The 55,851-nt window shown below is 68.6% G+C and carries 50 protein-coding genes and 1 pseudogene (1 of these 51 only partly in view); 18 read left to right on the top strand and 33 right to left on the bottom strand.

The window, feature by feature from the left end:
- The 7 genes from HUA75_RS30350 to nuoE form a co-directional block, all read right to left on the bottom strand.
- On the bottom strand, window positions 1-254 hold the 5' end (the start) of the coding sequence (locus tag HUA75_RS30350) for an NADH-quinone oxidoreductase subunit N (protein ID WP_141648587.1). It extends 1,306 nt beyond the left edge of the window; only the first 254 of its 1,560 coding nucleotides appear in the window; the start codon lies at window positions 252-254; its stop codon lies off the left edge, out of view.
- Between the two features lie 18 nt (window positions 255-272).
- Window positions 273-2,003, bottom strand: a complete 1,731-nt coding sequence (locus HUA75_RS30345; protein WP_174488374.1) for a NuoM family protein — start codon at window positions 2,001-2,003, stop codon at window positions 273-275.
- Window positions 2,000-4,228, bottom strand: a complete 2,229-nt coding sequence (gene nuoL / locus HUA75_RS30340) for an NADH-quinone oxidoreductase subunit L (RefSeq protein ID WP_141643159.1) — start codon at window positions 4,226-4,228, stop codon at window positions 2,000-2,002. The genes HUA75_RS30345 and nuoL overlap by 4 nt, the downstream gene beginning before the upstream one ends.
- 22 nt (window positions 4,229-4,250) lie before the next feature.
- Window positions 4,251-4,553 (bottom strand): NADH-quinone oxidoreductase subunit NuoK, encoded by a 303-nt coding sequence (gene nuoK, locus HUA75_RS30335; RefSeq protein ID WP_141643162.1) that lies wholly within the window; start codon window positions 4,551-4,553, stop codon window positions 4,251-4,253.
- Between the two features lie 75 nt (window positions 4,554-4,628).
- Entirely contained in the window at window positions 4,629-5,138 is a 510-nt protein-coding gene (locus tag HUA75_RS30330) for an NADH-quinone oxidoreductase subunit J (protein WP_141643158.1), read from the bottom strand.
- The gene (gene nuoF / locus HUA75_RS30325) at window positions 5,135-6,475 is read right to left on the bottom strand and encodes an NADH-quinone oxidoreductase subunit NuoF (protein WP_141643157.1); all 1,341 of its coding nucleotides are present in this window, start codon (window positions 6,473-6,475) and stop codon (window positions 5,135-5,137) included. Before nuoF ends, HUA75_RS30330 begins: the two co-directional genes overlap by 4 nt.
- 35 nt (window positions 6,476-6,510) lie before the next feature.
- Entirely contained in the window at window positions 6,511-6,999 is a 489-nt protein-coding gene (gene nuoE, locus HUA75_RS30320) for an NAD(P)H-dependent oxidoreductase subunit E (protein WP_141643156.1), read from the bottom strand.
- Between the two features lie 105 nt (window positions 7,000-7,104).
- Between nuoE and HUA75_RS30315 the strand changes: the two genes are divergently transcribed.
- The 3 genes from HUA75_RS30315 to serB all read left to right on the top strand — a co-directional run bounded on the left by HUA75_RS30315 (window position 7,105) and on the right by serB (window position 10,761).
- Window positions 7,105-7,854 (top strand): TIGR02266 family protein, encoded by a 750-nt coding sequence (locus tag HUA75_RS30315; protein ID WP_141643155.1) that lies wholly within the window; start codon window positions 7,105-7,107, stop codon window positions 7,852-7,854.
- 66 nt (window positions 7,855-7,920) lie between these two features.
- Window positions 7,921-9,492, top strand: coding sequence for a serine/threonine-protein kinase (locus tag HUA75_RS30310; RefSeq protein ID WP_174488373.1), 1,572 nt, complete (start codon window positions 7,921-7,923; stop codon window positions 9,490-9,492).
- A gap of 69 nt (window positions 9,493-9,561) precedes the next feature.
- Window positions 9,562-10,761, top strand: coding sequence for a phosphoserine phosphatase SerB (gene serB / locus HUA75_RS30305; protein WP_174465317.1), 1,200 nt, complete (start codon window positions 9,562-9,564; stop codon window positions 10,759-10,761).
- Between the two features lie 3 nt (window positions 10,762-10,764).
- Here serB and HUA75_RS30300 read toward each other — a convergent pair whose 3' ends face one another.
- Window positions 10,765-11,637, bottom strand: a complete 873-nt coding sequence (locus HUA75_RS30300; protein ID WP_174488372.1) for a general secretion pathway protein GspE — start codon at window positions 11,635-11,637, stop codon at window positions 10,765-10,767.
- A gap of 81 nt (window positions 11,638-11,718) precedes the next feature.
- Between HUA75_RS30300 and HUA75_RS30295 the strand changes: the two genes are divergently transcribed.
- Window positions 11,719-11,913: a CPXCG motif-containing cysteine-rich protein gene (locus HUA75_RS30295; RefSeq protein WP_141643151.1), complete on the top strand. Its 195-nt coding sequence runs from the start codon at window positions 11,719-11,721 to the stop codon at window positions 11,911-11,913.
- Between the two features lie 249 nt (window positions 11,914-12,162).
- Window positions 12,163-12,615, top strand: coding sequence for an Hsp20/alpha crystallin family protein (locus HUA75_RS30290; RefSeq protein ID WP_141643150.1), 453 nt, complete (start codon window positions 12,163-12,165; stop codon window positions 12,613-12,615).
- Window positions 12,616-12,729: 114 nt separating this feature from the next.
- Here HUA75_RS30290 and HUA75_RS30285 read toward each other — a convergent pair whose 3' ends face one another.
- From HUA75_RS30285 to HUA75_RS30260, 6 genes are all read right to left on the bottom strand, one after another.
- Window positions 12,730-13,350, bottom strand: a complete 621-nt coding sequence (locus tag HUA75_RS30285; protein WP_015346747.1) for a response regulator — start codon at window positions 13,348-13,350, stop codon at window positions 12,730-12,732.
- 35 nt (window positions 13,351-13,385) lie between these two features.
- A complete protein-coding gene (locus tag HUA75_RS30280; protein WP_141643149.1) occupies window positions 13,386-13,967 on the bottom strand; it encodes an HAD family hydrolase in 582 nt (193 codons plus the stop codon).
- 32 nt (window positions 13,968-13,999) lie between these two features.
- A complete protein-coding gene (gene kdsA / locus HUA75_RS30275; RefSeq protein WP_141643148.1) occupies window positions 14,000-14,839 on the bottom strand; it encodes a 3-deoxy-8-phosphooctulonate synthase in 840 nt (279 codons plus the stop codon).
- Entirely contained in the window at window positions 14,836-16,470 is a 1,635-nt protein-coding gene (locus tag HUA75_RS30270) for a CTP synthase (protein ID WP_141643147.1), read from the bottom strand. Before HUA75_RS30270 ends, kdsA begins: the two co-directional genes overlap by 4 nt.
- An 84-nt stretch (window positions 16,471-16,554) precedes the next feature.
- Window positions 16,555-16,788, bottom strand: coding sequence for a hypothetical protein (locus HUA75_RS30265; protein WP_174488371.1), 234 nt, complete (start codon window positions 16,786-16,788; stop codon window positions 16,555-16,557).
- Between the two features lie 316 nt (window positions 16,789-17,104).
- A complete protein-coding gene (locus HUA75_RS30260) occupies window positions 17,105-18,871 on the bottom strand; it encodes an ABC transporter ATP-binding protein (protein ID WP_141643145.1) in 1,767 nt (588 codons plus the stop codon).
- 94 nt (window positions 18,872-18,965) lie between these two features.
- On the opposite strand from HUA75_RS30260, the gene HUA75_RS30255 reads away from it, so the two are divergent.
- Window positions 18,966-19,814: an aldo/keto reductase gene (locus tag HUA75_RS30255; RefSeq protein WP_174488370.1), complete on the top strand. Its 849-nt coding sequence runs from the start codon at window positions 18,966-18,968 to the stop codon at window positions 19,812-19,814.
- Here the strand turns inward: HUA75_RS30255 and HUA75_RS30250 are convergent.
- Together HUA75_RS30250 and kdsB are read right to left on the bottom strand one after the other, a co-directional pair.
- On the bottom strand, window positions 19,807-20,700 hold the full coding sequence (locus HUA75_RS30250) for a hypothetical protein (RefSeq protein ID WP_174488369.1): 894 nt from the start codon (window positions 20,698-20,700) through the stop codon (window positions 19,807-19,809). The two genes, HUA75_RS30255 and HUA75_RS30250, sit on opposite strands and share 8 nt — an antisense overlap.
- A 2-nt stretch (window positions 20,701-20,702) precedes the next feature.
- Window positions 20,703-21,443, bottom strand: coding sequence for a 3-deoxy-manno-octulosonate cytidylyltransferase (kdsB, locus tag HUA75_RS30245; protein WP_174465312.1), 741 nt, complete (start codon window positions 21,441-21,443; stop codon window positions 20,703-20,705).
- Window positions 21,444-21,548: 105 nt separating this feature from the next.
- Here kdsB and wecB point away from each other — a divergent pair, with 105 nt between their 5' ends.
- From wecB to HUA75_RS30230, 3 genes are all read left to right on the top strand, one after another.
- A complete protein-coding gene (wecB, locus tag HUA75_RS30240) occupies window positions 21,549-22,679 on the top strand; it encodes a non-hydrolyzing UDP-N-acetylglucosamine 2-epimerase (protein ID WP_141643141.1) in 1,131 nt (376 codons plus the stop codon).
- A 99-nt stretch (window positions 22,680-22,778) separates the two neighbouring features.
- Complete coding sequence (locus HUA75_RS30235) at window positions 22,779-23,822, top strand: RluA family pseudouridine synthase (RefSeq protein WP_174454588.1); 1,044 nt, start codon at window positions 22,779-22,781, stop codon at window positions 23,820-23,822.
- Window positions 23,823-23,910: 88 nt separating this feature from the next.
- A complete protein-coding gene (locus tag HUA75_RS30230) occupies window positions 23,911-24,147 on the top strand; it encodes a hypothetical protein (protein WP_174488368.1) in 237 nt (78 codons plus the stop codon).
- A gap of 185 nt (window positions 24,148-24,332) precedes the next feature.
- On the opposite strand, the gene purF is transcribed toward HUA75_RS30230, so the two are convergent.
- Window positions 24,333-25,721, bottom strand: a complete 1,389-nt coding sequence (gene purF, locus HUA75_RS30225; RefSeq protein WP_174454590.1) for an amidophosphoribosyltransferase — start codon at window positions 25,719-25,721, stop codon at window positions 24,333-24,335.
- 144 nt (window positions 25,722-25,865) lie between these two features.
- Here purF and HUA75_RS30220 point away from each other — a divergent pair, with 144 nt between their 5' ends.
- Window positions 25,866-27,176, top strand: coding sequence for a neutral/alkaline non-lysosomal ceramidase N-terminal domain-containing protein (locus HUA75_RS30220; protein ID WP_141643137.1), 1,311 nt, complete (start codon window positions 25,866-25,868; stop codon window positions 27,174-27,176).
- Between the two features lie 151 nt (window positions 27,177-27,327).
- A complete protein-coding gene (locus HUA75_RS30215) occupies window positions 27,328-28,116 on the top strand; it encodes a crotonase/enoyl-CoA hydratase family protein (protein ID WP_174465310.1) in 789 nt (262 codons plus the stop codon).
- Between the two features lie 21 nt (window positions 28,117-28,137).
- Here the strand turns inward: HUA75_RS30215 and yhbY are convergent, their stop codons facing one another.
- The 3 genes from yhbY to HUA75_RS30200 all read right to left on the bottom strand — a co-directional run bounded on the left by yhbY (window position 28,138) and on the right by HUA75_RS30200 (window position 32,291).
- Entirely contained in the window at window positions 28,138-28,428 is a 291-nt protein-coding gene (yhbY, locus tag HUA75_RS30210) for a ribosome assembly RNA-binding protein YhbY (protein ID WP_141643135.1), read from the bottom strand.
- A gap of 62 nt (window positions 28,429-28,490) precedes the next feature.
- The gene (locus HUA75_RS30205) at window positions 28,491-30,515 is read right to left on the bottom strand and encodes a DnaJ domain-containing protein (RefSeq protein ID WP_371746227.1); all 2,025 of its coding nucleotides are present in this window, start codon (window positions 30,513-30,515) and stop codon (window positions 28,491-28,493) included.
- Window positions 30,516-31,478: 963 nt separating this feature from the next.
- Window positions 31,479-32,291, bottom strand: a complete 813-nt coding sequence (locus HUA75_RS30200; RefSeq protein ID WP_141643133.1) for a hypothetical protein — start codon at window positions 32,289-32,291, stop codon at window positions 31,479-31,481.
- A 144-nt stretch (window positions 32,292-32,435) separates the two neighbouring features.
- On the opposite strand from HUA75_RS30200, the gene HUA75_RS30195 reads away from it, so the two are divergent.
- Window positions 32,436-33,209: a TSUP family transporter gene (locus HUA75_RS30195; RefSeq protein WP_174454592.1), complete on the top strand. Its 774-nt coding sequence runs from the start codon at window positions 32,436-32,438 to the stop codon at window positions 33,207-33,209.
- Window positions 33,210-33,232: 23 nt separating this feature from the next.
- On the opposite strand, the gene HUA75_RS30190 is transcribed toward HUA75_RS30195, so the two are convergent.
- The gene (locus HUA75_RS30190; protein ID WP_174488366.1) at window positions 33,233-33,748 is read right to left on the bottom strand and encodes a YfbM family protein; all 516 of its coding nucleotides are present in this window, start codon (window positions 33,746-33,748) and stop codon (window positions 33,233-33,235) included.
- 110 nt (window positions 33,749-33,858) lie between these two features.
- The gene (locus tag HUA75_RS30185; RefSeq protein ID WP_141643130.1) at window positions 33,859-34,275 is read right to left on the bottom strand and encodes an EamA family transporter; all 417 of its coding nucleotides are present in this window, start codon (window positions 34,273-34,275) and stop codon (window positions 33,859-33,861) included.
- A gap of 101 nt (window positions 34,276-34,376) precedes the next feature.
- Between HUA75_RS30185 and HUA75_RS30180 the strand changes: the two genes are divergently transcribed.
- Both HUA75_RS30180 and HUA75_RS30175 read left to right on the top strand, forming a co-directional pair.
- Window positions 34,377-34,859: a hypothetical protein gene (locus HUA75_RS30180; protein WP_174488365.1), complete on the top strand. Its 483-nt coding sequence runs from the start codon at window positions 34,377-34,379 to the stop codon at window positions 34,857-34,859.
- A 72-nt stretch (window positions 34,860-34,931) separates the two neighbouring features.
- Complete coding sequence (locus tag HUA75_RS30175) at window positions 34,932-37,115, top strand: MXAN_5453 family MXYO-CTERM-anchored protein (RefSeq protein WP_174488364.1); 2,184 nt, start codon at window positions 34,932-34,934, stop codon at window positions 37,113-37,115.
- A gap of 77 nt (window positions 37,116-37,192) precedes the next feature.
- Here the strand turns inward: HUA75_RS30175 and HUA75_RS30170 are convergent, their stop codons facing one another.
- The gene (locus HUA75_RS30170) at window positions 37,193-37,471 is read right to left on the bottom strand and encodes a hypothetical protein (protein WP_174465308.1); all 279 of its coding nucleotides are present in this window, start codon (window positions 37,469-37,471) and stop codon (window positions 37,193-37,195) included.
- Window positions 37,472-37,741: 270 nt separating this feature from the next.
- Between HUA75_RS30170 and HUA75_RS30165 the strand changes: the two genes are divergently transcribed.
- Both HUA75_RS30165 and HUA75_RS30160 read left to right on the top strand, forming a co-directional pair.
- Window positions 37,742-39,370: an LVIVD repeat-containing protein gene (locus tag HUA75_RS30165; protein ID WP_174488363.1), complete on the top strand. Its 1,629-nt coding sequence runs from the start codon at window positions 37,742-37,744 to the stop codon at window positions 39,368-39,370.
- A gap of 186 nt (window positions 39,371-39,556) precedes the next feature.
- Window positions 39,557-42,658, top strand: a complete 3,102-nt coding sequence (locus HUA75_RS30160) for an amino acid adenylation domain-containing protein (protein ID WP_174488362.1) — start codon at window positions 39,557-39,559, stop codon at window positions 42,656-42,658.
- On the opposite strand, the gene HUA75_RS30155 is transcribed toward HUA75_RS30160, so the two are convergent.
- The 8 genes from HUA75_RS30155 to HUA75_RS30120 all read right to left on the bottom strand — a co-directional run bounded on the left by HUA75_RS30155 (window position 42,655) and on the right by HUA75_RS30120 (window position 49,887).
- Entirely contained in the window at window positions 42,655-43,290 is a 636-nt protein-coding gene (locus HUA75_RS30155) for a hypothetical protein (protein ID WP_174488361.1), read from the bottom strand. The genes HUA75_RS30160 and HUA75_RS30155 overlap by 4 nt on opposite strands.
- 69 nt (window positions 43,291-43,359) lie before the next feature.
- Complete coding sequence (locus tag HUA75_RS30150; RefSeq protein ID WP_141643123.1) at window positions 43,360-44,166, bottom strand: hypothetical protein; 807 nt, start codon at window positions 44,164-44,166, stop codon at window positions 43,360-43,362.
- Between the two features lie 87 nt (window positions 44,167-44,253).
- Entirely contained in the window at window positions 44,254-44,544 is a 291-nt protein-coding gene (locus HUA75_RS30145; RefSeq protein ID WP_141643122.1) for a hypothetical protein, read from the bottom strand.
- Between the two features lie 135 nt (window positions 44,545-44,679).
- A complete protein-coding gene (locus tag HUA75_RS30140; RefSeq protein WP_141643121.1) occupies window positions 44,680-45,189 on the bottom strand; it encodes a biotin/lipoyl-containing protein in 510 nt (169 codons plus the stop codon).
- 27 nt (window positions 45,190-45,216) lie between these two features.
- Complete coding sequence (accC, locus tag HUA75_RS30135; protein ID WP_174454599.1) at window positions 45,217-46,740, bottom strand: acetyl-CoA carboxylase biotin carboxylase subunit; 1,524 nt, start codon at window positions 46,738-46,740, stop codon at window positions 45,217-45,219.
- Window positions 46,741-46,834: 94 nt separating this feature from the next.
- Window positions 46,835-47,446, bottom strand: a complete 612-nt coding sequence (locus tag HUA75_RS30130; protein ID WP_174488360.1) for a hypothetical protein — start codon at window positions 47,444-47,446, stop codon at window positions 46,835-46,837.
- A gap of 120 nt (window positions 47,447-47,566) precedes the next feature.
- Window positions 47,567-49,129 carry an acyl-CoA carboxylase subunit beta gene (locus tag HUA75_RS30125; RefSeq protein WP_141643118.1) on the bottom strand — a complete coding sequence of 521 codons (1,563 nt, stop codon included), beginning with the start codon at window positions 49,127-49,129 and terminating at the stop codon, window positions 47,567-47,569.
- 50 nt (window positions 49,130-49,179) lie between these two features.
- Window positions 49,180-49,887, bottom strand: a complete 708-nt coding sequence (locus HUA75_RS30120; RefSeq protein WP_174488359.1) for a Coq4 family protein — start codon at window positions 49,885-49,887, stop codon at window positions 49,180-49,182.
- Between the two features lie 276 nt (window positions 49,888-50,163).
- Between HUA75_RS30120 and HUA75_RS30115 the strand changes: the two genes are divergently transcribed.
- Window positions 50,164-51,324: a site-2 protease family protein gene (locus tag HUA75_RS30115; protein WP_254627848.1), complete on the top strand. Its 1,161-nt coding sequence runs from the start codon at window positions 50,164-50,166 to the stop codon at window positions 51,322-51,324.
- Between the two features lie 66 nt (window positions 51,325-51,390).
- On the opposite strand, the gene HUA75_RS30110 is transcribed toward HUA75_RS30115, so the two are convergent.
- Window positions 51,391-52,125, bottom strand: coding sequence for a laminin G domain-containing protein (locus HUA75_RS30110; RefSeq protein WP_174488358.1), 735 nt, complete (start codon window positions 52,123-52,125; stop codon window positions 51,391-51,393).
- Between the two features lie 261 nt (window positions 52,126-52,386).
- Between HUA75_RS30110 and HUA75_RS30105 the strand changes: the two genes are divergently transcribed.
- On the top strand, window positions 52,387-53,577 hold the full coding sequence (locus HUA75_RS30105) for a hypothetical protein (RefSeq protein ID WP_174488357.1): 1,191 nt from the start codon (window positions 52,387-52,389) through the stop codon (window positions 53,575-53,577).
- Window positions 53,578-53,604: 27 nt separating this feature from the next.
- On the opposite strand, the pseudogene HUA75_RS30100 reads toward HUA75_RS30105, so the two are convergent.
- Window positions 53,605-55,851: pseudogene (locus HUA75_RS30100) on the bottom strand (hypothetical protein); the annotation flags it as partial.

Below are 55,851 nucleotides of genomic sequence, written 5' to 3'. Positions count from 1 at the left end.
AAGGTGAGGAAGCTGGAGAAGGGGTCCAGCACGCCGAAGCCGAGGAACGCCTCGTGCGCCGGCTCGAACATGGAGGCCACGGCCACGGCGCCCGCCGCCACCGCCGCCACCACGGTGAGCACGGCCTGGTAGGAGCGCGACGCGGTGGCGCTGAGGAACACCTCCGACAGGAGCAGGATGCAGGCTCCCACCACCAGGATGATGGCGGGAATCAGCGGGAGGAAGTCTGCCAGGGTGAGATTGGGCAGGATCATGTCGTGGGCTCAGGCGGCTTACGGCCGAGACGAGGGGACGGCCCGGGCGGCGAGCGGGGTGGGGGCGCTCGGAGCAGCCACGGTGGGGTGGGCCGGCAGCGCCATCACCTCCACGCGCACCTGGTCCTCCTGCACGGTGGCTCCCGGGGTGCCCACGCGAGCGCGGGCGAGGAAGCGGCCAGTGGACGGCTCGATGCGGTCGAGGAACGGCTGCGGCATCAGGCCCATCACTCCGACGAGGATGATGAAGGGCAGCACCGTGAGCATCTCCCGCAGGTTCATGTCGGTCAGGTGCTGGTTCTCGCGGTGCGTGAGGCCGCCGAAGAACACCTTCTGCACCATCCACAGCATGTACGCGGCGCCCAGGATGACGCCCAGGGTGGCAAACGCGCCGAACACCATCGTCAGGTGCGGGTTGCCGGCGGCCGCGCCCAGGTCCGACTTGAACGTGCCCAGCAGGACGAGGAACTCACCGATGAAGCCGTTGGTGCCCGGCACCGCCACCGACGAGAAGGTGATGATGACGAAGGCCACCGTGAACACCGGCATGACCTTGGCGATGCCGCCGAAGTCCGCCATCAGTCGCGTGTGGCGCCGCTCGTAGAGGAAGCCGAACAGGAGGAACAGCGCGCCCGTGGAGATGCCGTGGTTGAGCATCTGGTACGCGCTGCCCGTGGCGCCCTCCGCCGTCAGGGCGAAGATGCCCAGCATGCAGTAGCCCAGGTGGCTCACGGACGAGTAGGCAATCAGCTTCTTGATGTCCCGCTGCGCCAGACACATCAGCGCGCCGTACACGATGCCGATGACGGCCAGCGTCGCCAGGAAGGGCCGGGCGTTCTGCGCGGCCACCGGGAAGAACGGAATCGCGTACCGCCAGAAGCCGAACGTGCCCATCTTCAGCATGACGCCAGCCAGAATCATGGAGCCGGCCACGGGCGCCTGCACGTGCGCGTCCGGCAACCACGTGTGCACCGGCCACATGGGCACCTTGATGGCGAACGCCAGCGCGAAGGCGGCGAAGAGCCACGGGCCATACGTGTGCAGTGTCGCGGCCAGTCCCGTGAGTGAGTCACACGCTCCGGGGGGGCCCGCGTTACAGGCGGACAGCTGACGGTTCGCGTCCAGCAGGCCGTTGTACATCGTGGAGTAGTCGAACGAGCGCGCGCCCGCGGGCGAGCTGATGAAGTACACGGCGATGAGCGCCACCAGCATCAGCAGCGAGCCGACCAGCGTGTAGAGGAAGAACTTCACCGCCGCCATCTGGCGGTCCTCGGCGCCCCACACACCCACCAGGAGGTACATGGGGATGAGCATGGCCTCGAAGAAGATGTAGAAGAGCAGCACGTCCAGCGACACCAGCGCGCCCAGCATCGTCGTCTGGAGCACCAGCAGCGCCAGGTGGAACTCCTTGATGCGGTGGCTGATGTACGTGGTGGAGGCCATCACCACCAGCGGGCCCAGGAACACCGTGAGGAGCAGCAGGCTCACCGCCAGGCCATCCACGCCCAGGTGGTAGCTGAGCCCGAACTCCTTGAACCAGGACACCCGGTACTCGAGCTGGAACTCCGGGCCGCCCGGCTCGAAGCGCATGTACGCCCACACGCCGAACACGAGGTCCACCAGCATGGCGATGAGCGTGACGGTGCGAATCTGTCCCGACTCGCCCGCCGGCAGCATCAACACCAGCACCGCGAAGATGAGGGGCAGGAAGACGACGAGGTTGAGCAGGTGGGTGTCGAAGAAGCTCATTGCAGCACCTGGATGAGGGCGTAGGCGACTCCGCCCAGCAGGGCGAGGGCCATCACTGCGGCGTAGGCCTGGGCGTCGCCCGACTGGACGTAGCGCAGCGCGCTGCCCACTCGCGCCGTCACCCACGCCGTGCCGCGGACCGCCACGGTGTCGATGAGGAGCGCGTCCACCACGCGGAAGAGGATGAAGCTCATGAACTTCACCGGCCGGATGATGGCCAGCTCGTACAGCTCATCCACGTAGAACTTGTTCTGCGCCGTGCGGCGCACCGCCCGGGCGAACGCGGGAACCGGCTGGCCCACGCGCGCCGGGAAGAAGCGCAGGTAGAGGAAGCCCGCCAGCGCGCCGCCAGAGACGGCGACGAGCCACGCGAAGACGTAGTCGCCCATGGCGGGGACGCTGGTGTCCAGCTCCACCGTCTTGCCCGACGCCACGATGCGGTTCATCGCCGCGAACACCGGGCTCAGGAAGTTCTCGAACACCGGCTGCGGCCGGCCGTCGCCCGGCGCCTTCATCAGTGGCCACGCGTACACCGCGGACACCACGCTGAGCACCGCCAGCACCACCAGGGGCAGCGTCATCTGCCACGCGCTCTCGTGAGCGTGCGCCAGCTTCGCCTCCTTGGAACGCTGACCCTCGAAGGTCAGCAGGTACACGCGCGTCATGTAGAACGCGGTGCAGGCGGCGATGAGCAGGCCCAGGTAGTAGACGACGCTGGACACCCAGTGCAGCCCTTCCAGGTGGTTGTGGTGCACGCCGTGGAAGATGGCGTCCTTCGAGAAGAAGCCGGACAGCGGGATGATGCCGGTGATGGCCAGCGTGGCGACGAAGAACGTGCCCCACGTCCACTTCATCTCGTGGCGCAGGCCACCCAGCTTCTTGATGTCCGTCTCGTCCCCGTTGCCGTGCATCACGCTGCCGGCGCCCAGGAAGAGGCAGGCCTTGAAGAACGCGTGCGTGACGAGGTGGAGCACCGCCGCCCAGAACACGCCCATGCCCACGCCCATGAACATGATGCCCAGCTGGGACACCGTGGAGTAGGCGAGCACCTTCTTGATGTCGTCCTGCGCGAAGGCGATGAGCGCCGCGAGCAGCGAGGTCAGCGCGCCGATGATGGCCACCGTGGCCATGGCCGTGGGGCTGAGCACCAGCAGCGCGGACATGCGGCTGAACAGGTAGATGCCGGCGGTGACCATCGTCGCCGCGTGGATGAGGGCGGAGACGGGCGTCGGGCCCGCCATCGCGTCCGGCAGCCAGACGTAGAGGGGCAGCTGCGCGCTCTTGCCCGCGGCTCCCAGCAGGAACAGCAGCATGGCCGCCGTCATCACCCCGCCGAACGTGTAGCCCTCCAACGGGCCCGCGGCGATGGGGGTGGACAGCGTCACCTTGCCGCCGCCCTCGGGCAGCGCCTCGGCCATCTTCTGCAGGCCCAGGAAGGTGACGGGGCCCTTGTCCTGGAGCGCGGACGCGTAGCGCTGGCTGCTGCTGCCCGCCACCGTGTAGTCGCGCTCGTCGGCCTGCTTGTTGAAGGCGCCCACCAGGAGCACCATCAGGAACGTGGCGATGAGGAACGCGAAGTCACCGATGCGGTTGGTGACGAACGCCTTGCGGCCCGCCCACGCCTTGGCCGGGTCCGTGTACCAGAAGCCGATGAGCAGGTAGCTGGCCATGCCCACGCCTTCCCAGCCCACGAAGAGCAGGACCAGGTTGTCGGCCAGCACCAGCGTCAGCATCGCCGCGACGAACAGGTTCAGGTACGCGAAGTACCGCCAGTAGGACTCGTCGTGCTCCATGTAGCTGGTGGAGTACAGGTGGATGAGGAACCCGACGCCGGTGATGACCAGCAGCAGGGTGCCCGACAGGTGGTCCACCATCAGCCCGAAGTTCACCCGGAAGTCGCCCACGGCGAACCAGGTGCCGTAGTCGTGCGCCAGGGCGTAGCGCACGTAGTCGCGCTCGTTGCCGAACGGGTTCACGAGGAAGGACAGGAGCCTGCGGGTCTCCGGGTCCGTGGCGCTGGTGGCCCAGAAGGCCAGCACGCTGAGCACGAACGCGCCGCCCACCGCCGAGCAGGCGACCAGGTTCACGTTGGCCCGGCCCAGCATCTTGCCGAACACGCCGCAGATGAACGCGCCGAGCAGCGGCAGGGCGATGATGAGCCACAGGGAGGGCGCCATCACGTCGGGAGCGACGGGCGCCGTCGTCAGGAATTGCGAGAGGGTCATGACAGGGCTCCTGGCGGGTCCGTCAGTGCTTCATGGTCCGGATGTCTTCCACCAGGACGCTGCCTCGGCTCCGGAAGACGGCGATGACGATGGCGAGGCCAATGGCCGCTTCCGCCGCCGCGACGGCGATGACGAAGAAGGCGGAGACATGGCCAACGCTGTCTCCGTGCATTCGGGCGAACGCGAGGAAGGTCAGGTTCGCGGCGTTGAGCATCAGCTCCACGCACATGAAGATGACCAGCGCGTTGCGGCGCACCATCACGCCAAACATGCCCATGCAGAACAGGGCGGCGGCAAGCAGGAGGTAGTAGGAGATGGGGACCATGGGCCGATTCGGGGCCTCGCGGGCGACGACCTGCGCCGCCATCTAGCACAGAAAGTTGGGGGGAGTCGGCAGCGATCAGATTCGCGACTTGGCCACCACCACGGCGCCCACCATGGCCACCAGCAGCAGCAAGCTCACCGCTTCGAAGGGAAGCAGCCACTGGGTGAAGATGACCTGACCCAGGGTCGCCATGGTGCCGAAGGTCGCCTGCCCCTCCAGTCCCAGCGAGGGCGGCGGCCCGGAAGGCAGCTTCGACAGGGCGATGCCCAGCACCACCAGCAGGCCCACCGTGGAGGCGCCACCCACGATTCGCGCCAGCGTGGGCCGGCCCCGCGTGGGGGACTCCCCCAGGTTGAGCAGCATGATGACGAAGAGGAAGAGCACCATGATGGCGCCCGCGTAGACGAGCACCTGGAGCACCGCCACCGTGTGCGCCCAGAGCAGGATGTACAGGCCCGCCAGGAAGAAGAAGGTGGAGACCAGGGCCATGGCGGAGTTGATGGGGCTCCGCGCGAAGATGACCGTCCCGGCCGACAGCAGCGTCAGGAGCGCGAACGCCCCGAAGAGGATGAGCTCGATGTTCAAGACCAGTCTCCGAACGAACCCCAGGGCTTGTCGCCGAACGGGCAGCGGTGCTCGCGGATGTGGGCCTCGAACTCGTCCTTGTACCGCATCAGGAACGAGTGCGTGGGCAGCGCCGCCGCGTCACCCAGCGCGCAGATGGTGTTGCCCAGGCCGATGGGCGGGTAGGGGGCAATCGAGGACGCCACGTTGGACAGCATCTCGATGTCGCCCGGCTCGCCGCGGCCTTCTTCAATCTTGCGCAGAAGCCGCGTCTGCCACGGCGTGCCTTCGCGGCACGGCGTGCACTGGCCGCAGGACTCCTCCGCGTAGAAGCGCGCCACGCGCCACAGGCTGCGCACCATGCAGGTGGAGTCGTCCATGACGATGACGCCGCCGGAGCCCGCCATGGTCTGCTTGACCTTGAGGGCCTCGAACTCCATCGCCACGTCCAGCTCGTCCGCGCCCAGCACCGGCGCCGAGGACCCGCCCGGAATCACGGCCTTCACCTTGCGACCCGCCGGCATGCCCCGGCCGAACTTGTCGTCGTAGATGAGCTCCGCGAGCGTGGTGAACATGGACACTTCGTAGACGCCGGGGCGGTTCACGGAGCCCGACAGGCAGACCAGGCGCGTGCCGCCCGACTTGTCCGTGCCCAGCTTCGCGTACCAGTCCGAGCCTCCCGTGAAGACGTGGGGCACGCTGGCGAGCGTCTCCACGTTGTTCACCACCGTGGGGCTGCCGAACAGGCCGACCACCGCGGGGAAGGGGGGCTTGAGGCGCGGCCAGCCCTTCTTGCCCTCCAGGCTCTCCAGCAGGGCCGTCTCCTCGCCGCAGATGTAGGCGCCAGCGCCACGGACCAGGTAGCAGTTGAGCTCGAAGTCCTTGCCCAGCATCTTCTTGCCGAAGATGCCCGCCTTGTAGGCCTCGTCGATGGCCGCCTGGCAGCGCTCCGCGGGGAACTTGAACTCGCCGCGCAGGTACACGTAGCAGGTGTGCACGCCCAGCGCGTACGACGCGATGGCGATGCCCTCCAGCATCATGTGCGGGTCGTCTTCCAGGATGTAGCGGTCCTTGAAGGTGCCCGGCTCGGACTCGTCGCCGTTGACGGCCAGGTACTTGGGCTTGGGGCTGTCCTTGGGGACGAAGCTCCACTTCAGGCCCGTGGGGAAGCCGGCGCCGCCGCGCCCTCGGAGGTTGGACTTCTTCACCTCGTCGATGATGGCCGCCGGCTGCATCTCCAGCGCCTTCTTGAGGCCCTCGTAGCCACCGCGCTTCTTGTAGCTGTCCAGGGTCCAGGACTGCGGCTTGCCCCAGGCCGCCGAGATGATCGGGTCGATCGTCTTTGCCGTAGCGGTCATGTGATGACGTCCTACCTGAGTGAAAAAGGGTGGGGCTAGCTCAGCTTGGCCAGGATGGCGTCCAGCTTGGCGCGGGTGAGGCTCTCGTGATGATCCTCGTTGATCTGCAGGCACGGTGCGGTGCCGCAGGAGGCCAGGCACTCGGTCTCGCGCAAGGTGAACTTCTCGTTGGCTTCACCTGCCTTGAGGCCGAGCTTCTCCTCCAGGTAGGCGAGCATCTTCTCCGCTCCCCAGAGCGAGCAGGACAGGTTCGTGCAGACGTCGATGACGTACTTGCCCGGCTTCTTCAGGTGGTACATCACGTAGAAGCTGGCGACCTCGTAGGCGCGCTCCGGCGTGACTTCCAGGCTCTTGGCGACCAGCCGCAGTCCCTCGGGCGGCAACCAGCCCTTGATCTCCTGGAGCACGCGCAGCGCCGGGAGCATGCCCGCGCTTTTGCGATCAGGGGGGTAGTGGGAGATGATCTCCGCGATACCCGCGTCGAACTTCTTCTGCTCTTCAGGAGTGAACAGGGGCTCCGCCATGGCGGGGGGCTACGTATTGCTCCCATGGCCGCGTTGTCAACATAAACCCTCGACGGTACACTGGGCCGCCATCAGCAAATTGCCGAGCGATTTCAACCCCTTGTTATGACCCCGGGCCCAGAGAACAAGCGCCAGCACCCCCGGATCCCGGCCGTGCTGAAGGTGGAGTACGCGGACGGACGCCATGCGCGTGACGTCACGGAGAACCTGTCCCATGCGGGGCTCTTCGTGCAGACCGAGCAGGCCTTCACATTGGGGGAGGACGTCCGGCTCGCACTTTCTTTCCCGGGACTGCTGGATCCGGTAGAAGTCAGCGGCATCGTGGCCTGGGTCAGGCCGGCGAGCTTCGATCAGCCCGGAGGTGTCGGCGTCCGAGTGGAGCGCGCAGAAGACCGGCGGAGACTGGGTGACATCTTGAGTGCGGCAGGTCCAGACAGCCAGGAGTCCACCGGCGAGCACGAGGGGTACCGTGTGCTCATCGTCGAGGACAACCCGCACATCATCGAGATGTACAGCTACGTCCTGAAGAAGCTGGCCAGCGGGGAGCTGCACGGGAAGGTGCCCCTGGAGGTCCACTTCGCGCCGGACGGTCACCACGCGCTCCTGATGCTGCGCGAGGGCCGCTTCAGCCTCGTCATGACGGACCTGTACATGCCGGTGATGGACGGCTTCGCCCTGGTGGAGCGCATCCGCGAGGAAGAAGCGCTCCGGGCCATCCCCGTCATCGCCATCTCCGCGGGCGGCAAGGAAGCCCAGGACCGCGCCCTGCAGCTCGGCGTCGACATCTACCTGCGCAAGCCGGTGAAGTTCGTCGAGGTGCTGGAGACGGTGAAGCAGCTCTTGCGCATCAAGTAGCCGTCCCCGGGTTCTGGCAGTCCCACGTTGAGTGAGGACGGGGGGACGTCGTAGAGTCGCCCACCCATGCCGAAGGCCGCCATCAACCGCGACGCCGTCAGTGGCGAGGCGCTGTTCATCCTCCGTAACCTGAGGGAGAACGGCCGACTTGGACGCTCGAACAAGCTGGCCGATGTGAAGGCCGCTCTCGAACCGTCCGTCTCGCTCGAGTTCGACAACTACTTCTTCTTCCTGCGCAAGTTCCACTACATCGCCATGGACCGCGAGGCCCAGCTCAAGCTCACCGACCAGGGTGAGCGCGTGGCGGGCGGGGAACTGGGAGACAAGTTCTCCACGGAGGTGGGCGAGTTCTTCGCCGAGCAGCTCGCCTCCGCCGAGGACGAGCCTCCAGTGGCCCAGGGCACCGAGGAGCCCATGCAGCTGCCGCCGCCCCCGCCAGAGCTGTTGCTGGACGAGGCGGAGGTGGTTCCCACCGCGGCCACGCAAATCGCGCCGCCTCCCTCGCCTCCGTCCATGGCGCCCATGCGGGCCGCGCGCTCGGCCATGCCCGCGCTGGAGTTGACACCCCCGCCCGGGGCGGCGCAGGTGCCGTCGTCCGTCGGCTCGTCTTCGCCCGTGGCGCTCATCACCCCCGCGGTCCCCGAGCCTCGCCGGGAGACGTCCATCGGCCCCGCTCCCATCGCTCCCGCGCCGCTGCCCTTCGCTCCTCCTGCGTCGTCCGTTTCCTCCATGCCCTCTCCCGCCGCCACTCCTGTCGCCGCCGCGCCCGTCGCTTCCAAGGGCACCGAGCTGGACCTGCGCTACCAGAAGTTCGACCCCATTGGCACGGGCCCCCTGGGCACCGTCTTCAAGGGTCGCTTCACGGCGCTCGGGCTGGACATCTGCCTGAAGGAGCTCAAGGACATCTTCGGCTACTTCTCCTTCCTGCAGCGCGGGGAGGTGCTCAAGCGGCTGAAGAAGGAGCTGTGCGCGCAGGCCCAGGTGCGCCACCCCGGCATCGTCCAGGTGGTGGATCAGAACGTGGACGCGAGCCGGCCCTACTTCGTGCTGGAGTTGATGAACGGCAGCCTGAAGGAGCGGCTGGAGGCGGGCGGTGGCAGCGGCGTGCCGGTGCCCTTCGCGCTGCGCACCTTCCTGCAGATGGCCTACGGCCTGCGCGCCGCGCACGCCACGGGCCTGACGCACCACAATCTCAAGCCGGAGAACGTCCTCTTCGACGCGTACGGCAACGCGAAGCTCGCCGACTTCGGCCTGGGCCGCGTGGTGGAGGTGGACTCCACCAAGGGCATGCCCCAGGTCTTCGTGGGCACCGGCGGAATGCCCTACATGGCCCCGGAGCTGATGAACCGCGGCGCCAAGGAGCCGGGCCCGTCCGCGGACGTCTACGGGCTGGGCATCCTGCTCTACGAGATGCTCACCGGGCAGATTCCCGGCCGCCGCTCGCCCCTGCCCTCGGAGGTGAACCCCGAGGCGCCCAGCGGCCTGGACCAGCTCTTCGACAAGGCCACCCAGGACAAGCGCGAGCAGCGCTACCCGGACGTGGATGCGATGCTCGAGGACTTCTACAAGGCCTTCCCGGACAAGGAGTTCCTCGTCCGGGGCGACCTCGTCCTCTCCTCGGACGCGCCGCAGCCGTGATTCACCGGTGGGCGCGGGCCGCATGAGGCCCGCCCCGCCCGCGCGCGGTCGTGGCATCGTCGGGGGGACATGACCCCGACTTCTTCCGGCTGCGTGCTCGTCACCGTCACGGGCAAGGACCACCCTGGCATCACCGCCCGCCTCACCGGCCTGCTCGCGGAGGCGGGCGCGGAGCTGCTCGACGTGGAGCAGGTGGTGGTGCAGGGCCGCCTCACGCTCTGCCTGCTGGTGCGCCTGCCCGACGCGCGCGGCATCCCCAGCGCGCTGCTCTTCGCCGCCCGGGAGCTGGGCGTGGACCTGGACTTCCAGGCGGTGGAATCGCCGGACGCGAGCGCCCCCGCGAAGTCCGCGCCCGCGCGCTACGTCGTCACGGCGGTGGGCCGCGCGCTGGGCGCCCGCGAGCTGCATGCGTTGTCCTCGCACCTGGCGGGGCAGGGCGCGAACCTGGAGCGCATCGTCCGGCTGACGCACACGCACCTGGGCTCGGTGGAGCTGCACGTCACCCTGCCTGACTCCGTGGAGCCGGAGGCGCTGAAGCGCTCCCTGCTGGCGCTGTCCATGCGCGACAACACCTTCGACGTGGCGCTGCAGCGCGAGAGCCTGTTTCGCCGCAGCAAGAGGATGGTGGTGATGGACATGGACTCCACGCTCATCCGCATCGAGGTCATCGACGAGCTGGCGCGCGCGCACGGCGTGGGCGAGCAGGTGTCGCGCATCACCGAGCGCGCCATGCACGGGGAGATGGACTACGACGAGTCGCTGCGCCAGCGCGTGGCGCTGCTGGCGGGGCTGGACGTGGCCGTGCTGCACCAGCTCGCGGCGAACCTGCCGCTGACGGAGGGCGCCCAGACGCTGGTGCGCGTGCTGCGGCGCCTGGGCTACCGCACCGCGGTCATCAGCGGAGGCTTCTCCGTGGCCGCCGAGGCGCTCAAGGCTCGCCTGGGCATCGACCATGCCTTCTCCAACGTGCTGGAGGAGGAGGGCGGGAAGCTCACCGGGCGCACCGTGGGGCCCATCGTCAACGCGCTCCGCAAGGCGGAGCTGCTGGAGCAGCTGGCGAAAGAGGAGGGCATCCTGCTCGAACAGGTCATCGCGGTGGGCGATGGCGCCAATGACCTGCTGATGCTGGAGCGCGCGGGGCTGGGCATCGCCTTCCGCGCCAAGCCCCGGCTGCGCGAGGCGGCTGATACCTCCATCTCCGCCGGCGGCCTGGACGCCATCCTCTACCTCTTGGGGCTCACCGGTCGCGAGCTCGAGGAAGCCGGCTGACGACTACAGCCGCATCTTCGCGGCCAGCTCCCGCTGCTGCAGCTTGCCCTTCTCCAGCAGCAGCTCCAGCAGGGCGCGCAGAATCTTGGAGCTCTTCTCCTGGTTCTGCTGGAGCGTCTGCAGGCGCTGCAGGTCCTCGTCCGTCCACTCGGAGGCCGGGACGCCGCCGGCCAGGATTTCATCCAGGATGTCCGCCGCGCTGGAGGAGCCATTGGCCACGGGCGGTGCGGGCTTGTCCGCGGCACGGGGCGCCGCGGGCGCGGTGGCGGGAGAGCCCGGCGGGACGATGTCGGCGATTCGCTTCACCACCGTGTTGCCGCTCATGTCGACGACCTTGAACTCGTCCTCCTCCTGCTGCTCCTCGTCGACGGTGGAGGGCGTGTTGGCGGACTGGCTGCGCGACGGCGCGAAGCGGCTGCTCGCCACCGGCTCCTGGTTCCGGTAGTGCCGCAGGATGGCGTGCTCGATTTCGCGCTCGCCCGCCACCATGGGCACCACGCGAGCGCGGCTGCGGGCCGCCACCTGGTCCAGCGTGGCCAGGTCCGTGGGGTCCGCCATCGCCAGCACCAGCGTCTTGCCGTTGTCCTTGAGCGACACGGGGAAGACCGCCTTCTGCTCGGCCAGGCCCACCTCCACGCGCGCCAGCGCGCTCGCGTCGCGGCTGATGTTGCCCAACTGCACCCGCTGCATCCCCAGGCCCTGGCAGATGGCCTCCGTGACGATGTCCTCGCTGGCCAGCCCCAGGTCCGCCACCACGCGCGACAGCCGCCCGCCCCACTGGTCCAGGGTGGCCATGGCGCTGCGCAGCTGGAGGTCGTCGATGACGCGGGCCTTGACGAGGATGTCACCAATACGATTGCGGGAAGGAGAAGCCATGGCTCGGGAGTCTACCGTCTGAATGCGCGGACGCTCAGTCCGCGACGCAATCGCCCGCTTCGAGGGCGAGGAGGCACCACCATGCAGCCCTTCGCGGAAACCGCCATCCAGCAGTGCCCCTACTGCGGCGAGGAGGTGGAGGTCGACGTGGACCCCATCGGCGCCAGCGCGGAGCACTACATCGAGGACTGCCCCGTGTGCTGCCGTCCCTGGACGGTGCACGTCGCCCGTGACGAGGAAGCCGTCTCCGTGTCCCTGGGCCGCGAGGACGACTGACGCCGCGGTACCCGTCCTGGAAGGCGCCTTCCCGGTGCGCAGGAGGGCAGGCAGGCGGGCTTGTGGGGACGGGCGCGGCGGGGCCGGGGGCGTTGCTTGACACGTCCCGGAGCATGGTTCTCTTGAGTCTTGTGAGGCGGCGCTGGAGTGGAGCCCCGATGGGGCCCCCGAGGCGACCGCCGACTACGACAACGTCTGTGATTCACACACCGTGCACCCTGCCCAGGGTGGCACGCACAGGAGAAGACCATGCAAAGCCGAAACCCGTTCAACTCCGCCGTGGTGGTGAACCCCCTGATGCGCGACTTCGACGCGCTCTTCCGTGAGCTGGGGCAGCCGGGCTTGTTCCGTCAGTCCGCGCGGAGCACCGAGCGCGCTCCCGCGGCCGACATCCTCGAGTCCGAGGCCGGCGTCACGTTGCACCTCGACATCCCTGGCGTGGACGTGAAGGACATCCAGGTGACGGTGGAGCGCGACGTGCTCACCGTGAAGGCCGAACGCAAGGCGCAGCCGCTCGCCGAAGGCGTCAGCGTGCGTCGTCAGGAGCGCGGCCAGGGCAGCTTCACGCGCTCGTTCTCCCTTCCGGAGACCGTGGACGCCACCCAGGTGGAGGCGCGCTACGAGCAAGGCGTGCTGACGCTGACGCTGCCTCGGCGCGAGGAGTCCAAGCCCCGAGTCATCGAGGTCAAGGTCCAGAGCTGAACCGCGCGCACACCCCTCCTGGGAGGCCGCTGTCCGCCGAAAACGGCGCGGCTTCCTGCTGACTTCACCCCTGTCGAGGGCTTCCGCGAGGGGGTGGCGGAAGCCCTCCGCGCTTCAGCGCTTGGCGCTGAGCGAGATGGGCACGCGGAACAGCTCCAGCACCTGCTGTACATCCAGCGGCTTGGCGAGGCACGCGAGCGCGCCGGCCTGCTTCGACTGCTCCACCACATCGGCGGTGTGCACGGACGTCATCGTGATGAGACGCACGCCCTCCATCTGCTTGCGCTGACGAATGCGACGGCACACCTCCAGGCCATCGATGTCCGGCATGTTGAGGTCGATGATCATGCCGTGCGGCTTCTGCTCGGACACCAGCAGCAGCGCCTCCACGCCACTGGTCGTCGTCTGCAACTCCACCTGCGCCGCGAACGGCTTGAACGCGCGCTTGATGGCGTCCAGCACCGCGCGCTCGTCGTCCACCACCAACAGGCGCACCGTGCCGCTGCCCAACTCCTCCGGCACCGGCATCTGGTGGGTGATGAGGAACGTGCGCAGGTCCGCCGACCGCACCCGGCGGTGACCGCCCGGCGTCCTGAAAGCCATCAGGATGCCCCGGTCAATCCACTTGCTCACCGTGGACGGATCCACCTGAAGCAAGCGACTGATGTCGTGCGTCGTGTAGAGCTGGTCCGTCATCGCCGTACTCCCCTCTTGCTGCATCATTCCGCTGCCCATGGAATCAACCACCTACCTTGAATACGGGGTTTCCTTCAACCTCTCTGCGCACTGCGTCCATCAGTCCCCCTCATCAGACCCACGGCGTTCTCCCACCGTCCACTGGCCTTGAGGCACAGCTCGACGAGCTCTCGGGCGGCGCCACGGCCGCCCGGACTCTGGGTGATGAAGTGAACCTCCTGACGCACCTCGGGAACAGCATCCGCGGGACACGCGGACAAGCCCACCCTCGAAAGAGGGGCCAGGTCATTGTGGTCGTCACCCATGTAGGCACACGCCTCCAGGGGAACGGCCAGTTGCTGGAGCAGCTCGTCCAGTGCGGCACCCTTGTCGCGGCGGCCTTGAAACACAGCCGCCAGCCCGAGCTCCCTCCCGCGAGCCTCCACGATTCCTGAGGTGCGGGCGGTGAGGATGGCGGCGGGCAGGCCCGACAACCGGGCCATGACCAGGGCGTGGCCATCCTTCACATCGAAGCGCTTCATCAGCTCCCCGCCGTCGCCGTAATACAGGCCGCCGTCGGTGAGCACCCCGTCCACGTCGAAGACAAGCAGCCGCACGCGTGCCGCGCGAGACGTCAGCTCTTCCTTTCCAGGCTTGGAAGGTGCTTCCGTCGACATGACTCGCTCGGCTCCTCCCCTCGTCGTGTCCATCAACCGGGCTCGTGTCCCAACACCCGGCGGATGTTCAGCACATTTCGTACCACGTCCTCGAACATCTGTGGATTGAGGGAGCACGGACCGTCACACAGGGCACGATCAGGGTCCTCATGGACTTCCGTGAACAATGCATCAATCCCGGCCGCCGCGGCGGCATGGGCGAGCAGTGAGACGAACCTGCGCTCGCCCCCCGTCACTCCGTCGCCGGAGCTGGGCTGCTGCACGGAGTGCGTGGCGTCGAAGCACACGGCCAGGCCCGCTTCGCGCATGTGGGCGAGCCCTCGCATGTCCACCACCAGGTTGTTGTAGCCGAACGTGGACCCCCGCTCCGTGACGAGCACGTTGGGGTTGCCCGACTCGAACGCCTTGCGCGCCGAGTGGACGATGTCCCTGGGGGCTACGAACTGTCCCTTCTTCAAGTTCACGCCCTTCCCCGTGCGAGCCACGGCCTCCACCAGGTCTGTCTGCCGGCACAGGAACGCCGGTATCTGGATGATATCCACAACTTCCGAGGCAGGACCTACGTGGCTGGTTTCATGGACGTCCGTGAGGACCGGGACGCCCACTTCATCCCTGATACGCGCTAGAATACGCAGCCCTTCCCGGAGGCCAGGACCTCGGAAGGACTTCCCGCTTGTCCGGTTGGCCTTGTCGTAGGAGCACTTGAACGCGTAGGGCACGCCCAGTCGGCTGGTGATGCCCTTGAGCAAGTGAGCATGTTTCAGCGCCATCTCCTCGGACTCGATGCTGTCCGGGCCGGCGATGACGAAGAGCTTCTGCCCGGGGCCGACCTTGTAACCACACAGGTTGATGGGGAGGCTGCTGGCGCTCATGCGCGCACCTGACCGGCCGTGGCGTCACGCTGCTCGAGCGCCGCCTTGATGAAGCCGGAGAAAAGGGGGTGAGGAGCAAAGGGCTTGCTCTTGAACTCGGGATGGAACTGGCAGCCGACGAAGTACGGGTGGTCCGACAATTCAATCATCTCCACGAGGTTCAGCTCCGGATTATGCCCGGAGATGACGAGTCCCGCCTCCTGAAGCCGGCCCCGGTAGGCGTTGTTCACCTCGAAGCGGTGGCGATGACGCTCCTGGATGGTGTCCTGGCCATACAGTTGGTGTGCCCGTGAGCCGGGCTTGAGCGCGCAGGCGTAGCTGCCCAGACGCATGGTGCCGCCCTTGTCCTGCACCGTGACCTGGCTCTCCATGAGCGTCACGACGGGGTGCGGGGTGTGCTCGTTGAACTCCAGGCTGTTGGCCGCGGGAAGGCCCAGCACGCTGCGGCTGAACTCCACGACGGCCATCTGCAGGCCCAGGCAGATGCCGAAGAAGGGGATTTTCTTTTCCCGCGCGTAGCGGACCGCCGCGATTTTGCCCTCGGTGCCACGCACGCCGAAGCCGCCGGGCACGAGGATGGCGTCCACGCCCGCCAGGAGCTTCTCCGGGCCTTGCGCCTCCACGTCCTGGCTGTCCACGAAGTGCAGGTTCACCTTCACGTCGTTGGCGATGCCGCCGTGCAGCAGCGCCTCGTTGAGGCTCTTGTAGCTCTCCGTCAGGTTCACGTACTTGCCGACGATGGCGACCTGGACCTGGCCGCGCGCGGGCTCGTACACCTTGCGGATGATGTTCTCCCAGCGCTCCAGGTGCGGCGCGCGGCTCCAGATGTTGAGCACCTCCGCGAGCCGGTCATCCAGACCCTGGCGGTGCAGCTCCAGCGGCAGCTCGTAGATGCTGCGCACGTCCGGCGAGGTGAACACGTTGCCCGTGTCCACGTTGCAGAACATGGCGATCTTGTCCTTGATCTCCCGAGACACCTCGCGGTCCGTGCGACACACGAGGAAGTCGGGCTGGATGCCAATCTCCCGCAGCTTCATCACCGAGTGCTGCGTGGGCTTGGTCTTCACCTCGCCCGCCGCGCCGATGTACGGCAGGAGCGTCAGGTGCACGTAGACGGCGTTCTGGCTGCCCACGTCGTAGCGCATCTGCCGGATGGCCTCGAGGAACGGCAGCGACTCGATGTCGCCCACCGTGCCACCGACCTCCACAATCACCACGTCCGCGTCCTGGGCCGCCTGACGGACGCTCGCCTTGATTTCATCGGTGATGTGCGGAATCACCTGCACCGTCTTGCCCAGGTACTCGCCGCGGCGCTCCTTCATGATGACCGCGTGGTAGATGCGGCCCGACGTGAAGTTGTTGAGCCGGCTCATCCGAGCGTTGGTGAACCGCTCGTAGTGGCCCAGGTCCATGTCCGTCTCGCCACCGTCCTCCGTGACGAAGACCTCGCCGTGCTGGAACGGGCTCATCGTGCCCGGGTCCACGTTGATGTACGGGTCCAGCTTGAGCAGCGTGACGGCGAGCCCACGGTTCTCGAGCAGGGCGCCGATGGATGCCGAAGCGAGGCCCTTGCCGAGGGAGCTGACCACTCCGCCCGTCACGAAAATGAACTTGGTTTTCTTGGAGCGCATATCCCGTTCTGCCAAGTAGGGCAGGGATGCGTCAATTATTCTGAGTAGGACGTGCGGCCGGTCGGCGCCCCGGCTGACACCTTCTCAGTTGCCGTCCCAACCACCCGGGCGAGACACGGCGAACTCCCGGACGTCGGGTTGTCCGACCCGGAAGGCGCGCAGATCGCAATTGCGGCAGCTCCACCCCTCCCAGCCGCGCTTGACGACCATGTGCAGGCAGGCGTCGTAGTTGGGGCAGTAGAGGTTGCGCTGCGTCTCGACGGCCTCTTCGTCGCGCAGGGCGGTGGGCAGAGGGCTGGGGCACGGGGTGATGGACACGGCGAATCTCCCGGATGGGTACGAAAAGGGTCGGCCACTCCCCCCGGCGGGTCGGAACAGGTCGCTTACGACTCCATTCCCGGGAGAAAGTAAAAGACCCGTCCCCGCGCGAACGCGGAAACGGGCCCTTGAAACCTTCAGCGTCTGCCACCGCCGCGGTGACCCTCTTCAGGCCGCCGTGGCGGAGGTGGACGCCTGATTCTTGCTGTCAATCAAGGCATCACCTCCTTTCTTGAGGATGGAAGAGCTAATCACCGGCTTGATTCCGCGCCACTTTCCAGCGCGATAAGCGCGGGCTCGGGTGGTGGCCAGCCGTTCAGGCGGCGACGAACTGGCGCTCCACCAGCCGACGGTAGAGGCCTTCCTGGCTCATGAGGCTCGCGTGGGTGCCGCTCTGGACGATGCGGCCGCCCTCCAGCACGAGCACCCGGTCCACGTTGGCCACGGTGGACAGGCGGTGGGCGATGATGAGCGTGGTGCGGCCCTTCATCAGGCGCTCCAGCGCGTCCTTCACCAGGTGTTCGCTCTCCGCATCCAGGGCGCTCGTCGCCTCGTCGAGGATCAGCAGGCGAGGGTCCTTCAGCACGGCGCGGGCGATGGCCACGCGCTGCTTCTGGCCTCCGGAGAGCTGGACGCCGCGCTCGCCCACCTGGGTGCCGTAGGCTTCCGGGAAGCGCTGGATGAAGTCGTGGGCGTTGGCGGCGCGCGCGGCCTCTTCCACCTGGGCGTCGGTGGCGTCCGGCTTCGCGTAGCGGATGTTGTCCGCGATGGAGCAGGAGAACAGCTGCGGCTCCTGCGCCACCATGCCGATGTTCCGGCGCAGCCACTCCGGCTCCAGCGTGGTGAGCGGGTGCCCGTCCAGGGCGACGGCGCCCCCTTGCGGGTCATAGAAGCGGGACAGCAGTGACGCGAGGGTGGACTTGCCCGCACCGGACGGACCCACCACGGCGACGACCTCGCCGGGCCGCAGCTCCAGGTCCAGGCCCTGGAGCACCGGCACGTCGGGGCGCGTGGGGTAGGAGAAGCGCACGGCGCGGAACTCCACGTGTCCCTTCACCGAGGCCAGCCGCTCGCCTCCGGCGGGAATCGCGGGCTCGCGGTCCACCAGTTCGAAGACGCGCTCGGCGGCGCCGGTGGCGCGCATGACGTCCGCCCACACCTCCGTCACGGCGCTCAGCGAGAGCGCCACCAGCGAGGTGTAGATGAGGAACGACGTGAGCGCGCCGGCGCTGAGCTCGCCGTCCACCACCATCCGGCCGCCGTACCAGAGCATCGCCGCGGTGGAGCCGTACATGGCGATGGAGGCGCTGCCCATGAAGAGCGCACCCTGCCGCGCGCGCTCCTTCGCGAGCTGGAGTGCCCGGTCCACTGCCGCGCCGTAGCGTTCGACTTCATGGCTCTCCGCGGCGAAGGAGCGCACCGTGCGGATGCCGGAGAGGTCCTCCTCGGCCACCTCGCTGGAGGCGGCGAGCGCGTCCTGTGCCGCCTTGGCGAGCACGCGCACGCGACGGCCATACACCACCGCGCCAATGGCCACCGCGGGGATGAGGGCGAGCATCACCATCGTCAGGCGCGGGGACGTCAAGAAGAGCAGCACCACGCCGCCGAGCCCCTGGCAGGCGTAGCGCAGCATCATGGAGACATTGGTGGTGACGGTGCTCTGCAGGATGCTCGTGTCCGAGGCGAGCCGGCTGGTGAGCTCACCGGTGCGGCGCTCGTCGAAGAAGGCCACCTCCTGGGAGAGCAGGCTCTGGAACAGGCGCTTGCGCAGCCGCGTCACCACGCGCTCGCCCGCGTTGCTGAAGAGGTAGACGCGCAGCGCCATGGCCACCGACTGCACGACGAAGACGCCGAACATCACCAGGGCGATGGTGTCGAGCCGCGAGCGATTGCGGGCGCCGAGCGCCTCGTCCACCAGGTCTCCGATGGCGCGCGGAAACACCAGCGTGGCCGCGCTGCTGACGAGCAGGAAGAACGTGCCCACGACGAGCGTGGGGACCTCCGGCTTCGCGAGGGTGAGCAGGCGGCCCAGCGTCAACCGCGAGGGGAGATGGGGCTTGGAGGCGGTCGAGGTGGGGGACACGCGCGGAGACTAGCGCGGAGCCCCTCGCTTCGCACGGTCGCGGGCTGTCGGAGCGGGTGGGAGGTGCTAATCCTTCGGGGCACGGAGGTAGGCCATGGAGCAGCGTGTTTTCGGTGGCACCGGGAAGCAGGTCCCCGTCCTCGGTCAGGGCACGTGGCAGATGGAGGAGGATGACCGCGAAGAGGCCATCCGCTCCCTGCGCGCGGGGTTGGACCTGGGGCTCACCCACGTCGACACCGCCGAGTTGTACGGCCACGGCCGCGTCGAGGAGTCCATCGTCTCCGAGGCCATCGCCGGACGACGCGAGGAGGTCTTCCTCGTGTCGAAGGTCATGCCCTCCAATGCCACCTACGCGGGCACGCTGACCGCGTGCGAGCGGAGCCTGAAGCGACTGCGCACCGACTGGCTCGACTGCTACCTGCTGCACTGGCCCGGCTCGCACCCGCTGGCGGAGACGGTGCGCGCCTTCGAGAAGCTGGTCGCGGACGGGAAGATTCGCTCCTGGGGCGTGAGCAACTTCGCGGTGTCGGATTTGGACGAGCTGCTGACGCTCACGAAGCCCGAGCGCATCGCCTGCAACCAGGTCCTCTACCACCTGGAGGAGCGGGCCATCGAACACGCCGTCCTCCCGTGGTGCGAGGAGCAGGGTGTGGCGGTGGTGGGCTACAGCCCCTTCGGCAACGGCCGCTTCCCCAAGCCCCAGAGTCCGGGAGGGCGGGTGCTGGAGGCCATCGCCCGGGCGCATGACGCCACGGCCCGACAGGTGGCGCTCCAGTTCCTCGTGAGGCGGCCCTCGCTGTTCGCCATTCCCAAGGCGAGCCGCGTGGCCCACCTGCGCGACAACGCGGCCGCCGTGTCGCTGAAGCTCTCCTCGGACGAGCTGGCGCGCATCGACGCCGCGTTCCCCAAGGGCGCCTACAGCGACGAGCTGCCCGTCATTTGAGGCCGGAGGCGAAGGCCTTGCGGAAGGCGGACACGGTGGGCTCTCCCTCGCCCACCGTCACCGTGCCCGTCTCGCCCTCCAACGCGGCTCGCATGCCCTTGCCCCGGACGAAGCGCACCGTGGCGATGCGGCGCATCACCTCGCGCCCCTGCTCCTGCGCGAGCGCGCGCAACGCGTGGCCCGTGACATTCACCGCGGCCTCCAGCGCGCGACGTCCGGGCTCGTCATCCAACCCCACCCAGTCCACCTCGAAGCGCAGCGGCCTGCCACCCAGCGCCTTCTCGCCCGGCCAGAACTGCTCGGTGAGGGCGTGCGGCAGCTTCTCCACCAACGTCACCACGTCCTGACGCGTGGGCGTGGGGCGCACCAGTTGCGTCAGCTCGAGCAGCTTGCTGGCCTGGCCCACCGTCACCGCGACCACCGTCGCCAGGTCCACGTACGTCACCGACTCCGAGCCGAGCAGGCCCTCCTTGCCGAGCGCCAGCAGCACCGAGTCTCGTGGCGCGTAGTCCACCACCGTGCCCGTCACGGTGTGACCATGTGCTAGGTGCAGCGTGACGGCGACGGTGGGGACCTCCTCGCCCGTGCGGGCTCGTATCGCGAGCGTCCCGAGCTGCTCCAGCACCCGCTCCACCTTGCGCGACACCAGTCGCTGCACGCCCTCCATCTGGTGCTCCTCGTCGTCCGCCCACTTGCGTCGGCGCGGGTCGTTCTTCGGCGTCGGTGCGGGCGCGGGCGGCGGCGCGGGCGTCGGTGCCGCCGCCGCGACGTGGGGATTCGCGGGGACTTCCTTCGCGGGCTCCGGGGGCGTGGCCGCGGGGGCCTCCGGCGTCTCGTCCTTCGCCTTGGTGTCGTTTCCGCCGAACAGGTCCTGGAAGATGCCCATGGCTACAGTCCTTTCTCGCGCATGACGGCTTCAACCTTCGCGACGTCTCCGGGGACATCCACCGCGACCGTGCGCCAGGAGACTCGGGCGCAGCGGATGGAGATGCCGTGCTCCAGCGCGCGGAGCTGCTCCAGCTTCTCCGTCTCCTCGAGCGGCGTGGGCGCCAGCTCCGCGAGCCGCAACAAGACGTCCCGCCGGTAACCATACAGGCCGATGTGGCCCCAGCGGGGGACGGGAGTCCCGGTCTCCCGCGCGTGGGGGACGAGGCTGCGGCTGAAGTAGAGCGCGTCGCCGTTGAGCGCGAGCACCGCCTTCACCACGTGCGGGCTGTCCGCTTCGTCCGCCTCCAGGGGCCTGACGAGTGTGCCCATGCGCACGGTGGTGTCCGTGAAGAGTCCGGCGAGCGACTTGAGCGCCTCCGGGTCCACCAGGGGCTCGTCACCCTGGACGTTCACCCACACGTCCACGTCGGGCCGCTCGCGCGCCACCTCCGCCACCCGGTCCGTCCCCGTGGCGCAGGCGGGGCTGGTCATCACCGCGCGGCCTCCGAAGCCCTCCACGGTGGCGCGGATGCGCTCGTCGTCCGTGGCCACCCAGACCTCGTCGAAGACGCCCGCCTCCTGACATCGGAGCCACACGTGCTCCACCATGGGCTTGCCGGCGATGAGGACGAGCGGCTTGCCGGGGAAGCGGGTGCTGGCATGACGGGCGGGGATGACGGCGATGGTGCGTGAGGAGGGCATGGCACACTCGGTCTATCAGATTCAGGACGGACGCTGGCTCCGCGGAGGCGAGTCGCCCCGCAGCCACTAGGCATCCGACTCGCCGTGCCTAGCTTGGCTGGCGACATGAAGAAGGTCATCCATATCGTCGGTGCGCGGCCCAATTTCATGAAGGTCGCGCCCATCCACCGGGCCATCGCCGCGCGCACCCCGCTCCAGCAGATCCTCATCCACACGGGGCAGCACTACGACGTCAAGATGAGCGACGTCTTCTTCTCCGACCTGGGCCTGCCCGCGCCGGACGTGCACCTGGGCATCGGCTCCGGCAGCCACGCACAGCAGACGGCCCGGACGATGGTGGAGCTGGAGAAGGTCTTCCTGGAGCACAAGCCGGACCTCGTCTCCGTCGTGGGTGACGTGAACAGCACTGTCGCCGCCGCGCTCGTGTCGTCGAAGCTGGCGATTCCCCTGGCCCACGTCGAGGCCGGCCTGCGCAGCTACTCCCGGCACCAGCCGGAGGAAATCAACCGCGTCGTCACCGACCGGCTGGCCGACCTGCTCCTCACGCCCTCGCGCGACGCGGATGCCAACCTGCTCAAGGAAGGGCTGGAGCCGGACCGCATCCACTTCGTGGGCAACGTGATGATTGACTCACTGCTCGCCTCGAAGGAGCGGGCGGAGCAGTTGCCCGTACTGAAGAGCCTGGGCCTTGCGCCTCATGGCTACGCGGTGTGCACGCTCCACCGGCCGTCCAACGTGGATGACCCTCGCGTGCTCGGCGGGCTGCTGTCCGCGATTGCTCACGTGGCGTCCCGAATCCCGGTCGTCTTCCCGGTGCACCCGCGCACGCGGAAGATGATCTCCGAGCAGGGCCTGGGCTCCGCGTTCGAGCGCAATCCGAACCTGCGCCCCGTGGACCCCATGGGCTACCTGGAGTTTCTCGCGCTGACGTCGCAGGCCCGGCTCATCCTCACCGACTCGGGCGGACTCCAGGAGGAGACCACGGCGCTGGGCGTGCCGTGCCTCACCCTGCGCGAGCAGACCGAGCGCCCCATCACCGTCGAGGAGGGGACCAACGAGGTGGTGGGCACCGACCCGGACCGCATCCGCGAGGCCGCCGACCGCGCGCTCAACGGGCAGGGCAAGAAGGGCCGCGTGCCGGAGTACTGGGATGGTCGCTCGGGTGAGCGCATCGCGGACCTGTTCTCGCGCTTCCTCTCCGTCGAGCAGGGCTCGCTTCGCGCTGTCTCCGCTTGAGGGAGGTGACGAGGGGCCGCGACACCTGTGTGACGGTGCCTCGTGGCAGTGCTCGTTCCGACTGTGTGTGCTTCCGCTCCATGTTAGAGCTGGGAGTTCATGCGCGGCGATGAGGACGCATCGGCGGAGGTCTCCGCCTCCGAGAAGGACCCGGCCCCCGAGGGCTTCGTCGACATCCCCTTTGTCGTCGAGCCCAACTATGCGGGCTGGCGCCTGGAGGACTACCTGGGCCAGAAGCTGCGCCGCATGCCTCGGGAGCGCCTGGCCGGAATCATCCTGCGCGGTGTTCGCTGCGACGAGCAGCGGCTGAAGCCCTCCACGCCCGTGTATCCCGGCATGGCCTTCCGACTGCGCCGCCCCGGTACCGAAGAACCCGAGACGCCCACGGAGCTCCCTGTCGTCTTCCAGGATGATTGGCTGCTCGTGCTCGACAAGCCCGCGGGACTGCCCATCCATCCCACCGCGCGCTACCACAAGGGCACCCTCGTCTCCATCCTGCGCGAGCGCTTCGGTGAGCGCTTCGCCGAGCCCGCGCACCGATTGGACCGGGAGACCAGCGGGCTCGTCGTCTGCGGACGCACCACCGAGTCCTGCCGGGTGCTGGGACGACTCTTCGTTTCGCGCGACGTGCACAAGGAGTACCTCGCCGTCTGCGAGGGCCATCCCTCCGAGGACTCCTTCGTTGTCGACGCGCCCATCGCCGAGGGCACCGAACTCATCCGCATCGCCGTGCGCATCGACCCCGTGGAGGGCAAGCCGAGCCGCACCCGCTTCCAGGTGCTCCAGCGCTTCACTCGCGAGGGTGCGCCCTTCGCGCTGCTGCGCTGCTTTCCGGAGACAGGTCGTCAGCATCAGATTCGCATCCACCTGCACGTCGCGGGCTTCCCGCTGGTGGGCGACAAGATGTACGGGCCGGACCCCGGCTACTTTGATCGCTTCAGCAAGCACAGCCTGGAGCCCGAGGCGTGGACCCGGCTGCGGCTGCCACGACATGCGCTGCATGCCGCGCGCATCGTCTTCCCGCATCCTGGCACCGGTGTGGAAGTTGCCTTCGAGGCTCCGCTTCCCTCCGACCTCACGGACTTCATCGCGGGGGCTTCGCTGCCGCCCGCGCCTCCCGTGAAGGGCGGCGGGGAGGTTTAGCCGGGCCCCGCAACTTCCGGGCGGCTCCTGGGTTCCAGAGGGAAACACCCTCCTCGCGTCACTGACGCGTCCACCTCGGGAGTCTTTCATGCGCCGCACCGTCCTCGCCGCCACTGTCGCCTTCTTCCTCGGCGGTTTCGTCAACCAGGCCCAGGCGGAGCGGCAGCCGCGCATGCGTGACGCCCTGGTCCATCTGGAGAAGGCGCTCTCCACCCTGAAGAACGCGTCCTCCGACAAGGGCGGCCACCGCGTGAAGGCCATCGGCCTCACCGAGCAGGCGCTTGGCGAGGTTCGCGAGGGCATCCAGTTCGACAACCGCCACTGACGCGCGAAGTACTCGGCGCCTCGCTGGCGTGGAGTCTCGACTGACGCCCGGAGCGAGCACGGCCCTGGTCCATGGGCGTGGGGCCTCGCTGAAGCGAGGTCTCGACCGCCGCCTGGAACGAGCAAGGCCCCCGACCCAAAGAGAGGGCAGGGGGCCTTGTGCTGGTACGTCCCGTCAACGCCCGGTCAGGCGGTGAGCTTGTTCGCTTCCGGCGCGGAGGGTGACAGCTCTCCGATGAGATACTCGCCCGAGAAACACGCCGTGCAGAAGCTGCCTCGGCTGGGGTCTCCCACCGCCGTGCCCAGCCCCTCCAGCGAGATGTAGCCCAGCGTGTCCGCCGTGACGTACTTCGCGATTTCGTCCGTGCTGTGGGTCGCCGCGATGAGCTCCTGACGGCTCGGCGTGTCGATGCCGTAGAAGCAGGGCCACTTCGTCGGCGGCGAGGAGATGCGCAGATGCACCTCCAGCGCTCCCGCGGCCTTGATCATCTTCACGATTTTGCGGCTCGTGGTGCCCCGGACGATGGAGTCGTCCACCACCACCACGCGCTTGCCCTTGAGCACGTGCCGCACCGCCGACAGCTTCAGCTTCACGCCGAAGTGACGGATGGACTGCTGCGGCTCGATGAACGTGCGGCCCACGTAGTGGCTGCGGATGAGGCCCACGTCATACGGAATCCCGCTCTGCTGCGAGAAGCCGATGGCCGCCGCCACGCCCGAGTCCGGCACCGCGATGACCAGGTCCGCGTCGGGCGCCGGCTGCTCGCGCGCAAGCTGCATGCCCATCTGCTTGCGCACCTCGTACACGCTGTTGCCGAACAACACCGAGTCCGGACGCGCGAAGTACACCTGCTCGAAGATGCAGCGCCCCAGGCGCGGAGGCTCCGCGAAGGGCCTGCTGGTGCGCAGCACGCCGTTCTCGATGACCAGCAGCTCGCCCGGCTCCAGCTCGCGCACCACATCCGCTTCGATGAGGTCCAACGCGGTCGTCTCGCTGGCGACCACGTACGCGCCTTCCTTCATCCGCCCCAACACCAGCGGCCGGATGCCCAGCGGGTCCCTCACCGCGACCAGCTTGTTCTGCGTGAGCACCAGCAGGCTGTAGGCGCCTTCCACCTTGCGCAGCGCCTCCACGAGCTTCTGCTCGAAGCTCACCTGCTTGGAGCGCGCCAGGAGGTGCATGATGACCTCCGTGTCCGCGTCCGACTGGAAGATGGCTCCGTCGGCCTCCAGCTTCTCCTTCAGCGCTCCCGCGTTCACCAGGTTGCCATTGTGCGCGACGGCGACCTGTCCTCCCGCATACGCCACGAAGAGCGGCTGAGCGTTCTTGAGCTGGCTGCCACCGGCCGTCGAGTACCGCACGTGTCCGATGGCCGACTGGCCAGGCAGGCCGGCGAGCACCGGCGCGTCGAAAATATCAGCCACCAACCCCATCTGACGGTGCGCCCGAAGACCGTGGCCGTCGGAGGCGACGATGCCAGCGGACTCCTGACCGCGGTGCTGCAGGGCGTGCAGCCCCAGGTACGTCAGGTTAGAGGCCTCGGCGTGTCCCGTGATTCCGAAGATGCCGCACATGGCGCGGTGCCTTACTCCTTTCGGGCGATGAGCGGAACAGGAACGCACGCCCCTCTGGTGGGTATTCCACCCGCCACCGGAGTCGGCCCATGTGGGCACACGAGCCTCGCGGTACGAGCACCGTCCCGTTAGTCTCGCCACCGCATGGCTTCCCCGCGACGAGCCTCCTGGCGTTCCCTGTTTCCCCTGGTCCTGCTCACCGTGGGTGCCGCTTATTCATTGGGTTCATGGAACTGGTGTGGCACCTGGGCGGAGCGCGCGCCCGTGCTGCTGTCTCAGGTGAAAACAGAAGGTGCGTTGCGCGCGGGCGCGGCGAAGGTGCCGCTCGTGCCGCCGTTTCCGGTGGTGGTCGCGGGGTACTCGCCTCCGCGTCCGGATGCGAGCCAGTCCGACCCGCCGCTCCATGCTCGCGCGGTGGTGCTGGAGTCGGGGAACACGCGGGTGGGGTTGGTGTCGCTCGAGTTGCTGCTCGTCACGGATGCGGTGACCGCCAAGGTGCGCGAGCGAGCGCTCGCCGCCGGACTGCAGGACGTGCTGGTGCTGGCCACGCACACGCACTCCTCGCTGGGAGGTTATGACAGCCGCCTGGTGTCACAGCTCGTCGGGACGGGGCGCTACCGGGAGGACTCGCTGGAGGCCGTCGTCGCCGCCGCGAGCGCCGCGCTGCAACAGGCCGCCGCCGCGCTCACCGACGTGACGCTGGAGCTGGGCGAGGCGAAGGAGCCCTCCTTCGTCTACACGCGCAGCGGTGGCACCGCGCCGGATGGCTCCTTGACTCGCGCGGTGCTGCGCGGCGCCTCGGCCCCGGTGGCGGAGCTGCTCTTCTTCGCCGCGCATCCCGCGATGGTGCCCCGGCAGCGCGCGTACGTGGACCCGGACTACCCGGGGCGACTCAGCTCGCTGCGCGAGTCCGAGGGCAGCGGCGTGACGCTGCTGTTGCAAGGCGCGGTCGGCAACGCCTCGGTGGCCTTCTCCGAAGGGCAGGGGCTGGAGCGTGTGTCCGCCTTTGCTCGGGCCTTGTCCGACCTCGCGGGCAAGGTGCCCATGGCTTCCGTGGGGCCTTCGGTCCGGCTGTCATTGGTGCGCGCGGAGGCGGTGATGCCTCGGCCGGATGCGTCGCGGCTGGTGCCGTCATTCACTCGCGCCGCGGGTGACAACCTGCTGTGCGGTTCCTCCGAGCGCGTGGCGGAAGTGGCGGCGTTGGTGCTGGGGCCGCTGGAACTGGTGACGGTGCCGGGTGAGCCCACCGTCGACGCGGGCGCGGTGCTGGTGGGACGCACCGGGGCCTCGGGGGTGCTGGGGCTCGCGGGTGGATACGTAGGCTATGTGGAGACGCCGGAGTTGGTGCGCGTGAGCGGCGGTGAGTCGCGACGGCAGTACTTCGGTCCCTCGCTGCTGGAGCGACTGGGCGAAGCGGCGGAGCTTGCCGCCAGCACCGCGGGCTTCACGCGCTGACGTTGCCCGCGGTGGCTGGATGCGCGGGCCTCGTCGGCGGCCTGTCGGGACGGTCCTGAACGTCCTTTGCTGGACGGCGGGGCGAGCGTGATGGCGTCGCCAGGGCCGCATGGCGGAAACTGGCGCTCCCTTCTTCACCGTGGAGCGCCCCATGAGCCCATCGGACCCTCGCATCACCCTGGAAGTGCGCGGTCACCTCGCCCTCATCGGCATCCACCGGCCGGAGAAGCGCAATGCGTTCGACGTCGGCATGTTGCGGGGACTGTCGTCCGCGGTGACCGAGGCGGACCGTCATCCGGACGTGCGGTGCATGGTCATCTTCGCGGTGGGCGACCACTTCTCCGCGGGCCTGGACCTGGCGAGCGTCGCGCCCGCCCTCTCCAGTGGCGAGCCGCTCTACGCCGAGGGCGCCATCGACCCGTGGGGCATCCAGGGAGCGCTGAGGACCAAACCGCTCATCGTCGCCGTCCAGGGCCTGTGCCTCACGCTGTCCATCGAACTCATCCTCGCGGCGGACATCGCGGTGGCCTCCGAGGACGCACGCTTCGGACAGATTGAAATCAAGCGCGGCATCTTCCCGTTCGGCGGCGCCACCCTGCGCTTCCCGCAGCGGGCGGGATGGGGCAATGCCATGCGCTGGCTGCTCACGGGCGACGAGTTCGACGCGCGCGAGGCCTACCGGATGGGACTGGTGCAGGAAGTCGTCGAGCGCGGCCGTCACCTGGAGCGCGCGCTGGCCCTGGCGGAGACGGTGTCGAAGCAGGCGCCGCTGGGGGTCCAGGCGACGCTCGCGTCCGCGCGACAGGCGGTGCACGAGGGGCCCGAGGCGGCGGCGCGCGCGCTGCTGCCCCAACTGCTGCGGCTGGCGGGAACGGAGGACGCCGCCGAGGGCGTCCAGTCCTTCCTCGAGCGCCGCGAGGCCCGCTTCACCGGCAAGTGAGGCGGCCCCGGGCGCGGTCCGTCAGAACTTCTCGAACTTGGAGTCCTCTTTGCGCTTCTTGAAGAACAGGGCGGTGCGGCCCAGGAGCTGGGCCTGGTCGGCGCCCGTGCCCTCGGCGATGCGCGCGGAGGCTTCCTGACGCGTCTCCGGACCGTCGTTGATCTTCACCTTGATGAGCTCGTGGTCATGCAGCGCCTGCTCGACGGCGGCGATGACGCCCTCGGTGACGCCGGATTGACCGACGATGACCACCGGCTCCAGGTGGTGTCCGAGCGCGCGCAGATGGCGGCGTTGCTTCCCGGTGAGCGGCACGTTGCTATCTCCTTCGACTCGTCCGGCGGGGCCCCAGGCCCCTCCCGGACGGGGGGCGCACCCTACTTCTTCTGGGCCGCCATGCGAATCTCCCGCTGCGCGTCGATGTGGTCTGGCTGAAGCTCCACTGTCCGCTTGAAGTGCTTGAGCGAGCCCGGAACGTCCCCCGACAGCTTCGCAATCACCCCGAGGAAGTAGTGCGCGGGCGCACAGCGCTCATTGCGCTTGATGGCGTTCTGGATTTCCCGGAACGCCTCCGGCTGCGCCGCCTTCTTGTCCGCCGCCGTGAAGAACCGCGCATAGCCCCGCCACGCGTAGAACTCGGCCTCCTCCGCGTTGAGCTGGATGGCCTCGTTCAACATCTTCACGGCCTCGGGGAACTTGCGCGCCTTCACGAGAATGCACGCCTTCTGGAAGAGCTCTTCGGCCTGGAGGATGGCGTTGATGTCGACTTCCGCTCCCGCGCCGCCGCTCTTGACCTCCTCCAGATAGGACGCACGGCTCTTGTCGTCGGACAGCATCCGGTAGGCATCGCCGATGTAGGCGAACACCTCGGCCTTGAGCTTCTCCAGCTCCGGAGGCGCGCCCTGCGGCAGCGTGTCCGGGTGGTAGAGCTTGGCGAGCCGGAAGTAGGCGACCTTCACGGCACTCGAGTCCGCCTGCTCCGAGAGCCCCAGCCGCTGGAAGTGGTTCTGCTGCTTGAGCGCCATGACGAGCTGGCGCAGCGACGGAATCTCGTCCGAGCCCGGGGCATTGGCGGTGACGGTGGGCGGCGCCGGACGGGCCGTGCCTGGGCCCGCCGTGGGCGCCGCTGAACCGACGACCGGAGGACCCGCGGGACGGGGCGCGGCTCCTGGGGGATTGCCGGGACGCGCGGCCCCAGCGGCGGCGGTGCCCACGCCGGGAGGATTGCCGGGACGGGCGGCTCCGGCCGGGGCTGCTCCAACGCCTGGAGGATTGCCGGGGCGAGCGGCTCCAGCCGGGGCTGCTCCAACGCCTGGAGGATTGCCGGGACGGGCGGCTCCAGCAGGGGCGGTGCCCACGCCGGGAGGATTGCCGGGGCGAGCGGCTCCGGCCGGGGCCGCTCCAACGCCGGGAGGATTGCCAGGAGTCGCCGCTCCCGAAGGGGCGGTGCCGACGCCGGGAGGATTGCCAGGGCGGGCCGCTCCAGCCGGGGCCGCTCCAACACCTGGAGGGTTTCCGGGACGAGGCGCCTGGGCCGTGGGTGCGGGACCGGTCGGGGCGGCCTGTGGACTCGCGGCAGCAGGACCGGGGTGCGCCCCGGCTCCTGGCTGCGGGGCCACGGCGGCGAAGGACACGGCGTCCAGCTCTCGCAGCAGGAACGCGAGGCGCAGCAGGTGGTCGGCGTCCTGCGGGAAGTCGGTGAGGAGCTGGTTCACCGAGCGCACGCCGTCGATGACGGTGAGGGCCCGGACTTCATGCGGGGTGAGGCGCAGCTCGCTCGCGGCGACCATGCCCCCCGACTTCATGATGGGCAGTTGGAGCACCGGCATGAGCCGGCGCTTGAGCTCCGTGGACGGCATGCGGCGCACGGTGTCGCTGAGCACGGCCCACCGGTTGCCGAGCGGCATGGCCTTGTTGCCAGCCAGCTCGCGGACCTCGAAGGTGAACGTGCCCGCCTCGGTGCGCAGGGCCTTGAACAGGATGCTGGCGGCGCGCTGCGCCAGGATGGCGAAGGCGCTGGCGGGTTGCAGCAGTCCCAGACCAAAGAGCGCGGCGAGCAGGTCTCCACCGAAGCGGTCCTTCGCGGACTCGGCCTGCTGGAGCTGCTCGGGCGTGAGCAGTCGCCCACCCATCAGCGACGTGCCCAGCGCATCCTCGGGATGGGTCGAGTCGACGAACTCCGGGTTGCCCTTGCGGAAGTGAATCAGGGCGACGCGGTCCGAGAGCGTCAGCGTGAGCAGGCCCGTCTGCTCCGCCATGGCGACGCGCCCGTAGAGGTTCAGCGGCGAGGTCTGCTCCAGCTGTCCCTGGGCTGGCACCGCGTAGGGTGCGGCCTCCGTTGGGACGGCCGCGACGGGGCGCGCGCCAGCAGCGGGAACTCCCGCCTGAGGAGCGGCTCCCACGGGGGCCTGCTGCGCTCCGGGAGTTGCGGGGGCCTGCTGCGCTGGTGCCACGGGGCGTGCGCCGGTCGCGGGCACACCTGCATGCGGAGCACCGCCGCCGGGCGCTTGCGGTGCACCGGCGGGACGGGCGACAGCAGCGGGAACTCCCGCCTGCGGAGCGACTCCGGGCGCCTGCGGTACTCCAGGCGCAGTGGCCATGGGAGGCCGCCCGGGGGCCGTTGCGACGCCGGGCGGGACTCCTGGAGCAGGACGCGCGGCGACGTTCGGCGCTCCGGGGGCGGCGGCACCCGGAACTCCGGGGCGTGCTCCCTGTGGCGCGCCAACGCCCGGGTTGCCTGGGGCGCGAGGATCTCCAGGCCGCGTCCCGGGCCCTGCCATCGGAGCCGACCCAGGCGTGCTTCTCGCGACCGCACCGGGTCCCGCCATATGCGCGGTGCCCGGACCGGCCATCGGCATTCCGCCAGGATTCGCACCCGGGCCCGCCATCGGCATTCCGCCAGGATTCGCACCAGGGCCCGTCATGTGCGCGGTGCCCGGACCGGCCATCGGCATTCCACCCGGATTCGCACCCGGACCGGCCATGGGCATTCCACCGGGATTCGCACCGGGGCTTGCCATGGGCGCGCTCGGCGCCTGCTGGGGCGCGTCGGGCGCTCCGTCACCCCAGAGCTCCCGGGGGAAGGTGTCGCGGGCCTCGGGGAATCGCCAGGGGAAGGCGAAGTTGCGCCCATCCTCGGAGACCTGGAGCTTCCCCTTGATGGAGCCGCTGTCGATGAGCAGCTCGATGGTCGGCAGGGTGAGGGGCCCCCACAAGGTGCCCCTGTCGTTGCGAACCCAATATTGACGGACGTCACCCTCCGCCATGTGCGGTTCTACTCCGTTCGAGCTGCGAGAAGATGGAACCCTACCGCTCTCCCCGGAAGGGTCAAAGCAGACGACGGGGCAGAGTGCTCATACAGGGCGTCAGGGCGTGGCGCCGTCGAGGGTGGCCAGCCCCAGCACGGACAGGCACGCCGCGTCCGCCTGCTGCTCGGCCGGGGGGTCGAAGCAGAACACCTCACTGTCGAAGACCTTGCACAGCCCCGCCGGCGTGGACGCACAGGCCGACTTCGAGAACGCGGTGGTGCACCCGTAGCCACACACCGGCCCGGACTCGCTGTTGCGGCACTCGGGCGCGGGCAAGGTGCGCTTCCAGGCGCAGAGCGCGGCCGGAGACGGGTCGAAGCAGGTGATGCGACCACTCGCCATCTTGCACACCCCCGCGGGCGTCTTGTTGCAACGCACCCCCTCCGGGACGTTCAGGCAGTTGTAGCCGCACGTCAGCTCCACGCTGTTGCTGCGGCAGTCCGCGCGGGGCGTGTCCTTGCCGTAGACGGCGAAGACGATGGCCGGCGGGTCGAAGCACTCCACCTCGCCGCTGCGACCTCGGCACACCCCGGCCGGAGACTTCGCGCACTTCACCCGACCCGGCTGCGTCGCGCAGTTGTAGCCACACGCCACCACGCCATCGATGGCCTTGCACTCGGGGTCCGGCAGCGAGGCGCCGTACGCCTTCACCACGTAGGCCGGCGGGTCGAAGCACACCGCCTGGCCGTCCACCACCTGACAGCGCCCCTGCGGCGTCTGCGCGCACCGGGCCCGGTTCGAGTCCGACTTGCACCCATAACCACAGGCCACCTGGCTGTTCATGGAGCGGCAGGAGGGGGCGTTGGGGTCCTGCGACGGCGGTGCCGAGGCCAGCGTGAGCGCCAGCAAGGTGACGAGGGAGGCGAGCATGGTGACCTCGGAAGCAGGGGAGTGTCGCGAGGGCATTGACGCCCAAGGCGCGCGGTGACGCAAGAAGCGGGCGGGCGCGACGGCGCTTCAGGCGCGTGGTACCCAGGCGCCGTTCGAGCCGAGGGAGACACCCAGGTGGATTTCATGGTGGACGTCAGTGCGCAGCAACTCCTCCTGCTGTGCGTCGCCGCGCTGGTCGCGGGCCTGGTGGACGCCATCGCGGGAGGTGGCGGGCTCATCACCCTGCCCGCGCTCCTGACGGTGGGGTTGCCGCCCCACGTGGCGCTGGGCACCAACAAGGGGCAGTCCGTCTTCGGCTCATTCGCCGCGCTGGTCCGCTTCTCGCGCTCGGGGCTGGTGGACTGGAGGCTGGCGCGTGTGACGTTCCCCTTCGGCCTGGGAGGTGCGTTCGCCGGCGCAGCGCTGGTGCTGCTGGTGAAGCCGGAGGTGCTCAAGCCGCTGGTGCTCGTGCTGCTCATCGCGGTGGCCGTGTTCCTCGCGTTCCGGCGGACGCCTGCCTCCGGGGCCAGGACGGAGCCCTCACCCCGGCCGCGCGCGCTCGCCATCGGTTCGCTCATCGCGCTGGCCGTCGGCACCTATGACGGGTTCTTCGGTCCGGGGACGGGCACCTTCCTCATCGTCGGCTTCAACACGCTGCTGGGCCACGGACTGGCCCGCGCCTCCGCCGACGCGAAGGTGGTGAACTTCGCGTCCAACCTGGCGTCCATGGCCCTCTTCGCCCTCAATGGCGTGGTGCTCTGGAAGGTGGCGTTGCCCATGGCCGCCGCGCAGTTCACTGGCGCGTGGCTGGGCGCGCACCTGGCGGTGAAGGGCGGCGACACGCTGGTGCGCAAGGTGGTGCTCGCCGTGGTGCTGGCGCTGGTGCTAAAGCTGGGGCGCGACGTGGTGATGGGCTGACGTGGGGCGCGCCCCCGGTGGCTTCAGCCGATGTGCACCAGCAGCGCGTCCCCGCGCTTGCCCATCTGGGCCATGAACTTCTGGAGCTCGTCGAAGTAGGAGATCATCTCCTCCAGCGGGTCCGAGTCGTCGGGCGGCTCTTCCCACGTGCCGGGGTAGATGTCCTGGGCCTGCATCTCCACCGCGTCGTAGCGGCGGCGCAGCGTGTTCTCGGACACCTCGCGCAGCGCGGAGGCGAGCACCTTCACCTGCTCGGGCGAGAAGACGCGCGCGGTGCCTTCATCCGAGGGGATGTCGCCCACGTCCACGCCGCCGCGCACCAGGAAGTCCAGCGGCGCGCTGCCCTCCCAGGGCGTCCCGGTGAGCAGGTACTGGAGGCCGTGCCAGGCCTCGCCGATGTCCAGTTCCAGGAATGCTCCGCCCTTCGGGTCTCCGAAGTCCTCCTCGTCGTCGAGGAAGTCGTCCAGGCGCTTGGGGGCCTGAAGCAAGGCGTCGCGCTGCGCCTCCGTGACGCTGCGCAAGGTGCAGAGCATCTCCATGCGGGGGACCTCGTGTGCCGCGGAAGCGGGGGGAATCGTGAGCGGCGAGGGACCCTACCAGTCCCGGGTGATGTCGCGGAATTTCGATGCGGGGCCGGGTGCTCCATCGTTCAGCGGAGGGTCAGCAGGGCGCCCGCCACCATCAGCGCCACGCCCGCCCCCAGCTTCCACGAGAGCGGCTCGTGCAGGAGGACGACGGCGAGGAGCACGGTCAGCGGCAGGCTGAGCTTGTCGAGCGGCGCCACGCGCGAGGCCGGCCCGAGCTGGAGAGCGCGGAAGTAGGCCAGCCACGACAGGCCGGTGGCGATGCCCGACAGCGCGAGGAACAGCAGCGTCTTTCGGCTCAAGGACGGCAGGGCGGCGTGTTCTCCCCGGGCCAGGGAGATGCCCCAGGCGAAGACAAGGACGACGCAGGTGCGCAGGGCCGTGGCGAGTGTGGATGGAACACCCTCGACGCCGACCTTCGCCAGTACGGCGGTGAGCGCTGCGAAGAGGGCGGAGAGCAAGGCATAGACCCACCACGACATGAAGACCTCCCGACCGCGAGCGCACTCTGGAACCGCGATGTTAGTCTTTCGAGCGTCGACCGCCGCGCTCTCGCAATGGTGGTCCCAGGAGAGACCACCGGATGGCACCAGGGGGTCGATGGACTGTCGCCATCGCGGGAGTCGTGCTGTCGCTCTCGCTCGCGGCGTACCTGCGGCGTGAGCTGAGTCCTCCGACTCCGCACCGCGTGGTGGAGAAGGCGCTGCCGCCCGTGGAGCCACCTCCCGACAAGGTGCTTCCCCCTCCTCTTCCGCCCAAGCCGGAGGACCTGGGGCGCGTTCATTTCCGGGCCCTGAAGAGATGGAGTGGGCATCCGCTGCGAGGCGTGACGGTGGGCATCATGCGGGAGACGAGGCCCCGCGTCGTGCATCCGGAGCAACTGCGGACGGACGCGAACGGCATGGCCGAGTTTGTCGCTGTCCCCTCGGGGCGGTTGACCGTCTGTGCTCGCGGGGCGGGCTACATGGAGTCCTGTTTGACGAGCTCGCTCGCGGCGGGCGGTCTGCTCACCATCGACTTGAGCATGTCGGAGGAACCGGCGAGCGCTCCACTCGCAGTCCCATGAGACCAGCCCCTGAGTGGTAGCCTTCGCGCCCTACAGGCAGCGGGGGTTCCACCCATGTGTGACGTGACGTGGATGCGACGAGCACGGACGTTGCTGCGCCAGACCGCGGTGTCGTTGGGGATGGGAGTGCTGACGCTGGCTCCCGGTGCGAGAGGGGAGTTGCCGGAGCACTACACGCTCCAGCTTCAGGCTCGCACCAACATGTTGGGCAATGCATCCGGTGCCTACAACCTGAAGCCGGGCAATCTGCTCGCGGGGAGTCTTCAGGTCCCGGTGGTCTCGGATGGGAGGGTGGCGTTCCGGTTGTCGATTACCCCCGAGGGGCCCAACGCCATCTGGTGGGGAAGCGACGCCGCGGGCCATCACCGTTACCTGTTGCCGGACCTGGGGGAGGATGCGCGCGCGAGCGACCCGGGGTTCAACTCGGCGGGGCTCGTCGCGTTCGCCGTCACGGGGGCCAGTGCCGTGACGAGCAATGGCATCTATCTGCTGCGCACCGAGGCGCCGAACGACGTGCGCATCATCCGCGAGCCGCTCGGGGCGTCGGACTGGTCCAGCCTTGCGCTCAATGATTCGGGGCAGCTCGCGTTCCGAGCCAACTTCAACTTCGTCGGCCGTGGCTACGTGGTGCTGACGCCGCAGGGGGCGGGTTGGACGACGACGTATCTGGCGAAGGAGAAGACGCTCGACGACACGAGTCCCTACGAGTTCCTCTACTCGCCAGCGTTCAACGACCTGGGACAGATGGCGGGCGTGGGAGACGTGGCGCCTGGAGGGTCTGAGTACTACCAGGAGCTGCGAGTCTTCAGCGCGGATGGCACGTCCCGGCTCATCGCGCAGTCGCGGGGCCGGGATGCGGGCTCGCCCATCTACCGGTTTGCTTCGGTGCAGCCCGCGTTCGACAACCTGGGGCGCGTCGCCTTCATCGCGACGGCGAGGGTCGGGGCGGGACCGAACCTCACGACGGTCTTCCTGTGGGATGGCGCGGAGCTGCGGGTGGTGGCGCAGAACGGGCAGGGAGGCATCAAGGAGGTGGAGTTCTTCCCTCCGGACATGAACGACGAGGGGCTCATCGTCTTTCGCGCCATCGACAGCAACAGTCGGCGCGCGGTGTGGGTGAGCGATGGGCGAACGCTCAAGCGGGTGGTGTCGGAGCACGACATCGTCGATTCGGACCAGGGTCCGGCGCGTGTCGACCAGGAGACGCCGAGCAACCCGGTGTTCGCGGGAAGCGTGAGCATCAGTCCGAGAGGAGATGTGTCCGTCGTCGCGGGGTTGGCGCCACCGGAGAATGACCAGGAGGAGTGGGGCACCGCCATCTTCGTGGCACAGGCGTACTTCGCGCCGCCCGCGGATGGTGGCGTGGATGCGGGACCTGGCGAAGAACCGGACGCTGGCTGCGACGGAGGCGAGTGCCCCGGCGAGGGAGACAGTGGCACTCCGAGCTGTGACGGCGGTGAGTGTCCTGGTGAGGGAGACAGTGGCACTCCGAGCTGCGACGGCGGTGAGTGTCCTGGCGAGGGAGACAGCGGAACTCCAAGCTGCGACGGAGGTGAGTGTCCCAGTGAGGGAGACAGTGGCACTCCAAGCTGTGACGGCGGTGAGTGCCCCGGCCAGGAAGACAGCGGAACTCCAAGCTGCGACGGCGGTGAGTGCCCCGGCGAGGGAGACAGTGGCACTCCGAGCTGCGACGGCGGCGAATGTCCCGGCGAGGGAGACAGCGGAACTCCACGCTGCGACGGAGGTGAGTGTCCCAGTGAGGGAGACAGTGGCACTCCAAGCTGCGACGGCGGTGAGTGCCCCGGCCAGGAAGACAGTGGCACTCCAAGCTGTGACGGAGGTGAGTGCCCCGGCCAGGAAGACAGTGGCACTCCAAGCTGTGACGGCGGTGAGTGCCCCGGCCAGGAAGACAGCGGAACTCCAAGCTGCGACGGCGGTGAGTGCCCCGGCCAGGAGGACAGCGGAACTCCAAGCTGTGACGGCGGTGAGTGCCCCGGCGAGGGAGACAGCGGAACTTCAAGCTGCGATGGAGGCGAGTGCCCCGGCCAGGAAGACAGCGGGACTCCACGCTGTGACGGAGGCAGGTGTCCGAGTGGTCAGGACGGCGGAGCCGTGGACGCGGGCGGTGCGGGGCCCAGGCCCGACAGCGGCGGCTGCGGTTGCCAGTCGACGCCTTCCTCCGTGCTCCTGCCGTGGATGTTCCTCGGCCTGGCCTGGTTCGGTGCGCGCCGTCGAAGAGGTCCGCGCGGTCACTGAGACGCTGGACCTCTTCTGAGGTCATGACGCCACGCCCGGGTGGGCAGCTCACCTCACCCGGGCGGCGGTGCTCCGACTCAGCAGGGCAGCCAGGGGCCGACGCCGCGGTTGCACGAGTCGTAACAGATGGAGATGGCCGCGGCGCACTGCTCGCTCGTCGCCTGACACTGGACCTCGCACCAGAAGTTGGCCTGGTAGCACTCGTCCGCGCAGGACCTCTGGGCCTGGGTGGAGGCCTCGCTGTCGGTCGTCTCCGGGCTCACGGGCTCGACCTCGGGAGCGCCCACGCCACAGGCCAGAAGGGCCATCCCAGACAACGAGGCCAGGACGAACGAGCGGATGCGGCGAGCATTCATGGACAGCTCCTTGCTGTGAAAGGGGACCACGGGCTCAGCGTAGCCCGACGTCTCGGTGTGTCGCGGGAGCACCCAGACTGCTCTTGTCTCAACGGAGTTCTGGGACTCCGGCTGCAATTCCAGGACCGGAAGACGTCTCCTCGGCTGTGGCTCGAGCCCAGGTCGGGAGATGGGCTTCATCTGACAAGCATTGGCCCGGCGCCTCCGAGTGGAGCGACCGTGAATGACACAGGCTTTCGTACCCCGACAGTCCCCTCACCGAGGTGTCTCATGACGTCGTTGGTTCGCGCCCGTGTCTGGTTGTTGTCGTGTCTGCTGGGAGGGAGCGTCCTGTCCGCCTGTGACGACACTCCGAAGGGGACCCCCGATGCCGGAGTGGAACCCGGCGCCTGGGATGGGGGCGCCACGCCACTGGAGGAGCATGGCAACTGGTCGGACCGGGGGCCGTACGCGCCCTGTTCCTTGCGTGAGCACGGGACTCCCCTCCGGTGCGACAGCTTGGGGCTCGGGAGCTTCGACCTGTCTGCTTGTGACTCGGACGCGCTGGCGCTCGTGCCGCAGGAGGGCATCTACCAGGCGGGGCAGCGCTACGAGTCGCGACTGGCGGATGGTGGGACGCAGGTGATGTTCGGCGTCGGCATCGGCTTCAAGCTGGACGGCGCGGGCGGCGGCACGCTGGCTTCGAGGCCGCTCATCACCCGGCAGACCGAAGGCGGCACCTTCTTCATCACCTCGGGCTCGCGAACGGGCACCGCGGTGTCGCGCCTGTATGCCGGGTGCCAGCGGCCCACGCCCGAGACCCTCACCGGGTGCTACGTGACGTGCAACCTCGCGGGGACGGTGAGCCAGAGCGGCACCTTCGAGGCCCATCGCATGACCTGGCCCGTGGGCGAGCCGGAGTCCTCGGGAGGCCTGACGCTCGTCTCGGAGTCGCGCGTACTGCTCGGCCGGCCGGTGGACATCTACGTCACCAGGAACCACGCCTATGTCGTCTCCGTGTCCGACTCCCTCACCGAACAGCCCGGTGGGCTCACCGTCTTCGACGTGACTGACAAGGCGCACCCGGTCCTCAAGACGTCCATCAGCCTGCCCGGAGACAACTACTGGAACGGCGTCTGGTCGAAGGGAGATGCGCTGTACATCGCCAGCGATGTCGCGGGCGTCATCGTCTATGACATCTCCAAGCCCGCGGAGCCGGTCTTCGTGCGGGGCCTGTGGGCGGGTGACTATGGGGTCCACACCGTCCTGGTCGAGGGCGACCGGCTGTACGCCACGTCCAACGAGGGCCGGACGGAAATCTACGACCTCACCCAGCCTTTGGAGCCGGTGCTGTTGCAGAGCATTTCCCTGTCGGAGGAACTCTCCGCGGGCGGCCCCCACGACACCTTCGTGTACGAGGGGCGGCTCTACATCAGCAACGCGCAGGGGGGCTATTCCATCATGGACATCACCCGGCTCGACGACGTGAAACACCTGGGTCAGTACAGCTACCCGGATGTGTACTCCCACCACAGCGCGGTGGGCACGTTCGCGGGTCGCACCATCGCCTTCGAGGGAGGAGAGTTCGCCGGCTCCCACCTGCGTGTGCTCGATGTCACAGACCCCGCCCACATCATCAAGATTGGTGAGCACCGCCTGCGGCCCGTGTCCTCCATCCACAACATGATTCTGAAAGGCACGCGCCTGTATATCGCCTGGTATCAGGAGGGCGTGCGCGTGCTGGACGTGGCCAATCCCACCCAGCCTCGGCAGGTGGCGCACTACAACGTCTTCCGAGAGGAGGATGCGACGCGCACGGACAGCATCTTCCAGGGCGCCTTCGGCATCCGCCTTCCGGGAGACGGCTTCCTCTACGTCGTCGAGTCCGCGCGCGGACTGCTCATCTTCAACGAACTCTGAGCCGCGGTGCTCCATGACGTCCCGGTGAACGAAGCCCGCACCTTCAAGACACTCCCGCCCGCAGCGGAGACAGAACAGGTTCGCGTGTCGGAAATTGACACGACGAATGTCGTGTTTGCATTTTGATTCCCGCGACTCTTTGAGTGGCGGTGCGGGCTTGGTTGTCTTTGATTCGTGGAGGGCTCGATGCCTGGAAAAGTATCGCCGCTGAGCGCGTCGCGGCTGGGTCGGTTTGGAGTGTTTACGCGAGACGCGGGCCTGTCCGAGCTGTGGGCTCGCCAGGTCGAGGTCCGTCCGGAGGCCATCGCGTTGCAGCAGGGGATGAAGCGCGTCACGTATGACGCGCTGAACCGGCGCGCGAGTCGACTCGCGGGCGCGTTGCGGGAACTGGGGGTGGGGGAGGAGACGCCGGTCGCCGTGGGGCTGAGGCAGGGCATCGAGGCGATTGTCGCGCACGTGGCGCTCTGCAAGCTCGGCGCGACGTGTGTGCCCATCGACCTGGAGCATCCGCCGGAGCGCATCGGCTTCGTGGTGACGGACAGCGGCGCGGAGGTGCTGCTCACCGGGACGCTGGCGGACGAGGCCCGGTGTGGAGAGTGGCCCGCGACGCGGCTGTGTCTGGAGCGTGACGGTGAGCAGGTGGCGCGGCGGTCCGATGTTCTCGTGGCCCCGCTCGGGGATGGAGGGCGCCGCACCCATGTGTTGTACACGTCCGGGACGACGGGCCGGCCCAAGGGCATCGAGCTCGTCGCGCGCGGCATCCGCCGGATGGTGATTGATACGGATTATGTGTCCATCGACTCGACGGACCGCGTGGCGCAGATTTCCAACCATGCGTTCGACGCGGCGCTGTTCGAGGTCTGGGGCGCGCTGCTCAACGGCGCGTCGCTGGTGCTGCTGCCCAGGTCGAGCGTGCTGGATGCGTCCGCGTTCCGCGATGCCCTGCGGGAGACGCACGTCTCCGTGCTGCTGATGACGACGGCGCTGTTCAACCTGGTGGCACAGGGTTGTCCGGACGCCTTCGGGACGCTCAAGTATCTGCTGGTGGGCGGCGAGCGAGCCAATCCCCGCACCTTCCGCGCGGTGTTGGAGCGCGCGCCTCCCGCGCACCTGCTGAACCTCTATGGCCCCACGGAGGGGACGACTGTCACCACCACGCACGAGGTGCGGCCGGGGGACGTGCTGTCGGGCTCGGTGCCCATTGGCCGGCCCATCCGGCACACCCAGGTCTTCGTGCTGGGGCCAGACCTGCGTCCGGTGGAGCCGGGGGTGATGGGGGAGCTGTGCATTGGTGGAGAAGGACTGGCGCGCGGCTACCTGAACCGACGGGAGCTGACGGAGGAGCGCTTCCCCGTCGTCCCCGAGCTGGCGCCCGGGCCCCCTCTTCGGATGTACCGGACCGGAGACCTGGCGCGGTGGCGGGAGGACGGCACGCTGGAGTTCCTGGGGCGCGCGGACCACCAGGTGAAGCTGCGCGGCCATCGCATCGAGCTGGAGGAAGTGGCCCGGCTGCTGTTGGAGAGCGGCCTGCTCTGGGATGCGGTGGTGACGCTCCAGGAGCGTGAGGATGGAGAGAAATCGCTGGCGGCCTATGTCGTCCCCAAGTCGACGGGCACGGGCTCCGCGCTCCAGGATGCGCTGAGGGCGCGCGTGCCGGAGTACATGGTGCCCGCGCGCATCATCGAGCTGGAGCGCCTGCCCACCACGGTGAACGGCAAGGTGGACCGGGGGGCGCTCCCGGTGGAGGTGTCTCCGCGAGGTGCCCCAGGGCTCGCGACGTCGGGCTGGGCTCCGGAGGATGCCGTGGCGTCGGAGGTGGGCGCGGTGTGGGCCGAGCTGCTGGGGCTGAAGTCGCCCTCGCTCGAGGATGACTTCCTGAGGCTGGGTGGCAACTCCCTGCTGGCGGCGCGCCTGGTGATGCGGCTGCGCGAGCTGTATGGCCTGACGCTGTCGGCGTATTCGCTCTACGAGGCGCGCACGCTGGGGGCGTTCCTGGACGTGGTGCGACGGGCGCGTGCCGGCCAGCAGGACTCCGGGCGCGCGGCGGACGGGCCGGAGGCGTGGCGGGCGGACGCGAAACTCCCCGAGGACCTCCGGCGGGCCCCCGTGCAGCCCGCGCCTCGCGTCGTTCCGCTGGAGTCCATGGAACTCGTCTTCCTCACGGGGGCGACCGGCTTCCTGGGTGCGTTCCTCTTGAGGGACTTGCTGCGCATGACGCGTGCTCGAATGGCCTGTCTCGTCCGCGCACGAGACCTGGACTCGGGACATGCGCGGCTGCGGCAGGCGCTGGAGAAGTATGACCTCTGGGAGGACTCGTTCGCGGAGCGACTCCGTCCGGTGCTCGGGGACCTGGGCGCGCCCTCGCTGGGCTTGTCGCCCCAGGTGTTCCAGGAGCTCGCCACGCGCGCGGAGGCGCTGTTCCACGTCGGCGCGCACGTGAACTACGTGCAGCCCTACTCCGCGCACCGGGCAGCCAACGTGGAGGGGACGACGGAGGTGCTGCGTCTGGCCATGCAGGGCCGGCCCAAGCCCGTGCACTACGTGTCCACCATCGCCGTGTTCGGCCCCACCGGTTACTTCAATGGCCGTGCGCACGTGCGCGAGGGCGAGGGGCTCGACGAGCACCTGGAGTGCTTGCGCTATGACATCGGCTACTCGGCAAGCAAGTGGGTGGCGGAGAAGCGGGTGTGGGCGGCCGCGTCGCGCGGTGTCGCGGTGAATGTCTACCGGCCGGGCTTCATCATGGGCGACAGCCACACGGGCGTCGGGAACGCCGACGACTTCGTGGCCCGCTTCATCCGAGGCTGCATCCAACTGGGGACCTGTCCGGACCTGCCGCGTCAGCGCAAGGAGTTCGTCCCGGTGGACTTCGTCAGCCGGGCCATCCTGGGCATCGCCTCACGCGAGGGCGCGGTGGGCAAGGCGTATCACCTGGTGCCGCCGCGTCCGGAGGACTCGGTCGACATCAACGACTTCTACGCGCTGCTGGCCCGGTGCGGGTATCCCCTCTCGCGCGTGCCCTACAAGGAATGGGTGGAGCGGTTGATGCGCGACGCGCGCGTGGCCGACAACGCGCTCTGCCCGCTGGTACCCATGCTGTACGAGCAGGTCTACGCGGGCGAGACGACACGCTGGGAACTCCATGAGGACATGCCCGTCTACGACGCCCACAACACGTTCCACGCGCTCGAAGGGCGAGACGCCGGCTTCCGGAAGATGGATGCCGGGCTCCTGGGGCGCTACCTGGCGCACTGGCGACGTCTGGGCCTGCTCGCGGCGCCGGGCTAGCGGCAGATGCTCGACTTCATGGGGCACGGGAAGTCGAAGGTGCCCGCGACCTGGATGTTGCGGACGGTGGCGCCCGGCTTGTTCGCGGAGCTGTGCGTCGTCGCGCTGAACTTGAACGTGCCCGCGACGCCGGTGCCGTCGAACTTCGTGAGCACCAGCACGCCCGGCTTGGTCAGCATGTAGTTGGTGCCCTTGAGGCTCAGCGCCACGGGAAGCTCACCGGGCTTCTCGTCGAAGGTCACGAGCGGGTACGTGCCGGGCTTGAAGGGGATGGTCGCCTTCGTGTTCTTGCCAGGCAGGATGCTGAGGCTCGCGGCCATCGCGCCGCTCCCGGGGCTCATGCAGTGCAGGGACAGGGGCCCCGCCATGGTGCCCCCGCGCGCCAGCTGCTTCTCCATGGCGGCCTGGGCCTTCTGGGAGGCCTTCGCCCTGCTGGAGGCCTTCGTGAGGAGCTGGCGCACTTCCTCGGGGGTCATCCAGTGGTCCGAGGCGGCGGCCTGGGTGCCGCCCTTGCCGGTGAAGGTGAGCGGAAGGCCCACGGTCACCCGGACCTCGCAAGTGCCCTCGCGCCTCGCGGCGAGCGCGGGCAGACTGAAGAGGAGCGCGATGGCGACGACGGCGGCGTGTCGCATGACGGCGAGCCCTGAGAAGGGGGCGACCGGGATGGCCCGGTGCCCAGTGGAGTCCAGGACTCTAGAACGTCAGGGCGCCGGTGAGGCGCTCTTCGGGGCGCTTCCATCCGGAGGCCGGTCGATTTCCTCGGCGGGGAAGTTGGCGGCGGCCTCCAGGTAGCGAGGCGGCTGGACCTTGCGGCGATCTCTCCGGTTGAGTCCCTCCGGCTCCACGAACGTCGGCTCCGCTCCGCTGCGTTGCTCCACGCGGGCCCCGTCGCAGAACTGCCATGTGGTGCCGCCGTCCAGGCCCTGGCGCGCGTAGAACACCGTCGCCTCGCCCACCTTCGGGTCCGCCGTGCACCAGGTGCCGCGCGCGGTGCTCTCCCGCTGGGGCGACTCCTCCTTCCACTTCTCCTGGGTCGTCCGCACGGCCGCCGCCGCGAGGACCGCGTCGGACTCCGCCAGCCGTGTCCGCGCTTCCTTCAGCAGCTCCTGGCCCCGGCGCGAAATCTCCGGGAAGGCGCCCCGGTCCTTGAAGCCGCACCGCGCCAGACCTCGAAGGTTGGCCTCGTGGATGTCCAGCACCCGGGGCAGCGAGCCCTGGGCCTCCTTCACCAGCTCCACCTGCTGCGCGTGCTCGGGCGCCTCCGGCGTGGCGAGCTTCTCCGTGCCGGTGACGAAGCGCGCCAGCAGGCCGTTGACCGCGGTCAGCTCATCCGACAACCAGCGCGGCTCCGCTTCACAGGGGTCGGACTTGGCGCCGCCATAGTCCCGGTAGTCCGCTCGGGACATTCCCAACGAGTAGTGCTGCACCGGGGGCGCGGGCCGTGACGCGCACGCCGACAGCGCCGTGCCCAGGGCCGCGAGCAGGACTCTCCGACGAAATGACTTCATGGCGCTCCACTCTGCCATGTGGTTTGCGTCCAAACAAACCAGGACGGAGACTGGAGCGCCGGCCGTACTGCGAGTGTACGGGAGTGGTTAGTACGGGCAGATGATGGGGCCGCCGCGGCCGCTGCAGATGTTGCGCTCGATGTAGTAGCCCACCGAGGCGTCCCAGTACGCGTACATGTTCATGCCGCTCCCGCAGCGGACGGAGCTGGTGCGGACGACACAGTGGAGGGCCTCGTCGTAGGCCGGGTAGAGCATCCCCTGGACCTGTCCGTGCTCGGGGGCGGGCTGCGCGGCCGGCTCATCCGTTCCTGCCTCGGTGCCGCCACAGCCCGCCAGCAGCGCGCCGGTGACCATCAGTCCCTTCAGCCAGTTTCGCATGAGTCTCTCCCGGTGAAATACCTTGGGGTTTCTCAGGTACAAAAGTGACCGGAGTGCATTTGTCGCAAGCGGCATCGCGGACCCCTCCTGGGGGCGGCGCGCGAGCAAGGGGCGCGCCGCTCCCGACGAAGGCCGCTACTCGACGATGACCAGCTTCGCGTTGTTCTCCACGGTGGTGCCTTCCTTGGCGAACAGCTCGGTCACCTTGCCCGCCTTGGGGCTCTTGAGCTCGTTCTCCATCTTCATGGCCTCCACCACGACGAGGCCCTGGCCTTCCTTCACCTCGTCGCCCACCTTCACCAGCACCTTCACCACCTTGCCGGGCATGGGCGCGGTGACCAGCTGCTTGCCCTCCACGGAGAAGGCCGCCGTGCCCGCGCGCAGCCGCAGCCGACGCTCGTCCGCCACGTCGAAGCGGCTCACCTGCCCGCGCAGGAGCACGCCGACCTCATCGCCGCTCTCCTCGAACTCGGCGCTGTAGGACTGGCCGTCCACCAGCATGCTCATGGTGCCGTGCTCGAGCGCCAGCGCGTCCACCTGATACGTGACGCCGTTGACGGTCAGCTTGTACCTGTCGCCCCCCAGGGCCTCCAGGTCCACCGGCACCGCTTCCTTCTGTCCCTGCTGCTTCGTGAAATAGCGCATGGAAGTCTCGTGAGCTCGGAGGTGGGGTTACCGGCGGCGGGAGCGCAGCGCCAGGCGCCACGGGCTGATGCGACCACTGCTCGCGTCGGCCGCGCCCGCCTTGCCACCGGGCATCGTCCTGGCGCGCTTCGCGTCACGCTGGTGCGCGTACACCGCGCTGGCCAACAGGGCCATCTCGCTCAGCTTCGGGTCCTCCACGCCTTGCAGCGTCGTGTGCTCGCGGCCGAGGAAGCCCGTGTCGTAGTCACCCTCGATGAACTCGGGGTGCGCGAGAATCGCCTTGAGGTAGCGGATGTTGGTGGTGATGCCCTTCACCACGTACTCGGACAGCGCGCGCTGGGCCCGGGCAATCGCCTCGCGCCGCGTGGGAGCCCACACGGACAGCTTGGAAATCATCGGGTCGTAGAAGTTGGGCACCGTGTAGCCGGGGAACACGCCCGAATCGTCACGGACGTTGGGGCCGCCCGGCACGCGCAGGTACGTAATCTTTCCCGGGCTGGGCATGAAGTTGCGCGACGGGTCCTCCGCGTACACGCGCACTTCAATCGAGTGGCCGCGCGGCGTGGGCGCCTCCAGGAGCGGCAGCTTCTCGCCCTCGGCGACCTTGATTTGCAGCGCGACGAGGTCCAGCCCCGTCACCCACTCTGTCACCGGGTGCTCCACCTGGAGGCGGGTGTTCATCTCCAGGAAGTAGAAGTTGCGGTGCACGTCGACCAGGAATTCCACCGTGCCCGCGCCCACGTAGTTGACGGCCTTGGCCGCCTTCACGGCGACCTCGCCCATCTGCGCGCGAAGCTCCGGCGTCAGGATGGGGCTGGGCGTCTCCTCGACGACCTTCTGGTGCCGACGCTGCGCCGAGCACTCGCGCTCGTTCAGGTGGATGACGTTGCCGTGCGTGTCGGCGAACACCTGGATTTCGACGTGGTGTGGCTTCTCGAGATACTTCTCGATGTAGACGGCGTCGTTGCCGAAGGAGTTGAGCGCCTCGCTCTTGGCGGAGCGCCACGCGGACTCGAAGTCGCCCATGCCTTCCACCCGGCGCATGCCCTTGCCACCGCCACCGCCGGCGGCCTTGAGCATGATGGGGAAGCCAATCTTCTGCGCGTACTCGCGGGCCTCGGCCTCGGTGGCGATGGGCTCGGTGGTGCCGGGGACGACGGGCACGCCGACCTTGATCATGTTCGCGCGGGCGCGGGTCTTCTCGCCCATGGCGTCCATGGCGGCGGCGGGCGGGCCGATGAAGGTGATGCCGGCGGCCTCGCAGGCGCGCACGAAGGAGGCGTTCTCGGAGAGGAAGCCATAGCCAGGGTGGATGGCGTCCGCGCCGGCGGCCTTGGCGGCGTCGAGGATGCGCTGCTGGACCAGGTAGCTCTCGCGGGAGGGCGGCGGCCCGACGAAGAAGGCCTGGTCCGCGGTGCGAACGTGCAGGGCGGAGCGGTCTGCTTCCGAGTACACCGCCACCGTGGCGATGCCGAGTTCCTTGCAGGTGCGCATCACCCGGATGGCGATCTCGCCGCGATTGGCGACGAGCACTTTGCGGATCTTGGGCATGGCCGCCCGTCTACCACGGGCCGCCCCGGTTTGCCTGGGTTGGATGGCGTTCACGCCCCTGTCAGGGGCGTGGTCATCCGATGCCCGTGATGACCTACTTCCGGGCGCTGCGGTACTGCTCCATATAGGCGCGCGCCTGGGTCAGCTTGGCCTCGACGAACCGGTCATCCTCGTCCGGCTCCGGGGGCTTGGCAGGAGGGGCGTTCGGCTCGCCACCGAAGTCCACCGCCGCGGCCAGGAGGTTGCGCGCGGTGTTGCCACCCCCCAGCATCCGCGCCAACAAGCCCGTCTCCACATCCAGCCAGCGAGCGGCCTGGCGCATGACGTCCAGCACCTCACCCTCCACGGCCTTGGCGGGCCGGCCCGGGCCGCTGACACACGTGCGGGCGTAGCTGTGCTCCCGGTCCACGAAGATGCCCAGCACGCGCTCCCGGAAGTCCTGGGACAGCGCCTGGGACATGGCGTCGAGCTGCTCCTCCAGGAAGGGCTGCTCGGACTTGCGGGCCTTGCGACCGGGGACGGGGGGCAGGGCCACCTCGGCGGCGTGCCAGCCGCCATCGGCCAGTCCCTCCGGGGGTGACTCCACCCACTTCACCTCGGGCGTGGGCAGTTCCACGGCCTCGCAGACGCGTTTGAGCGTCTGGCGCACGGCGGTGAGGTTTCCTTCGACGTCGGCGAGAAAGAGAAGAAGTCGGCGGTGGGGCAAATGGGGGTTCCTTTCCTGGCCACCTGAAAGCCCGCGCGGCGCACGAGAATTTCCCGAGCGACGCGAGCCTGCCTGCTCTCCAGCCGGGGGAGAGCAGGCGTCCAGGGGCCTGAAAGGAGCCTACAGCGGGATGTTCCCGTGCTTTCGCGGCGGGTTTTCCTGACGCTTGTCTTTCAACATCTCCAGCGCCCGGATGACCTTGGTGCGGGTCTCCTCGGGGCGGATGACCTCGTCGATGTAGCCCAGCTCCGCCGCCTTGAAGGGGTTGGCGAACTTCTCGCGGTAGTCATTCACCAGCTTCGTGCGCTCGGCGGCGGCGTCCTTCGCCTTGAGCAGCTCGTTGCGGAAGATGATGTTGACCGCGCCCTCGGGCCCCATGACGGCGATTTCCGCGGTGGGGTAGGCGTAGTTGATGTCCGCGCGGATGTGCTTGGACGCCATGACGTCGTACGCGCCGCCGTACGCCTTGCGGGTGATGATGGTGATTTTGGGGACGGTGGCCTCGGCGAAGGCGTACAGCAGCTTGGCGCCGTGGGTGATGATGCCGCCCCACTCCTGGTCGGTGCCGGGCAGGAAGCCGGGCACGTCCACGAAGGTAATCAGCGGGATGTTGAAGCAGTCGCAGAAGCGCACGAAGCGCGCGGCCTTCACGCTGGCGTCGATGTCCAGCACGCCGGCGAGGAACGCGGGCTGGTTGGCGACGATGCCCACGCTCTTGCCGTTCATCCGCGCGAAGCCCACGACGATGTTGCGCGCGAAGTGCTCCTGCACCTCGAAGAAGTGCTTGTTGTCGACGACGGCCTTGATGATGTCCTTGATGTCGTAGGGCTTGTTGGGGTTGCTCGGGACAATCGTCTTGAGCGACTCCTCGGCCCGGAACGGGTCGTCGTCACACGGCTGGGCCGGCGGGTCCTCCTGGTTGTTGGAGGGCAGGAAGGAGAGCAGCTCGCGCGTCATGACGATGGCGGCCTGCTCCGTCTCCGCGGCGAAGTGCGCCACGCCGGACTTCTGGTTGTGCGTCAGCGCGCCGCCCAGCGACTCCTTCGACACCTCCTCGTGCGTCACCGTCTTGATGACGTCCGGGCCGGTGATGAACATGTACGAGGTGTCCTTCACCATCATGATGAAGTCGGTGATCGCCGGCGAGTACACCGCGCCGCCCGCGCACGGCCCCATGATGAGCGAAATCTGGGGCACCACGCCGGAGGCCAGGGTGTTGCGCAGGAAGATGTCCGCGTAGCCGGCGAGGCTCTCCACGCCTTCCTGGATGCGCGCGCCGCCGGAGTCGTTCAGACCGATGACGGGCGCGCCCACGCGGGTGGCCATGTCCATGATCTTGCAGATTTTCTGGGCATAGGCGCCGGACAGCGAGCCGCCGAAGACGGTGAAGTCCTGGGCGAAGACGAAGACCTGGCGGCCCTCGACGGTGCCGTAGCCGGTGACGACGCCGTCACCCGGAATCTTCTTGTCGCCCATGCCGAAGTCGGTGGAGCGATGGGTGACGAACTTGTCCAGCTCGCAGAAGGAGCCGGGGTCGAGGAGCAGGTCGATGCGCTCGCGGGCCGTGAGCTTGCCGGCCTCGTGCTGCTTGGCGATGCGGTCGGCACCGCCACCCAGCTCGGCCTGCTGCTCCATCTGCTGGAGGCGTGCGCGGAGGGGGTCCTTCTCGGAGGTCTCGTCCATGGGCCGCCCTCTAGCACGATTGAGCGGCTCGCGCGCTGTCCGGCTTCGCGTCAAGCCGCTCTGCGAGAGGGGTCCATCTTCACCGGGGGCGCCAGGGCGGGGAGCAGGGCGTCCACTGTTGGCAAATCCAGGCCGAAGCGTTGGCGAACGTCAACAAGGGGGACCTCCCACAGCTCGCGCCAGGGGGTGCCGAACACGGGCCGCGCCAGTCGTCCCAGCACCCAGCCCCGGGTGAGGGCCTGCATGCGCGCGTCGCGCTCGGAGAAGGCGTAGAGCAGGGTGTTGGCGAGGCCCCCGGTGAGGATGCCCAACGCGAAGGGGCTGCCCAGTTGCGCCAGGCTGAAGGCCTGCACGCCCAGCTCTCCGGCCACGTCGGTGCGAAAGCCGGTGAGCACGTGCCAGATGTCGTGCGACTCCAGCAGGTGGGCCCGGACGTAGTCCTCGTCGGTGTGGGCCTCGCGGCGGGGCAGGGCGTTGGGGTCCAGGCCGTTCTGGGTGAGGTGGTCGGCGAACGCGCGGCCGAGGGTGCCTTCGGGCAGCGTGCGCAGCGTGGCGAGTGGAAGCATTCCGACGCGGGGGCGCTCGACGAGGGCGCGCGCGGCGGTGGGGGATTGCATCAGCCGCTCCACCACGCGGCGCATGGCCATGGGCGGTGCGAGGACTCGGGCCAGGTCGATGATGTCCTGGAGACGATTCGGGTCCTGGAGCACTCGCACCATTCTCCAGGCTTCGCGTGCGAGCGTGAGGGGGTTGCGCATGGGTCCTCCGGGGGAAGGCGGACTCGGCCAGGGACCGAGCGGAGGAACGGTAGCCGGCGTTGCGCGCGGCGGGAGCGTGCGTGGTGGTGGGGTGCTCGTCGGTGGACATCCGGGGGCCTGGAGGCCCGGGAGCGGACACTCAGGAGGCAGACGGGCGAACGAGTCATTCCCGGCACCGTGCGCGCATCGGGTGCGGGACGGACCTTGAAGGAGGCGAGCAGGGGGCGCAGGCCGTGGGAGTGCCCTCGCGGTGCTGGCGCCCTTCGCGAGGAGGCGATGATGCGCGAGTCACGGGGTGCATTGAAGGTGGGCTCGCTGCGAGGCATCCCCATCCGGGTCCACTACTCGCTGCTGCTCGTCCTGCCGTTGCTGGCGTATCTGTTCGGAGGAGCGTTCCGGCGGGCGGCGGAGGTGGCCGAGGTCCCTCCGGAGCAGTTGATGGGCTCGCCCATGTTGTGGGGGTTGGGCGTGGCGGTGGGGTTGTTCGCGTCGGTCTTCGTGCACGAGCTGGCGCATACGTTCTATGCGCTGGCGAGGGGCGGTCAGGTCCGCTCGATTACGCTGATGATGGTGGGCGGGGTGTCGGAGTTGTCGGAGGCGCCGCCCCGGCCTCGGGACGAAGCGCTGATGGCGCTGGTGGGGCCACTGACGAGTCTGGCGCTGGCGGGATTGTTCGGCCTTGCGACATGGGGCGTGGAGGGAACGACCTCGTTCAACCTCCAGTTCGCGTGTTTCTATCTGGCGAGCCTCAACCTGTTCCTGGGGTTGTTCAATTTGCTGCCGGCGTTCCCGATGGATGGCGGGCGGATTCTGCGGGCGGTGCTGTCGGGGCGGATGGGGCCGGTGCGGGCGACGCGGGTGGCGTCGCTGGTGGGGCGTGGGTTCGCGGTGCTCTTCGCGTTGTGGGGCGTGGTGTCGTTCAACCCGTTCCTGTTCGTCATCGCCTTCTTCATCTTCATGGGGGCGGAGGGCGAGTCGCGGCAGGTGCGGATGAAGGCCCTGTTGGAGCGGGTATCTGTGTCGGAGTTGATGTCGCCGCGCGGGGCGGGGGTGGAGGCAGGGGCGTTGTTGGAGCAGGCGCTGTGGGATTTGCGACGCGAGCGGCAGACGGCGCTGCCGGTGACGGAGGACGGGCGGCCGGTGGGGCTGGTGGACGTGGAGGCGGTGCGCGCGGTGTCGGAGGCGGACCGAATCCATCGCCTGACGCGCGAGGTGATGCGGCCCGTGCAGGTGGTGCGGTTGGACGAGGATGGATGGCGGGCCGTGCGACAGCTGGCGGAGAACTCGGCGCAGCTGCTCGCGGTGGTGGATGTCGATGGGCGGCTGGTGGGGACGCTCGACGTCGATGACGTGCAGCGGGGGATGATGCTGCTGCAGACGCGCGAGGAGCGTGCCGAGCGCGATGCGCGGCGCTGGCGGCAGGAGCGGCCGGCGTGACGGAAGGTCGAGCCTCCGAGGTGTTTGTGATTCGGAGGCTCGACGTGCCTTGGGGGGCGGTGGGGCTCAGTCGATGTTGAAGTAAACGTCGTCGATTTCGCCGTGGTACTGGTCGTTGTTGTTGCCGACGCTCTTGGCGCCCACGTTGACGGGCTGGCCCACGGGGTTGATGTCGTAGGTGGATGGGAGCAGTGCGCTGCCTCGCGCGACGTTGTCGACGAGGATGGTGAGCGTGGTGCTGGTGCGCTGGCAGGCGACCTTGTGCCAGGTGCCGTCGGCGACGCCGACCGAGGACTTGACGATGATGACGTCGGCGCCGCCGGTGGTGCGTACGACGCAGCTGGGTTTGCCCAGCACGGCGTCATCGAGCTGGAGCTTCCACTGGGCCGTGTTCGCGAGGCCCTTCTGTACGAGGTTGGAGCCGTGGACGGAGGAGAGGTCCGCGAGGGTGAGGCGCACCCGGGCGCCGAAGGTGAAGAGGGCGGTGCCGGGATTGAGGCTGGCCGAGTCGGGGGTGGTGACGTTCGCGAGCGGGCAGCCCGTGCCGTCACACACGGAGGGGAACTTGATGCCCAGGCCGTCAAAGCCCGTCACGGGGACGACGGTGGCGCCGTTCGCCGTCTGCACGGTGCCGGTGCGTCCCTTGCCACTGTCGTCCACCACGGTGGCGACGGGGTTGGTTACCGCGTCGAACTTATAGCGCAGCTTCTGGCTCACCGCGCCGGCCGCCACGGGGGCCAGCACAAGCATCGCGAGCGCGGTCCGCTTCGCCATCCGTCGAGGCTGTGTCGTCAGGGTCATGAGGTGTTCTCGTTGTCGTGTTGGAGTGTGGGTACGACGAGGCGAGGATAGCCTCTCGTTCCGGCACACTCGACGCGGGCGCGGTGCAGCGAATGAGGTGCCGCTGTCACCGACGTCAGCATCATCGTCACCATTGGCACTGCCCCGGATTCACGCCGTCCACGCGCATCGCCGTTCTTGTGAGGGTGCCGTACGATGGGCGGGAAAGGCCGCCGCTGAATGAAGGGCGGCGCCCGACGTCCAGAGCCCTGAGGAGCGTTCATGTCCGATGACAGCTGGAGGGGTGGCACGCGCTGGTGGGACCCGAGGGTCATCCTGGGCTGCGTCCTGCTGAGCACGGGGGCCTGGGGGCAGTCCGCCGAAGCGGGGAGGACGGAGGACGGAGGGCTGGGCCCATCCGGCGCTCCCGATGCCGGGCAGACCGTTTCGGGCGGCCTGGGCCCATCCGAGCCCGCCGACGCGGGGCAGGCCGATTCGGCCGCACCAGGCCCCGCGGAGACTCCCGACGCCGGGCCGTCGGATGCAAGGCGGGTGGAGGTGAAGCTGCATGGCGTGTCCGTCACCGTGACGGCGTCATCGGTGCTGGTGGAAGGGAGGGAGCCCGGTCGCTATGGGCCGGCCAACCTGCTGGACGAGGACCCCGGCACCGTCTGGGCGGAAGGGGCGAAGGGCAGCGGAGCCGGGGAGTGGGTGGAGCTGAGCTTCCCACCGGACACGCCGGTGCATTCCTTCCTGGTGACGCCGGGCAACCCGAAGTCCGCGAAGCTCTACAAGGCCAACGCGCGTCCGAGGAAGGCGCGGCTGGAGTTGAAGCTCGCCGAGGGGCGCAAGCTGGACTACGTGCTGGACTTCCCCCGCGACTTCCCGGCGGGCGGGGCCATCTACGTCCATTACCGGCGCCAGTTCGCCGTGAAGTCCGCGCGGCTGACGGTGCTGACGGTATGGCCTGGGAGCAGGTACCGCGACCTGTGCCTGGGTGGCTTCGTCCCGGTGTTCCGAGGGCCCGAAGAGCGCTTCTTGCCGACGTTCCTGGGGACGCACCGCGAGCTGGCGCCCACCTTGGCGGAGTTCATGGCCAAGCCGAACCTGGTGTTCAAGCTTCTACCGCCTGAAAAAAGCGGGGTACCGGCTCGGCTGCGCGCCTACTCGCGGGTGCCCCACAACGGGCCGCTGCCCCCGCCCGAGGAGGAGTTCAACATGCATCACCTCACGAGCGGGTGGAGTCGCTTTAGCCAAGACCTTGCCGGGAATACGGCCGGCGCGAGCGTGCAGCGCGAGCTGTTCCGTCTCGTCCCGGCACCCGGCGCAAAGGGCTATGTGTTCGACCCCATCGCTCCTCCGAAGAGACCGGACTCGTTCTCCAACTTCCGGGTCCACTGGGCACGTGTCGAGGACGGGTGGTACGTCGTGGGGGTGGATGTGCTGTACCGGGAGCAGACCGCCGACGATTGAATCTCTCGCGAGGCTCCAGGCTCAGGGCTACTTGGGTGCGCCGGCCGAGGGGGGAGGGGGCTTGTCCTTCTTCCCTGCTGACTTGGAGGGAGCCTGCTTCTTGGGCTTGGGGGATGGAGGTGGCGGGAGGGGCGCATCCTCGGGGAAAAGCGCATTCCAGTCCCGGCCACCCAGCTTCGACACGAAGGCTTCCATGTTGGCCCGGGTTGTCTCGGCCAGCATGTAGTCGAACCTGAAGCCGCACGCGCCGAAGTCACAGGGCTCAAGGCCATCCTTCAGGTACCTCGCGTGCCTTCCATTGATCTGCAGGGTGTGTTGGGCCTTCGCCCAGGCGTCCTTTGTCTCCGTGAGCTTCGTCCGCAGGTTCTCCAGGCCTGTTTCGATGGCCATTTTGAAGGTCTTTTCCAGTGTCTTCTCGAAAGCCCTGGCTTCCTTCGGCACTGGGGGCGGGCCCTCGACGGCTTTCTGGACATCCTCCTCGGGGAGCAGCGCGGCGAGCACCTTTTTTCGCGTGTAACTCTTCAAGAGCGCGAAGTTCTCGGGGGTCTCGTACTTCTTGTTCAGGAAGACCTTCAAGAAGGTCGCTCGCACCTCCTTGTCGAAGTCCTTGTAGGAACGGCTCTCATCCAGGAGCTTCTCGACCGCCACCACGAAAAGTGGGTCGGGTGCGGGCTGTGGAACGACGGCCTTCGGGTCGGGCGCTGCGGGTGATGCGGCGGCCCCGGGCTCCGGTGGTGGTGTCTCGGTGAGGGGAGGGGGAGGCGGGGTGAATGCCACGATGATTGCGTCGCTAGCAGGCCGGGCGAAGACACTGGGACACTTGCCGATGAACTCCGTCATCTTCGGGCCGATGGCCGTCTCGACGTCCTGCACCGTGAGCTTCTCGCAACAGCTCGCCTTGCGAGACGGGCAGTGCGCACGCTTGGACAGCATGGCCATCCGCATGAAGTCACGGAAATCATCGGGCGAGCGGAAGACCTGACACCCCTCGGAGAAGTCGTTCACCTCGCGTCCCCGTCTCCAGGAGCCGTTCTCTCCGTCGACCGAGTAGTGGATGTTGGTGGCGCCGGCGGTGCCGAAGACGACAAGCACCTCGCGCTCCGTCAGTCGCAGGGTCCTGGGTGGAGGAGGGGGCGCCGGCTCGGCGGGAAGTCCCGGAGCGTTGGTGAGGACCGGAGGCGTGGGGACCACGGTTGACGCAGGGGGCATGGCGGGAGGGGGCGCCGGCTCGGCGGGAAGTCCCGGAGCGCTGGTGAGGACCGGGGGCGTGGAGACCACGGTTGACGCAGGGGGCTTGGCGGGAGGAGGAGGTGGGGCCTGGAAGACGAGTTGGAGGCCCACCTTCATGGGCGCCTCGTCATCCTCCACCACCTCCAGGCGGGACACCTGATTGTCTTCCGCCTCGAAGTTCTGCGTCTCCGCGCCGCTGGCGTCCTCGAGCCGGATGAGCCTCTCGCTGGCGTCAATCTTTCGCTTCACCTTCAACGCTTCGGAGCCGTTGACCCACGCGTCGAGCGTCTCCCAAGCCTGCTTCTTCCGCTGCTCCGCCACTGGCGCCTCGTAGTGCTCGACGGTCCATGCCTTGAGCTTCTTCGCCACCGCCAGCGCCAGTGCCGCCTTCTGCTTGCCCGTCTTCTTCGGCAGCTTCTTGCCCAGCTCCTCCTCGATTCTCTCCCGCGCCTCCGTCTGGACTTCGGGTTCCTTCCGGATGAGCTCTGCTCGAATCCCTTCGTCTGTCCCCTTGTCGTGCGCGGCCTGCGCGGCGTTCAGGAAGTCGGAGACGGGAAAGCGCCGCCGGGCGGGGATGGAGGGCGCGGCGAACTGGAGCGCGGCGTAGGAGGTGGGCGGGTTGCTCGCGCCCTTGTGGAGACCCACCCGGTAATACCCGGTGTAGATGCCGGGGGCGATGGCCCCCACGTCGTTCGGGAGCAGGGTGGAGTTGTCGAAGTCGGGGAGCGTGTTGCCCTTGTCGTCCTTCAGGGCGGGCTTGTCCTTGTCATAGCCGGGCTCGGTGGTGATGGGCAGGACGGCCACCCGCCAGTGCTTGCACTGCGGACACGAGACATCCACGCCGGGATGGGGCCAGTGCTTCGGGACCGGCCACTCCGTCTCCGCGAGCACGGCATCCACATACGCCTGCGCGTCCTTCAGGTTCTCCGCGCGGAGCCCCTCGGCTTCGAGGACGGTCTTCTCTCCTTCCTTCAACAGGGCCGGGTCGTAGAGCACGACGAGCAGGTCGTCGAACCGGTTGGACAGGGAGCGCTCCCGGCGCAG

This window comes from Myxococcus sp. CA040A (assembly GCF_013336725.1).
Lineage (GTDB): Bacteria > Myxococcota > Myxococcia > Myxococcales > Myxococcaceae > Myxococcus > Myxococcus llanfairpwllgwyngyllgogerychwyrndrobwllllantysiliogogogochensis.
The sequence above is the reverse complement of the archived record's forward strand: the minus strand, read 5'-3'. Positions and strand labels throughout refer to the sequence as shown.

Excerpts from the sequence above, each read along its gene's own strand:
- serB (WP_174465317.1), top strand. The coding sequence starts at position 9,562 with ATGACCCCGACTTCTTCCGGCTGCGTGCTCGTCACCGTCACGGGCAAG.
- HUA75_RS30165 (WP_174488363.1), top strand. The coding sequence starts at position 37,742 with ATGACGTCGTTGGTTCGCGCCCGTGTCTGGTTGTTGTCGTGTCTGCTG.
- HUA75_RS30195 (WP_174454592.1), top strand. The coding sequence starts at position 32,436 with ATGGTGGACGTCAGTGCGCAGCAACTCCTCCTGCTGTGCGTCGCCGCG.
- HUA75_RS30125 (WP_141643118.1), bottom strand. The coding sequence starts at position 49,129 with ATGGACGAGACCTCCGAGAAGGACCCCCTCCGCGCACGCCTCCAGCAG.
- nuoF (WP_141643157.1), bottom strand. The coding sequence starts at position 6,475 with ATGACCGCTACGGCAAAGACGATCGACCCGATCATCTCGGCGGCCTGG.
- HUA75_RS30270 (WP_141643147.1), bottom strand. The coding sequence starts at position 16,470 with ATGCGCTCCAAGAAAACCAAGTTCATTTTCGTGACGGGCGGAGTGGTC.
- HUA75_RS30345 (WP_174488374.1), bottom strand. The coding sequence starts at position 2,003 with ATGAGCTTCTTCGACACCCACCTGCTCAACCTCGTCGTCTTCCTGCCC.
- HUA75_RS30140 (WP_141643121.1), bottom strand. The coding sequence starts at position 45,189 with ATGCGCTATTTCACGAAGCAGCAGGGACAGAAGGAAGCGGTGCCGGTG.
- HUA75_RS30190 (WP_174488366.1), bottom strand. The coding sequence starts at position 33,748 with ATGGAGATGCTCTGCACCTTGCGCAGCGTCACGGAGGCGCAGCGCGAC.
- HUA75_RS30180 (WP_174488365.1), top strand. The coding sequence starts at position 34,377 with ATGGCACCAGGGGGTCGATGGACTGTCGCCATCGCGGGAGTCGTGCTG.
- HUA75_RS30250 (WP_174488369.1), bottom strand. The coding sequence starts at position 20,700 with ATGGGCATCTTCCAGGACCTGTTCGGCGGAAACGACACCAAGGCGAAG.
- HUA75_RS30230 (WP_174488368.1), top strand. The coding sequence starts at position 23,911 with ATGCGCCGCACCGTCCTCGCCGCCACTGTCGCCTTCTTCCTCGGCGGT.
- HUA75_RS30175 (WP_174488364.1), top strand. The coding sequence starts at position 34,932 with ATGCGACGAGCACGGACGTTGCTGCGCCAGACCGCGGTGTCGTTGGGG.
- HUA75_RS30280 (WP_141643149.1), bottom strand. The coding sequence starts at position 13,967 with ATGTCGACGGAAGCACCTTCCAAGCCTGGAAAGGAAGAGCTGACGTCT.
- kdsB (WP_174465312.1), bottom strand. The coding sequence starts at position 21,443 with ATGCCCTCCTCACGCACCATCGCCGTCATCCCCGCCCGTCATGCCAGC.
- HUA75_RS30150 (WP_141643123.1), bottom strand. The coding sequence starts at position 44,166 with ATGAAGTCATTTCGTCGGAGAGTCCTGCTCGCGGCCCTGGGCACGGCG.
- HUA75_RS30145 (WP_141643122.1), bottom strand. The coding sequence starts at position 44,544 with ATGCGAAACTGGCTGAAGGGACTGATGGTCACCGGCGCGCTGCTGGCG.
- accC (WP_174454599.1), bottom strand. The coding sequence starts at position 46,740 with ATGCCCAAGATCCGCAAAGTGCTCGTCGCCAATCGCGGCGAGATCGCC.
- HUA75_RS30200 (WP_141643133.1), bottom strand. The coding sequence starts at position 32,291 with ATGCTCGCCTCCCTCGTCACCTTGCTGGCGCTCACGCTGGCCTCGGCA.
- nuoL (WP_141643159.1), bottom strand. The coding sequence starts at position 4,228 with ATGACCCTCTCGCAATTCCTGACGACGGCGCCCGTCGCTCCCGACGTG.
- HUA75_RS30110 (WP_174488358.1), bottom strand. The coding sequence starts at position 52,125 with ATGACCCTGACGACACAGCCTCGACGGATGGCGAAGCGGACCGCGCTC.
- HUA75_RS30235 (WP_174454588.1), top strand. The coding sequence starts at position 22,779 with ATGCGCGGCGATGAGGACGCATCGGCGGAGGTCTCCGCCTCCGAGAAG.
- HUA75_RS30220 (WP_141643137.1), top strand. The coding sequence starts at position 25,866 with ATGGCTTCCCCGCGACGAGCCTCCTGGCGTTCCCTGTTTCCCCTGGTC.
- HUA75_RS30300 (WP_174488372.1), bottom strand. The coding sequence starts at position 11,637 with ATGGCTTCTCCTTCCCGCAATCGTATTGGTGACATCCTCGTCAAGGCC.
- HUA75_RS30285 (WP_015346747.1), bottom strand. The coding sequence starts at position 13,350 with ATGGGCAGCGGAATGATGCAGCAAGAGGGGAGTACGGCGATGACGGAC.
- HUA75_RS30255 (WP_174488370.1), top strand. The coding sequence starts at position 18,966 with ATGGAGCAGCGTGTTTTCGGTGGCACCGGGAAGCAGGTCCCCGTCCTC.
- HUA75_RS30105 (WP_174488357.1), top strand. The coding sequence starts at position 52,387 with ATGTCCGATGACAGCTGGAGGGGTGGCACGCGCTGGTGGGACCCGAGG.
- HUA75_RS30315 (WP_141643155.1), top strand. The coding sequence starts at position 7,105 with ATGACCCCGGGCCCAGAGAACAAGCGCCAGCACCCCCGGATCCCGGCC.
- nuoE (WP_141643156.1), bottom strand. The coding sequence starts at position 6,999 with ATGGCGGAGCCCCTGTTCACTCCTGAAGAGCAGAAGAAGTTCGACGCG.
- HUA75_RS30155 (WP_174488361.1), bottom strand. The coding sequence starts at position 43,290 with ATGCGACACGCCGCCGTCGTCGCCATCGCGCTCCTCTTCAGTCTGCCC.
- nuoK (WP_141643162.1), bottom strand. The coding sequence starts at position 4,553 with ATGGTCCCCATCTCCTACTACCTCCTGCTTGCCGCCGCCCTGTTCTGC.
- HUA75_RS30120 (WP_174488359.1), bottom strand. The coding sequence starts at position 49,887 with ATGCGCAACCCCCTCACGCTCGCACGCGAAGCCTGGAGAATGGTGCGA.
- HUA75_RS30170 (WP_174465308.1), bottom strand. The coding sequence starts at position 37,471 with ATGAATGCTCGCCGCATCCGCTCGTTCGTCCTGGCCTCGTTGTCTGGG.
- HUA75_RS30160 (WP_174488362.1), top strand. The coding sequence starts at position 39,557 with ATGCCTGGAAAAGTATCGCCGCTGAGCGCGTCGCGGCTGGGTCGGTTT.
- HUA75_RS30290 (WP_141643150.1), top strand. The coding sequence starts at position 12,163 with ATGCAAAGCCGAAACCCGTTCAACTCCGCCGTGGTGGTGAACCCCCTG.
- purF (WP_174454590.1), bottom strand. The coding sequence starts at position 25,721 with ATGTGCGGCATCTTCGGAATCACGGGACACGCCGAGGCCTCTAACCTG.
- HUA75_RS30185 (WP_141643130.1), bottom strand. The coding sequence starts at position 34,275 with ATGTCGTGGTGGGTCTATGCCTTGCTCTCCGCCCTCTTCGCAGCGCTC.
- HUA75_RS30295 (WP_141643151.1), top strand. The coding sequence starts at position 11,719 with ATGCAGCCCTTCGCGGAAACCGCCATCCAGCAGTGCCCCTACTGCGGC.
- HUA75_RS30115 (WP_254627848.1), top strand. The coding sequence starts at position 50,164 with ATGATGCGCGAGTCACGGGGTGCATTGAAGGTGGGCTCGCTGCGAGGC.
- wecB (WP_141643141.1), top strand. The coding sequence starts at position 21,549 with ATGAAGAAGGTCATCCATATCGTCGGTGCGCGGCCCAATTTCATGAAG.
- HUA75_RS30310 (WP_174488373.1), top strand. The coding sequence starts at position 7,921 with ATGCCGAAGGCCGCCATCAACCGCGACGCCGTCAGTGGCGAGGCGCTG.
- HUA75_RS30215 (WP_174465310.1), top strand. The coding sequence starts at position 27,328 with ATGAGCCCATCGGACCCTCGCATCACCCTGGAAGTGCGCGGTCACCTC.
- kdsA (WP_141643148.1), bottom strand. The coding sequence starts at position 14,839 with ATGAGCGCCAGCAGCCTCCCCATCAACCTGTGTGGTTACAAGGTCGGC.